This window comes from Streptomyces sp. NPDC029041 (genome assembly GCF_040637515.1).
Classification (GTDB): domain Bacteria; phylum Actinomycetota; class Actinomycetes; order Streptomycetales; family Streptomycetaceae; genus Streptomyces.
In genome coordinates, this window is record NZ_JBEZWO010000022.1 from 56,247 (window position 1) to 106,789 (window position 50,543).

Sequence of the window (50,543 nt, forward strand, 5' to 3'; positions counted from 1 at the left end):
AAGCCGCCGCGGGTGTCCTCCTGGGGACCGCCGGGGGCCTGGTAGACACCGTCGAGGGTGACGAAGAGGGTGGAGACGAGCTTGCCCATGGCGGGTGCCTTCCTTCCGGAGCGGACGGGATCTGCTGTCATCGGTTCAGACCCCGTCGGCACCCGCAACTCATCGCTGGGCCGTACGCACGCCGCCGGCGTCCCCACCTCGACGTCCGTTCGCCGCCAGCGCGGGTGCCGCGCGGCCGCTGGGATGGACTCATGACCACTCAGGGAACTCTGCACGGCAAGGTGGCTCTCGTGACCGGCGGGAGCCGTGGGATCGGCGCGGCGACGGCGGTACAGCTCGCGCGGGAGGGCGCGGACGTGGCCGTCGGCCATGTGAACGGCAAGGAGGCGGCCGAGGACGTCGTCCGGGAGGTGGAGGCGCTGGGGCGCCGGGCGGTGGCGCTGCGCGCGGACGTGGCCGAGCCTGCCGAGGCGGCCGCCGTGGTGGACGCGGCGGCCCAGGCGCTGGGCGGGCTCGACATCCTGGTCAACAACGCCGGGGTGGGGGTGCTCGGGCCGCTGGAGGCCCTGTCGCTCGCGGAGGTGGACCGGGTCCTGGACGTCAACGTGCGGGGTGTCTTCCTGGCCTCCCAGGCGGCCGCGGCGCGGATGCCCGAGGGCGGGCGGATCATCACGATCGGCAGTTGCATCGCCCAGCGGGTGCCGGGGCCCGGCGGGACGCTCTACGCGACGAGCAAGGCGGCCCTTGCCGGTCTGACGAAGGCGCTGGCCAGGGAGTTGGGCGGACGCGGGATCACGGCCAACCTCGTCCTTCCCGGCCCGATCGACACGGACATGAACCCGGCGGACGGGCCGTACGCGGCCGGCCAGGCGGCGATGACGGCGCTGGGCCGGTTCGGGACGGCGGACGAGGTGGCGTCGATGGTCGCCTACCTGGCGGGGGCGACGTACGTGACCGGGGCGGAGTTCCCGGTGGACGGCGGCCACGCCGCGTGAGGCACGGGGGCGCACCGGTGCCGTCCGGCGGGTGCGCCCCACGGTCACGGGGTGGTTCGTCCGGCGGGTGCGCCCCACGGTCACGGGGTGGTTCAGCCGCCCAGCTCCTGGTGGCGTGCCGCCAGCCGGCGCGTGCCCTCCTGGGTCAGGGAGCCGAACAGGCGCAGCCGGGAGATGCCGCCGTCCGGGAAGATGTCCACGCGCGCGTGCGTGCCGACCGCCGGGGCCGGCAGGACGAAGCGGTGGTTGGTGTCGGGCTGGAGGCGGGTGCGGGGCAGGATCTCCTGCCAGTCGCCGTCCTCGCCGTCCTTCACCGACACCGACGCCCAGCCGGCGCTGTTGCCCTTGAGGTAGGCGGTGTCGATCTCCAGGGCACGGATCTGCGCCTGGGCGGCCAGCCGGTAGCGGATCCAGTCGTGGCCCCGGTCGCGGCGGCGGCGGGTCTCCCAGCCGTCGTCCATCTTGCGGGAGCGGCCCGGCTGGATGGTGTTGGAGGCGGGCGAGTAGAAGAGGTTGGAGGCGTCCTCGGCCCGGCCGCCGTTCTCCAGGGCGACGACGTCGAAGGTGCCCAGGGCCGTCAGCCAGGCGGGGTCGGGGACGACCTCGCCGTGGACGCGCAGGCGCGCGATGCCGCCGTCGGGGTGCTGGTTGACCCGCAGGTGCGTGAAGCACTGCTCGACATCGACGGCGAACCCGTTCGCCGCGTGGCCGCCGACCGGGGTGCGCGGGACGAGGGTCGTCCACTTCACGTCGTCCCCGAGGAGTTCCTCCGGCGACGGGGAGCCCGGCACGCAGGTGCCCTCGACGGACACCGCCTGCGGGTAGTTGCCGCGGAAGTGGGCGGTGTCGACGACGATCCCGCGGATCACGCCCGGGGCACCGAGACGGACCAGCGCCCAGTCGTGGTCCTCCTCGGTCGGCCAGGGGTGATCGGCGGAAGCGCCGCGGCGGCGGCGGGTCTCCCAGCCGTCCATGATCTTGCCCTTGTGCCCGAAGTGCTCGGGGTCGAACGCGGCGGGCTCGGGCATCAGCAGGTTCTCGCGGTGGGCGAAGAACTCGTCGTTGGCGGCGATGACACCGGCCCCGAGACGCCGGTCGGCTAGGTCGGCGTACGAGGTGAAGGGGAAGTCGGCGGTGCGGTAGTCCGCGTACGGGTCGCCGCCTCCGTAGGGGTTCGCGTCGCCGGTGAAACGGGGAATCGCCGTCACGGTGATCAGGTCTTCCTTTCGGGTGTCCGGATGGGGAGTCAGTGGGTCCGGGTGAGGAGCCGCCCCTTCGGTTCGGTGAACTCGCCGTCCGCGACGATGCGCTGCCCGCGCAGCCAGGTGGACTTCACGACGCCGTGCAGGGTCCTGCCCGCGTACGCCGTGACGCGGTTGCGGTGCTGGAGGGCCACCGGGTCGACGGTGAAGGCCTCGTCGGGGGCGAGGACGGCGAAGTCGGCGTCGCGGCCCACCGCGATGGCGCCCTTGCGGTCGTCGAGCCCGACCAGTGCGGAGGTGCGCGCGGACATCCAGCGGACGACGTCCTCCAGGCCGTGCCCGCGCCTGCGTGCCTCGGTCCACACCGCGGCCAGGCTGAGCTGGAGTCCGGAGATGCCGCCCCAGGCCGTCGCGAAGTCGTCGGTCTTCAGGTCGGCCGTGGACGGGGAGTGGTCGGTGACGACACAGTCGATGGTGCCGTCGGCGAGGGCCTGCCAGAGCAGGTCCTGGTTGGCGGCCTCGCGGATGGGCGGGCAGCACTTGAACTCGCTGGCGCCGTCGGGGACTTCCTCGGCGGTGAGGGTCAGGTAGTGGGGGCAGGTCTCCACGGTGACGCGGACGCCCTCCGCCCGCGCCTCGGCGATCATCGGCAGGGCGTCACTGGAGGACAGGTGCAGGACGTGCACGCGCGCGTCGAGGGCCTTGGCCTCGCGGATGAGCTGGGCGATGGCGGTGTCCTCGGCGTCCCGGGGGCGGGAGGCGAGGAAGTCGGCGTACTTGGGGCCCGGCCGCTGCGGGGCGGAGGCCAGGAGCCGGGGGTCCTCGGCGTGCACGATGAGCAGTCCGCCGAAGGCGGCGATCTCGGCCATGGTGCGGGCGAGGGGGTCGCGCTCCAGGTGCGGGAACTCGTCCACGCCGGACGGCGACAGGAACGCCTTGAAGCCGAACACGCCGGCCTCGTGCAGCGGCCGGAGTTCCTTGACGTTGTCGGGCAGGGCGCCGCCCCAGAAGCCGACGTCGATGTGCGCCTTGTCGGCGGCGACCTGCTGCTTGGTGCGCAGGTGCGGGACGGTCGTGGTCGGCGGGAGGGAGTTGAGGGGCATGTCGATCAGGGTCGTGATGCCACCGGCCGCCGCGGCGCGGGTGGCGGTCCAGAAACCCTCCCACTCGGTGCGGCCCGGGTCGTTGACGTGCACGTGGGTGTCGACCAGGCCGGGCAGCAGGACGTGGTCGCCCAGGTCCTCCAGGCGGGCGCTCTCCGGTACGGGCGCGTCGTGGGGCAGGACGGCCGTGATCGTGCCGCCGGCCACCGCGACGGAGGCGGCCCGCGTTCCCTCGGGGGTGATGACTCGCGTCGAGCGCAGCACCAGTTCAGCGTCGGACACCCGAACCCCTTACTTCCAGCACTTCCGCGGAACGGAATTCAACTTTCTGTTGAAGGAGTCTTCACTCCCTCTTTCGTGCAGTCAAGGGCAGACTTGTCCCCGGCGCCCTTTCACGAACACTCCTGGACGTTTCCACAAAGCGGAATTAAACTTCCAGTAAGCAGAACGTAGCTACGTACAAGCGGGGAGTCAACCGACCGCCGGGTAGGCTTCTGCCCTTCCCGCCCGCCCCGAAAGGAACGCGCCGTGCCGACGTCCAGCGCCAGCACCACCGACTCCGCCCGGTCCTCAGCCAACGGGGGCGTCCAGTCCCTGGAGCGCGCCTTCGACCTGCTCGAACGGATGGCGGACGCGGGCGGCGAGGTCGGCCTGAGCGAGCTGTCCGCGAGCAGCGGCCTGCCCCTGCCGACGATCCACCGCCTGATGCGCACCCTGGTCGTCTGCGGGTACGTCCGTCAGCAGCCCAACCGGCGGTACGCGCTCGGCCCGCGCCTGATCCGCCTCGGCGAGTCGGCCTCCCGGCTGCTGGGCACCTGGGCGCGGCCGTACCTCGCGCGTCTGGTGGAGGAGACCGGCGAGACGGCGAACATGGCCCTGCTCGACGGGGACGAGATCGTCTACGTGGCGCAGGTGCCCTCGAAGCACTCGATGCGCATGTTCACGGAGGTCGGCCGGCGGGTGCTGCCGCACTCCACGGGCGTCGGCAAGGCCCTGCTCGCCGGCTTCCCGCCGGAGGAGGTGCGGGCGCTGCTCTCCCGTACGGGCATGCCCGCCGCGACGGAGAAGACGATCACCACGCCCGACGGGTTCCTCGCGGCCCTGGAGGACGTGCGCCGGCAGGGCTTCGCCATCGACGACAACGAGCAGGAGATCGGGGTGCGCTGCCTGGCGGTCCCGGTGCCCGACTCCCCCACGGCCGCGGCCATCTCCATCTCGGGCCCGGCGGGCCGGGTCACCGAAGCCCTGACGGACAGGATCGTGCCGGTGCTCCAGCAGGTCGCGGGCGAACTGTCCGAGGCGCTCGCCAGCCAGAGCCCCGCGTAACGGGGTGGACCCGGGGCGGCCCGGCCCCGCGCCGGCCGCCCGAGCCCCGCGCAACGGGGCCGACCCGGAGCGGCGCGTGCCCTCGCCCTGTCCGGTCAGCCGGCGTGACCGTCGAATCGGCTGATCGTTCGGCTCGGCGTGGGGCGAGGTGTCTCATGCGTAACGGCAGCAGGCCACCGGCTTCGCTCCGCCACGTCGCGCCCGGAAGGGGCGTCGTCGGGCGGTAGATCAGCCGTCCACCAATGCCGCCACCAGGCGTGTCATGGCGGGACGCGGGTCTGCGGCGGCCGGCCGGCTGGTCATCAGGAGGAGGTGGGCGGTGCCGACGATGGCGAGGGCCACCATGCACGGATCGACGGTCTCCGCCACGCGGCCGAGTCCGCGTTCGACCTGCACGTAGCCGGTGATGGCCTCCTGGATCGCCGTGAAACCAGGCGCCCCGCCTTCCAGAGCCTCGCGGATGCGCGACGCGGCAGCAGGGCGGGTCATGGCGCGGCCCCAGACGGCCGGGCCGCCGGAGCCGGACAGGGCCAGGGCGACGGCACCGGGGTTCCGTGCCACGGTGGCCTGTCCGGCGAGCTCCGACAGTTTCTGCGCCTTCACCACCGTCCGGGCGAACCGATCGAGGCAGAGCTCGGCCACGAACGCGTCGAATCCCGCGAAGTGCGCATGCAGCAGCCCTTTGGCGCCCCCCGCCTCGCTCGTGACGGACCGGCTGGTGAGCGCGCCGGGCCCCTCACTTGCTGCTGGGTACGGGCCCCGGTCGCCATCTCATGGAGCGGGCCGACGCGATCGCACGGGCCCGTGCCCGTCGCACTCCGACCGGCCATCTGCGCGACCACGAGGCGGCCGACGGCACGGTCCGGCCGCGCAGCTCGTCGTGGCTGGTCGTCGCGGACCGCCCGGCCGGTTCGCCGGACAGGTCCTAACCCTGGCCCCGCACCGGCCCCCCGAAGAGGTCCACCGCCCGCCGGACCTCCGTCAGCTCGGCGGACAGTGCGCTCACCGAGCCGATCGCGCCCGCGATGAGCAGGAGGGAGCGGCGCAGGCGGGGGATCTCGGGGATGCCGTCGGCGGCCATGGCGGCCACCGCGGCCAGTTCCTCCTCGGCGATGCTCCGGTCGGCGAACTCGCCGGGATGGGCGGCCAGTCGGCGGCGCAACCGGGACACGGCGGAGCGCAGCTCCGTCACGCGCGGGTCCTCGCCACCGCCGGTCACGGGCCCCTGCCGCTTCTGCTCGACGCTCCGCAACACAGTCCTCCCCCTCGCACCTCGCCGTGCGCGTGTCCGTCCGACACGAAGCCCCCGCCCCGGGCAGCCGTCGGGCGCCCGGCCGGTCGGTGCGGGCGACAGTAAACGACGCGAACCGCCGGGCGCCAGTCCATTGCGTCATCGACTTGTTTCGCTGAGTGACTTTCTGGCCCGGGGCGCACACCTGTCCGACGCGCGCCTCGCGCCGTCGCACTCCCGTACGGGGCGTGCGGTATGCAGGAGCCATGACGACACGGGAGACGACGGGCGGGGCGCAGGCGGTCGCCGGACTGCTGCTCGCGGCCGGGGGCGGGCGGCGGCTCGGCGGACGGCCCAAGGCACTGCTTCCGCACCGGGGACGACCTCTGGTGGAGCACGCGGCACGGGTACTGCGGGAGGGCGGCTGCGCGGCCGTCCACGTCGTCCTGGGCGCACAGGCCGACGCCGTGCGCGCACGGGCCTCACTGCCGGACTGCACCCTGGTCGACAACCCGGACTGGGAGCAGGGAATGGGGAGCTCACTGCGCGCCGGGCTCGACGCACTGGCCGGCACGGGTGTCCGGGCCGTCCTGGTGTCACTCGTGGACCAGCCCGGGATCGGACCCGAGGCGGTGGCCCGGGTCCTCGCGGCGTACGAGGGCGAGGAGACGCTCGCCGGCGCCGCGTACGACGGTGTGCGCGGCCACCCGGTGCTGTTCGGTGCCGCTCATTGGGCGGGCATCGCCGCGACCGCCACCGGGGACCGGGGGGCACGCGCCTACCTGAGGGAGCACCGGCGGGCGATCACTCTCGTCGAATGCGGGGACGTGGCCCGGCCGTTCGACATCGACACCGAAGCCGATCTGGGCCACCTGGAGTGAACGGGGTGGCACGGAGCGCCGCCTTGCCTCGACTCGGAGAATCTCGACATCAACAGACGATTGAACTTCCACCATGAGGAAACTAGTATCCACTGATCAGAAGCGCCCGACAGGTCCAAGGGCGCGGAACGCCGTATTCGACAAGACTGGCACCCGGTGCCGAGCACGCCGGCTCGTCTTCACAGCTCGCTGAAGGAAGTGACCGTTCATGTCCGCTCCAGCGCCGTCCCCGCTGGCCATCGTCGACGCCGAGCCCCTGCCCCGGCAGGAGGAGGTCCTCACCGAAGCGGCGCTCGCCTTCGTGGCCGAGCTGCACCGGCGGTTCACGCCCCGGCGGGACGAACTCCTCGCCCGCCGCGCCGAGCGCCGCGCCGAGATCGCCCGCACCTCCACCCTCGACTTCCTTCCGGAGACCGCCGCGATCCGCGCCGACGACTCCTGGAAGGTCGCCCCGGCCCCGGACGCGCTGAACGACCGCCGGGTCGAGATCACCGGTCCCACCGACCGCAAGATGACCATCAACGCCCTCAACTCGGGCGCGAAGGTGTGGCTGGCGGACTTCGAGGACGCCTCCGCACCCACCTGGGAGAACGTGGTGGGCGGTCAGCTGAACCTGAGCGACGCCTACACCCGGAACATCGACTTCACCGACCCGAGGTCCGGCAAGTCGTACGCGCTGAAGGCGAACGAGGAGCTCGCCACGGTCGTGATGCGACCGCGCGGCTGGCACCTGAACGAGCGTCACCTCGTCGACGCCGACGGCACCCCCGTGCCCGGTGCCCTCGTCGACTTCGGCCTGTACTTCTTCCACAACGCCCAGCGCCTGCTGGACCTCGGCAAGGGCCCGTACTTCTACCTTCCCAAGACGGAGTCCCACCTGGAGGCGCGCCTGTGGAACGAGGTGTTCGTCTTCGCGCAGGAGTACTGCGGCATCCCGCAGGGCACGGTCCGCGCGACCGTCCTCATCGAGACGATCACCGCGGCGTACGAGATGGAGGAGATCCTCTACGAGCTGCGCGACCACGCCTCCGGGCTGAACGCCGGCCGCTGGGACTACCTGTTCTCCATCGTCAAGAACTTCCGTGACGGCGGCGCCAGGTTCGTCCTGCCGGACCGCAACGCGGTGACGATGACGGCCCCGTTCATGCGCGCCTACACCGAACTCCTCGTCCGCACCTGCCACAAGCGCGGCGCGCACGCCATCGGCGGCATGGCGGCCTTCATCCCCTCCCGCCGGGACGCCGAGGTCAACAAGGTCGCCTTCGAGAAGGTCCGTGCCGACAAGGACCGCGAGGCGAACGACGGCTTCGACGGCTCCTGGGTCGCCCATCCCGACCTGGTGCCGATCGCCATGCAGTCCTTCGACAAGGTCCTCGGCGACAAGCCGAACCAGAAGGACCGGCTGCGTGAGGACGTCGACGTCAAGGCGGCCGACCTGATCGCCGTCGACTCCCTCGACGCCAAGCCCACCTACGCGGGCCTGGTGAACGCCGTGCAGGTCGGCATCCGTTACATCGAGGCCTGGCTGCGCGGACTCGGGGCGGTCGCCATCTTCAACCTGATGGAGGACGCGGCCACCGCCGAGATCTCCCGCTCCCAGATCTGGCAGTGGATCAACGCGGAGGTCGTCCTCGACAACGGCGAGCAGGTCACGGCCGACCTGGCCCGCAAGGTCGCCGCCGAGGAACTCGCGGACATCAGGGCCGAGATCGGCGACGAGGCCTTCGCGGCCGGCAACTGGCAGCAGGCGCACGACCTGCTGCTGACGGTCTCCCTCGACGAGGACTACGCCGACTTCCTGACGCTCCCGGCGTACGAGCAGCTCAAGGGCTGAACCGCCGCTACCGCTCCGAGTGGCCCAGGGTCTTGCCCGGGGCCACTCGGTCGCGTACGGCCTTCTTCACCGCCGTCGGCTCCGGGAAGCCCTGCTCGCGACGGTCCCAGACGACCTCGTCACCGACGCGGACCACGAACACCCCGCCTGTGCCGGGCCTGAGGGCCAGTTCCGTCAGTTCGGCCTCGAAGGTCGTGAGCAGTTCCTGCGCCAGCCAGGCGGCGCGGGGCAGCCAGCGGCACTGGGTGCAGTACTCGATCTCGACCCGCTGGGCGTCCGTCATCCGAGGTGCACCGACCAATCCTGCTGAGCCGCGGGCTTGCCGTGCAGGTCGGGCACCTGCTTGAGCCACGCGGGACGTCCTTGCTGGTTCTTCGCCGCCCGCAGGGCCTCCTCGGCGGCGAGTTCCTCCCGGGTGGGGAAGCCCGTCGGCAGCCAGTCCCCGGACGCCCGCACGCGCGCGTGCAGGTACGTCACATACGCCTCGCGCACCTCGTCCGCGGTGGCGAAACCCGGCTCGTCGGCGAGCCAGGCGTCCGGGACCTCGGCGAGGATCCGCCGCAGCAGTTCCCCGGTGACCCGGGGCGCCAGTTCGGCGTCGGCCGTCCGGACGTCGGGGCCGTGATGGCCGAGGGCGTGGTGGCGGAAGTCGTAGGCCTTGCCGGGGTCGGCGGCGTCCCAGCGGTGGTGGAAGACGAGGGCGGCGCCGTGGTCGATCAGCCACAGGCGCGGGCGCGCGACGCCGAGGGTGGGCCAGACCATCAGGTTGGAACTGTGGACCGTGCGGTCGACGTTCACGGTCAGGGCGTCGAGCCAGACGATCCTGCCCGCCTCCAGCGGGTCGACGGGGAAGATCTGAGAGATCTCCGGTGTGAAGTCCCGGGCGCCCGGCAGGTAGTCCATGCCGAGGTTGACGCCCGCACTGGCCGCGTGCAGCCCCCGTACCTCCTGGTGCGGCTCGTGGTCGGCGACCGCCGGGTCGAAGTGCACCAGGACCAGCTCGGGGAAGCGCAGGCCGAGGGCGCGGGCCAGTTCCCCCACGATGACCTCGGCGACCAGCGCCTTGCGGCCCTGCGCGGAGCCGGTGAACTTGACGACGTAGGTGCCGAGGTCGTCCGCCTCGACGACACCGGGGACGGAGCCGCCGGAGCGCAGGGGTTCGACGTAGCGGGTCGCGGTGACCTCTCTCAGCATGGTCCTGAAGCTCCCCCGGGGCAGAGTCCGAAGGGGCCATGGTAACCAGGCGTGAGCGCGAAGGGCCCTGGGCCGCGTGCGGATCCCGCCGGCCTCAGGGCGCCGCGGGCGTGGCCACGGGAGCGGGTGCGGGCACCCGGACGGCGTCCATGACGAAGCCGCTGCGGACCCGGGCCGGCATGCGGTTCAGCGGGATCCGCAGGTCCTGCTCGGGCACCTCGTACTCCAGCCGGGCCAGCCGCGGCACGAGGGCACGCAGCAGCGCGATCGTGACGTCCTCACCGGGGCAGCGGTGGCCGGTGGTCCGGTCGCCGCCGCCCTGGGGGATCAGGTCGTCACCCGCGGGCGGCCGCTCGAGGAAACGCCGCGGTTCGAAGGTGTACGGATCGTCCCAGAGGGCGGGGTCGTGGTTCTGCCCGTAGAGGTCGAGCAGGATCAGCGTGCCGGACGGGATCGGCTCGCCGTGCCACTCCAGGTCGGTGACGGCCCGGCCGCCGACGAAGGGCGCGAAGGGGTAGAAGCGCCGCAGCTCGTGGGCGAACGCCACGGCGTGGGCGGGGTCGTCGCCGGTCAGGCGTTCCCGCAGCCCGGGCCTCAGGCGCAGCGCGTGTCCGGCGTAGGTGACGAACCAGCACACCGCGACGGTCGGGCGGATGACGTTGAGCAGTTCGACCGCGGCCGTGTGCGGGTCCAGGAGCCGGCCGTCGGCGTCCCGGTGCCGGGCGATCCCCTCCAGGGCCGATCCGGCCTGCGCGGAGGCGGTCCCCGCCCGTACGTCCTCGACCAGACGTCCCAGCCAGGCCTCGCAGCGGGCCCGGGCCCGGCGGGCCCGCCAGTGGCGCGGGCCCGCCGTGGCGAAACCGTCGACCATCGCGACGAGGTCCCGGGCCAGTGGCCCGACGTCCTCGACGACCACTCCGGCCCACTGGCACACGCCCCGGGTGAGCACGCGGCTCGTCTCGTCGAACAGCACGACCCGGCGGCCGGACCACGACTCCACCGCCTCGTCCCACTCCGCGGCGACGCGGTCCACCAGGCCGGCGACCGCCTCCGCCCCGGTGAGCAGGGACAGGAACATCTCCTTGCGCACACGGTGCTCCGGGCCGTCCAGGGTGTGCACGGCTCCGTGCCCGAACAGCGTGCTCAGCACCGGTCCGGGCAGCGCCGAGCGGCGCTCCACGTGACGCTCGTCGTAGAAGAACCGCACCGCCTCGGGGCCGTGCAGGGCGACGACCGGCTGTCCCATGAGCCGGGTGCGCACGAGCGGGGCGGAGGTGCGGCGCCTCCGGTCGGGCAGCCAGGCGTATCCCTTGGCCAGGAGAGCGAGGGAGCTGTCGGCGATCAGTGGACTGCGACCGGCATTCATGGCGCGGCGAGTGCCCGCCGGCGCCGCCCGGAAACGCGGCACCCCCGCGCAGCGGCGCGGACGCCGGGTACGCGCACGGTTCCCGGCGGGCGGGTTCGCACGACCCCGACGGCCGGGCACGCACGGACCCCGGCGGTGGGGCACGCACCGACCCCCACGGCCGGGCACGTACCGACCCCGGCGGCCGGGCACGTACCGACCCCGGCGGGCGGATGACCAGGAATGCCGCCGCATCCGCTCCGTTTGCCGCCGGTGGCGGTGGGGACCCGGCGGGGCATGAGCGCAACCTCATCTCGCCGGCTGATGCGGCAGAACCGGGTGCTGTGGCTGCTGGACCGCCTGGAACGGGAGGCCAGGGCCGATGCGGTGATAGAGACGCTCCGCAGGGGCGTGCGGGCGCTGCCCCTGGGAGGCGGCCGGGATTTGTTGCACGGCAGGTGGCTGGGGCACCCGGTGCATCCGCTGCTGGTGCAGGTGCCGATCGGAAGCTGGCTGTCGGCGGCGGTCCTGGACCTGCGCCCCGGCCGCTCGCGGGAGTCACGGCTGCTGGTCGGGGTCGGCCTGGGCGCCGCCGCCCCCTCGGCCCTGGCCGGCTGGGTGGACTGGGCGGAGCTGCACCGCCGGCAACAGCGCGTCGGGCTGGTGCACGCCCTGTCCAACACGGCGGCGGTCGGCCTGTACGCCGCCTCGCTCGCCTGCCGCGTGAAGGGGCGCGAGGGGGCGGGCCGTGCGTACGGCTTCCTGGGGCTGACCGCGGTCGGGATCGGCGGCATGCTGGGCGGTCACCTGGCGTACCGGCAGGCCTCCGGCGCGAACCACGCCGAGGAGGTGCCGAACGTCGTCTCCCAGGGCTGGCACCGGATCGGGGCCGTGGCCGAGTTCCCGGCCGGTGAGGCGGTGCGGCGCAGCGTGGACGACGTGCCGGTGCTGGTGGTACGCGAGACCGGTGGGGCGATTCACGCGCTCGCCGAGCGGTGCAGCCACCTCGCGGGGCCGCTGTCCGAGGGCACCGTCGCCGACGGATGTGTGCGGTGCCCCTGGCACGGCAGCGTCTTCCGGCTCTCCGACGGCTGGAACGTGCGTGGACCGGCCACCGCGCCCCAGCCCTCCTTCGACACACGGGTCGCCGACGGCCACGTCGAGGTGCGGCTGCGTCACCAGAACGGCGGGGAACCGGCCCGGCGCAGGAACGGACGTCGATCGGAGGCAGCCCATGGGCACGGCGACAGGGGCTGACAGCCGGCTCGCCGGCCGACTGGCGGGAGCGTTCCGGCGCACCCGCCGGGACTACGGGGCCGGGCACGACCGGCCACTGGGCGGCTACACCGCGGCCATGGCGGGATTCACGGCGTTCACGGCGGCGTGGACCACGGCGGTACGGCGCCGCGGCCGCCCGCTGCCGGAGCGGCCCGTGCCCTGGGACGTGGTCCTGACCTCGGTGGCCACCTTCCGGCTCAGCCGACTGCTCACCAAGGCGTCGGTGACCAGCCCGTTGCGGGCCCCGTTCACCCGGTACGTGGGACCGCAGGGGCCCGCCGAGCTGCACGAGCAGGCACAGCCCGAGCAGGGCAGGCACACCGTCGGCGAGCTCGCGACCTGTCCGTTCTGCATGAGTGTCTGGGTCGCCTCGGCGCTGACCGCCGGCCAGTTGCTCTGGCCGCGCGCGACCCGCACGGCCATGGGCGCGCTCACCGCCCTGGCGGGGGCGGACACGCTGCAGCTCGCGTACGGCGCGCTCCTGGACAGGACGACCGGCGACTGACCGCGGCCGCCTGTGACGCGCGCCGCTCACATCGGAAACCGTGACATCCCACCCTCGAGCGACATGAAGCCCTGAGGGGGCATAAATAACCAGACTCTCTCGAAAGCGCCTGTTGTATGGACCCACATACGACAGGAGCGAGGGAGCATGGCCAAGGACGTCACCCACCCGGGCCCACCCCCGGAGGCGAGCCTGAAGCCCGATGCCATCGGGTTCCTCGACGCGCTGGTCATCGGGCTCAACGCGACCTCCCCCGCGTACTCCGTGGCGGCGGTGATCGGTCCCGTCGTGGCGCTGGTCGGCATCTACGCCCCCGGCGTGATGCTCGCGTCGTTCGTGCCCATGCTGCTGATCGCCTCGGCGTTCTACTACCTCAACAAGGTCGACCAGGACTGCGGCACGACGTTCTCCTGGGTCACCCGGGCCATGGGCCCGTGGGCCGGCTGGCTCGGCGGGTGGGCCATCACGATGACGGGCGTCCTGGTCGTCGGATCGCTCGCGGACGTGGCCGTGACGTTCTTCCTGCTCGCGGTCGGCCTGGACGGCTGGGCCGACCACGACGTGGTCCGTCAGGTGCTGACCGTGCTGCTCATCCTGGTGATGACGGCCGTCTGCGTGATCGGCACCGAGCTGTCGGCCAAGGTGCAGAACGTCCTCATCCTGGCGCAGGTCGTCTGCCTGCTCGCCTTCGCCGTGGTGGCGCTCCACCGCGTGTACGCCGGCACCGGCACCCTCGACGCCGTCGACCCGGAGTTCGGCTGGCTCGACCCGTTCGGAGCCGGCGGGGCGTCACTGACCGCGTCCCTGCTGCTGGGCGTGTTCATCTACTGGGGGTGGGAGTCGGCGGTCAACCTCACCGAGGAGGTCGAGAACTCGGCCACCGCCCCCGGCAAGGCGGCCGTCTGGTCGACGGTGCTGCTGCTGGTGACCTATGTCGCGGTCGCCTTCGCGGTCGTGGCCTACGCGGGCACGGACTACCTCTCCGAGAACGCCGCTGAGGAGGAGTTCATCTTCGCGCTGCTCGCCGAGGAGGCGATGGGCGACTGGGACTGGGTGGTGCTGCTGGCGGTGTCGACGTCCGCGCTCGCCTCCACCCAGACGACGATCATCCCGGCCTCGCGCACGGGTCTGTCCATGGCGCGCCGGCACGCGCTGCCCGCCCACTTCGGCCGCATCCACCCGCGCTTCCGCACCCCCGACGTGAGCACCTGGTGGGTCGCGGGCATCGCCATCGCCTGGTACCTCGTCCTGTTCCACATCAGCGAGAACGCCCTCTTCGACTCCCTCACCGCCCTGTCCCTGCTGATCGCCTTCTACTACGCGCTCACGGGCCTCGCCTGCGCGGTGTACTACCGCCGCCAACTGACCCGCAGCGCCCGCACCTTCCTCCTGATCGGCCTGGGGCCGCTGATCGGCGCGGGACTGCTGGCGTGGCTGCTGGTGGAGTCGGTGGCGGACATGTCCGACCCCGACAACTCCTACAGCGGCGTCTCGTGGTTCGGGATCGGTCCGCCGCTCGTCATCGGCATCGGCATCGTCGTCGCGGGCGTGGTCCTCATGGTCGTGTGGCGGCTGCTGGCGCCCGCCTTCTGGTCGGAGCACCCGAGCGTGGTCGACCCGGCCCTCATCGACGGCAGGGAGTCCTGAAGATGTCGGTGATCCTCGGCTGCGACGCGTCCGAGGACTACGGCGCTCACCACGAGGCCCCGTGTGGGGCGAGAACCCGTCCGCGGGGCGCTGCCGGGCTCGACCGCGCACAAGCTGCCGCACCTGTCCGGCGTGCCGGTGCTCTGCGTGCCGGCGAGGGAGTCCTGACGCTCCCGGCACGGCGGCCGTGTCACGCGGCCCGTGACCTGAGCCCTGCGCCGCGAGCCCTGCTTCACGAGCTGCCGGCGGCGCGTTTCTTGTGCGGGCTGAAGACATACAGGTCGAGGATCTCGGGCACCGGCGCGACGCCGGGGCCGCCCGCCCGCACCCAGGAGACGACGTCCTCGGTGGCGGCCGGGTCGTTGACCAGTCCGAGCCACACCGGACGGCCTCCGGCGGCCCGGCCCTCGGCGGACGGCTGGACGACGACCACGTTGGCCTGATCGCACACGTCGAGGCAGTCGGAGACGCGTACCGGTGCCGCCTCGCGCAGGCGCTCGGTCTGGGCGGCGTGATCCACGCCTCTGATCTTGCGGGTGCCGCAGCAGCAGTCCCGGCAGACGACGATGCGGCACGGAAGCCCTGCGTTCGGCGTCGCGGCCATGCCGCTCCCTCCCTCTGTGCGTGTGGTGATGATCATGTCATGCGGGTGCCCGGCCCGGCGGGTCAGGTCCCTTGCCGGAGCGGGTTGGGCAGGGGCCGGTAGCGGGCGTCGGCGCCGTCGGCGCCGGTCCAGCGCAGCAGCAGGTTGGTCTTCGCCGGGAGGGTCGGCGAGGTGAGCAGGGCGGGGATCTCGGGGAGGTCGTGACGGGCGAGTTCACGCCGGGCGGCGGGCCAGGGGTCGAACCCCGGGTGCCGTTCGGTGAGGGCGCCGGCGATCTCGATGAGGTGATTGACGACCAGGCAGTACACGAGCCGCTCCCAGCCCGCCTGCCGCGTCACGTCCGGCAGCAGCTTGACGCCCTCGGCGTCCCGGTACAGCGCCTGCACCGGCAGCCCGTCGGCGTCCACGGCGACCAGCGTGTTCTGCAGATGCGCCTCGATGACGACACCGTGCTCGGCGAACGCCGTCAGCGCCGGGGGCACCACCTGGGCCAGGTACGCCGCCCACCAGAGGGCGGGGTCGGCGGCGCGGTCGAGCGGGCTGCCGTCGAAGCCCTCGACCAGACCGGCGGCGAGCACCGGGACGGTGCCGGGCAGGAGGCGGCCGGCGAAGCCGTCGCGGACGAGGACGGCCAGGGCCTCGAAGGCGAAGTCGGCGGTGCGGTAACCGCGGTCGCCGAGCCAGGCGGAGGGCCCGCCGAACCTCTCGAAGGCGGCGCTCACGGCCGCGTCCGTCCGGCGCAGGGCGAGCAGGTCGTGGCGCCACAGGCGACGGATGTCGTTGGTGATGCGCACGTCCAGGCTGAACTTGAGGAAGAGGTCCCGCTCGGGCGTGTAAAGCGTGCGGATCGCGGCGGTGGGCCAGGCGTCGGGGGCGGTGGTGCCGAGCCGGATCAGCCGGCCGTCCGCGAAGGCCGCGGCGAGTTCCGGAGCGGCCAGCTCGAGCTGCCAGGGGTGGGCCGGGAGCAGCCGGTAGCCGGGCGGCGCCGTGCCCAGTCCGTCGAGGGCGCAGGTGTCGCCCTCCTCGACGACGGTGTCCTCGCGCAGGCCGAGCAGCACCAGCGGGAAGCGGGCGTACGCCTCGGGCGCGTACGGCAGCCAGCGGGCCGTGGGGCCGCCTCCGCGCGCCTTGGGGGCCGGGTGGTGGGTGTGGCCGGTCAGGAGGGACTGCTCGGAGCGCCGGTAGGGGTCGCCGGGCGGGACGGCGCGGGCCCGGGCGGCGAGCAGGGCGGCCACGGCGTCGCGGCTGTCGAGCATCTCTGCGGGAAGTTCGTGGTTGGACAGCCCGGTGTGCCGGCGCAGTTCCTCGGCGACGAGCTTGACCAGCTCGGTGTGGCCGACGCGGTGCCAGGCTCCGGCGACCTCGATCTCCGGCTCGGCGGGCCGCCGTGTTCCGCGCACCCGCAGCAGCCGGTCCGAGCCGGGCAGCCGGTGGACGCGACGGTCGCCCTCCCCGCGCACCGGCCGGGCGACCTCCCGCAGCAGGCAGTTCAGCAGGGGCACGGCGGCGTACGCGTCGGCGAGGGCTCCGGTGGCCGGGTCGTCACCTGGGGCCGAGTCGTCGTCGGCGGGCGGGGGCATGAGGTCCACGCGTTCCACTCGTCCCTATGGTCGTTTCAGCGTGCCGGGCGGAGATGATCAGTATGTCGGTCGTCGCCGTTCCGCTGTGACGCCCCTATTCGTACCCGAGGAGCCCGCCCGTGCACCGTCCCCCCACCGCCGAGGCCGAGGTGGCCGACGAGCTGTCCGTCGTCCGGCCCGGGCTCCTGCCGCGGTACGAGGCCGAACTGCCCGGCGCCCGGGCGGCCGTGCTGTCCCGGCTGTGGCGCGGTCTGGCCCACGAGCCGCTGCCCTGGGTCGCCCGCCGCGAGCAGGCCCGGGACGGTCTGACGCTGTCCCTGTCCGACGGCCGCCGACTGCACGGCCCCCGGCCGGACCCGTACGCGACCGGCGCGTACGTCACCGCCGTACGGCTGGACGAGACGGAGTACGCGGATCCGGCGCGGCTGATGACGGACCTCGCCGTACCGCACTCCGCCGCCTTCGCCGCCGAGCTCGGGCACAGCGTCGCGTCACTGGCGCTGTCGCGGGCGGGGCAGGAGGGGGACCGGGAGGACTGGCCGGACAGCGACTGGGGGTGGGAGCAGCGGATCGTCGACGGGCACCCGTTCCATCCGACGTGCCGGTCCCGGCCCGGCTTCTCGGTGGCCGAGCAGCTGGCCTACGGGCCCGAGCACCGGCCCGTCGTGGAGCTGGGGCTGGTGCCGGTGCGGGCGCGGGAGTGCCTGGTGACGGGCGTGTGGCCGGACGAGCTGCGGGACGGGGCGCGGGTGGTGCTTCCGGTGCATCCGTGGCAGGCGGCGCACGTGCTGAAGCGGACGTGCGAGGAGCGGCGCCCGGCGCATCCGCTGATGTCCCTGCGGACGCTGGCCGTGCCCGGCGGGCCGCAGGTGAAGACCTCGCTGAGCGCCCGGCTGACGTCCTCGGTGCGGGACATCTCCCTGCCCTCGGTCGCCGCGTCCGCGGCGTTGTCGGACTTCGCCGCGACGCCGGCGGGACGTTCGGACGGCCTGCTGCACATCACCCGCACCCTGGGCGCGGCGGCCGCGGGGTCCCCCGACCTCGCCGCCGTCCTGCGGGAGTCGCCGCAGACGTACGCGGGCAGCGGCGAGCGGGTCCTGCCGGTGGCGGCGCTGGCGACCACCGGCCTGCCCCGCTCCCCCGCCTGGCTGGCCGGTTTCGCGCGGCTCACGCTCACGGTCGGGCTGCGGCTGCTAGAGCTGGGCGTGGCCCTGGAGGCGCACGGCCAGAACCTCCTGGTGGTCCTGTCGGCGGCGGGCGACCCGGTGCGGCTGGTCTACCGCGACCTGGCCGACATCCGGGTCAGCCCGGCCCGCCTGGCCCGGCACGGCATCGAGGTGCCCGAGCTGCCCGCCCGGATGGTCACGGACGACGAACGCGCGCTCCGCCGCAAGCTGTTCGGCTCGCTCGTGGCGGGCGCGCTGGCCGGCACGGCAGGGTCGGGTCCGGCGCTCGGCGCGGCGCTGGAGACGGCTGTACGGGACCTGCCGCACACCCCGGATCTCGCGGCCCTGTGCGCCGATCCGCTGCCCTCGAAGGCACTGACGCTGATGCGGCTCTCGCCGCGGACGCCCGGGGACCAGTGGGCGGAACTGCCCAACCCCCTGCGGTGAAACCCGGTTTTGGAACCGGAGCGGGGTGATCAATAGGATCCGGCGATGATCACAAGAACACGGCTGGCGGCAGGGGTCTGTGCCCTGGTCGCCGCGCTGACGGCCGGGCTCGCCTTCCCGGCCGGAGCGGCCGCCGGCGAACCCACGGGCCAGGACGCCCCCAAGGTCGACCTCGTCCTCGACGTGAGCGGCTCGATGCGGGCGCGGGACATCGACGGCCAGTCGCGGATGGCCGCCGCGAAGCAGGCGTTCAACGAGGTGCTCGACGCGACGCCCGAGGAGGTCGAACTCGGCATCCGCACCCTGGGTGCGAACTACCCCGGGGACGACCGCAAGACGGGCTGCAAGGACACCGCGCAGCTCTACCCGGTCGGTCCGCTCGACCGCACCGAGGCCAAGACGGCCGTCGCCACCCTCACCCCGACGGGCTGGACGCCGATCGGCCCCGCCCTGCTGAAAGCGGCCGGCGACCTGGACGGCGGCGACGGCTCCAAGCGCATCGTGCTGATCAGCGACGGCGAGGACACCTGCGCCCCGCTCGACCCGTGCGAGGTGGCCCGCGAGATCGCCGCCAAGGGGATCGGCCTGACCATCGACACCCTGGGCCTGGTACCGACCGCCAAGCTGAGCCGGCAGCTGAGCTGCATCGCCGAGGCCACCGGCGGGACCTACACCTCGGTCGAGCACCAGGACGAACTCACCGACCGGGTCAACCAGTTGGTGGTCCGGGCGGCCGATCCGGTGGTGACGCCGGTGCCGGCCGAGGGTGCCGACCGGTGCGCCGGGGCGCCGACGCTGAAGTCGGGCCTGTACACCGACCGTGAGGAGTTCGGGCAGCAGCGCTGGTACCGGGTGGACGTTCCGCCGGGCAAGGAGCTGCGCGCCTCGGTGAGCGTCGCGGCGGACCGGGCGGTGAATCCCGGCTACGGCGTGCTGATGCGGGCGGTGACGTCGAAGGGCCGCGAGATCGTGCGCGGCGAGGCGGCGGGCAACGGCCGCACGGACGTGATCTCCACGGGTCTGCGCTACCCGAAGGCCGAGAGCGACGACGAGGACGCGCCGTCCGAGGCGGTCTGCCTCGCGGTCTCGCACTCCTTCTCGGCGGCCTCCGGCGTGAAGACCACCCCCGGTCTGCCGCTGGAGCTGACGGTGGACGTCGTGGACGCCCCGAACCAGGCGGGCGACGTGGCCGCCTTCGGCCTCGGCCGCGGCTGGTGGCTGCTCGGCGTGCTGATCCTCACCGGCTTCCTCGCCGGTGTCGTCTGGGGCTGGCTGTCGCGCTGGCGGATCGCGGTCTGGAGGACCAACTGATGTGGTGGGTACGAGCGTTGAGCGCGGCGTTGCTGACCCTGGGCGCGGCGGCCGGCCCGGCCGCGGCCGACGCCTCGCCGAGCCCGTCGCAGGAGGAGTCGTCGGCCCCCACGCAGGCCGGTACCTCGTTCCGTACGGCGACGGAGATCGAGCAGGGGCAGCGGGCCACGGCGAGCGGCTCCACGGGTGACCACCTGTACTGGTCGTTCCCCGCCGACACCGGACAGCGGCCCACGGTCCGGGCGACGGTGAAACTGCCGCAGACCCACGCCTCCCAGACCTGGCAGATCGACGTCTACGACGGTCTGCGCCGCCGTCAGGCCTGCCAGTACGGGGCGCAGACGCGCACCGCGGGGGCGGACGTCTCCTCCGTGGAGCTGGCCTGTGTGCTGCGTACGGTCCGGGCCTGGGCGGAGCCGTGGGCGAACGACCCGCTGCCGGGCACCTACTACGTCCGGCTGACGGCCACCGGCGTCGCCACCGCCGACCTCGGCCTCCCCGTGAGCACCGCGATCCAGGTGGACTCCAAGGACATCGGCGGATCCGCGGCGGTGGACGGCTCGCTCGCCGAGCCGCTGGTGCCGGGGATCGCCTCGAAGCCCGAGGAGGAGCAGGAGGACGCGGCGGTGCTGGCCGGTCTCGAACCCGAGGACGGCTGGACGTCCGGCTGGTGGTCGGACCGGTGGGTGTGGACCGCGATCGGCGGGATCCTGGCCGCACTGGCGGGGGTCGGCGGCTACGCGCTGACGCGCGGGACGGGCCGGCCGTCCCGGGTGCCGCCGGGCGCCTGACCGGCCCTCACCTGACCGGTCCTCACCTGACCACTCCGCTGAACGGAAGGCCCGCTGCCCGCGGGCCTTCTTTCATGCCGCGCGCAGCGCCTTGGCGAGCGTGCCCTCGCCGCTCACCTCGACCCGTCCCTCGCGCACGGCCCGGGCGAGGCTCAACTCCCCGCGGCCGATGGCCGTGCAGGTGCCGGTGTCCAGCACCAGCCGGGCGTCCGGCTCCGCGGGGGCGGGCCCGTCGCCGTACACGGGCCCTTCCTCGGCACCGGCGTACAGGTGGAACAGGCCTTCCTCCAAGCGGACTTCGACGATTCCCTCACCGTCCAGCAGACGCAGCAGGGGGAGCGCGAACCAGTGGGCCCGGACCGCGTCCGTCGCCCGGCGCTCCCCGAGCTCGGCCTGCCCCCACTCCCCCAGCGCCTGCAGCACGGGCAGCAACTGCCGTCCGCGTGCCGTCAGTTCATAGACGAAGGCCGCGCCGGGCGGTGGCAGCCGTCGCCGGGTGGCGAGGCCGTCGCGCTCCATGTCCTTCAGCCGCGAGGCGAGTACGTCGGTACTGACGCCGGGCAGGTCCGCGTGCAGGTCGGTGTAGCGGCGCGGGCCGGCGAGGAGCTCCCGGACGATCAGCAGGGTCCAGCGGTCACCGACGACGTCGAGCGCGCGGGCGGCAGAGCAGTACTGGTCGTAGCTTCGGCGAGGTGGCATGCGACGCAGTCTAGACAAGTTGTTGGACTTTCCAAGCGCGCACTTGGTAAAACCAAGCAACACGATCGGCAGAGGAGAAGCGGCGCATGGAGTTCCGGCAGTCGAGCAAGCTCAGCGAGGTCTGTTACGAGATCCGCGGCCCGGTCATCGAGCACGCCAACGCGCTGGAGGAGGCGGGGCACAGCGTGCTGCGCCTGAACACCGGCAATCCGGCGCTCTTCGGGTTCGAGGCGCCGGACGAGATCCTCCAGGACATGATCCGGATGCTGCCGCAGGCACACGGCTACACCGACTCGCGCGGCATCCTCTCCGCCCGCCGGGCCGTGGCCCAGCGCTACCAGACCCTCGGCCTGGAGGTCGGCGTCGACGACGTCTTCCTCGGAAACGGCGTCTCGGAACTGGTGTCGATGGCCGTCCAGGCGCTCATCGAGGACGGCGACGAGATCCTGATCCCCGCCCCGGACTTCCCCCTCTGGACGGCGGTGACGACCCTCGCGGGCGGCAAGGCGGTCCACTACCTGTGCGACGAGCAGGCCGACTGGTACCCCGACCTCGACGACATGGCGTCGAAGATCACCGACCGGACGAAGGCGGTCGTGATCATCAACCCGAACAACCCCACCGGCGCGGTCTACCCCAAGGAGATCGTCGAGGGCATCCTCGACCTCGCCCGGCGGCACGGCCTCATGGTGTTCGCCGACGAGATCTACGACCAGATCCTCTACGACGACGCCGTGCACCACTCGGCCGCCGCGCTCGCCCCCGACCTGGTCGTCCTCACGTTCTGCGGGCTGTCCAAGACGTACCGGGTGGCGGGCTTCCGCTCCGGCTGGCTGGTGGTCACCGGTCCGCGCCAGCACGCGAAGGACTACCTGGAGGGCCTCACCATGCTGGCCTCCATGCGGCTGTGCGCCAACGCGCCCGCCCAGTACGCCATCCAGGCCGCGCTCGGCGGCCGGCAGTCCATCCGCGAGCTCACCGCACCGGGCGGGCGGCTGCTGGAGCAGCGGGACGTGGCCTGGCGGATGCTCAACGAGATCCCGGGGGTGACGTGCGTGAAGCCGAAGGGAGCGCTGTACGCCTTCCCGCGCCTGGACCCCGAGGTGCACCGGATCCACGACGACGAGCGGTTCGTGCTGGACCTGCTGCTGCGCGAGAAGATCCAGGTGGTGCAGGGGACGGGCTTCAACTGGCCGTCACCGGACCACTTCCGCATCCTGACCCTGCCGCACGCGGAGGACCTGGAGGCGGCGATCGGCCGGATCGGGCGGTTCCTCGGCGGGTACCGGCAGTAGGCACCGGGCGTGTCCCGGCCACGCGGGGACGGCCTGAAAGGGCCTTTGAGCCGGATGGAGGCCCTGCGCCGTGCGTGAGCGCCGCACCGCGGGGAACGTCGTCCTCGGTCCTTCCCCCCAGCAGGAGCGGAGACGAGTGATGGCCACCACGCAGGGCGACGCCCCGTCCGGCACCGCACGACCGGCGGACCTCAAGCTGCCGGGCATCGTGCTCGGGGTCGGGATGGGCGGGTTCGCCGACGGCATCCTGCTGCACCAGCTGCTGCAGTGGCACCACATGCTCTCCAGCACCAACCAGGACCGCATCGGGGTGAAGTACTACGACCCCCACACCGTCTCCGGACTGGAGATGAACACCCTGTGGGACGGCGTCTTCCACACCGTGTGCTGGCTCTCGGTCCTGCTCGGACTCGCCGTGCTGTACGCGCGGGTCACCCACGACCGGCGGCGCGTGTGGACCTCCCGGGTGCTGTGGGGCTGGATGCTCGTCGGCTGGGGTCTGTTCAACCTCGTGGAAGGCGTGCTGGACCACCACGTCCTCGGCATCCACCACGTCCACGCCGGCGAGCACCGGCTCTGGTGGGACATCGGCTTCCTCGTCCTGGGCGCCCTGCTGGTCGCCGTCGGCCACCTGCTCCAGCGCAGCGGCCGGCCCTTCGAGCCCGGTGCGGGCGCCGGCCGGCACGAGGGCCTGCGCGGCTGATGGGCCACCATCCGCATGGGCACGGGCAGGCCACGGGCGGCGGCACCCCGGACTGGCTGCCGCCCGCACTCCTGCTGCTCGCCGCGGCCGGTGCCTACCTGCTGCTCGCCCACCGGGCGCGCCACCGCAATCCGGCCCTCGGCTGGAGCCGGTGGCGGACCGGCTGGTTCCTGGGCGGGATCCTCCTGCTCGGCGTCGCGCTGCTGCCGCCCGTGGCCCCCTTCGCCCACGAGGACTTCCGCGGGCACATGGTCCAGCACCTCCTCATCGGCATGTACGCGCCGCTCGCCCTGGTCCTGGCCGCCCCCGTCACGCTCCTGCTGCGCACCCTGCCCGCGCCCCGGGCCCGGCGCCTGACCGCGGTGCTGCACAGTCCGCCCGCCCGCCTGCTCAGCCACCCGGCGGTCGCGCTGGCCCTCCCCACGGGCGGCCTCGCGGTGCTGTACTTCACCCCGCTGTACAACGCGACCACGGCCGATCCGGCGGCGCACTGGCTGCTGCACGCGCACTTCCTGCTCTCCGGATGCCTGTTCGCCCACGTCATCGCCGGCCCCGACCCGGCTCCCGCCCGGCCGGGGGTCAGGGCCCGGCTGGTCTGTCTCGGCGTCGCGATCGCGGCGCACGCCGTGATCTCCCAGCTGATCTACGGCGGCTTCTGGGCCGACATCCACGCGCCGATCGACCAGGTGCGGGGCGGCGCAGAGATCATGTACTACGGCGGCGACCTGGCGGAGCTGCTGCTGGCCGCCGCCCTGGTGGCCACCTGGCGGCCAGAGCCCCGGCGCGGAGTGTCAGTGGCGGGTCGTAGCCTTCCAGCAGGTGGGGCGTAGCGCCCCGGGGCCCGTCGCCGGCCGGAGAGGAGCGCGCCGTGACCCGACCGCCGACCGCCGCGCAGCGGCGTGTCATCGACGCCGCCGATCCCGTCACCGGGCGGCTCCGGGGCACGGAATCGCAGCTCACGGCCCTGGTGAAGCGGGGGCTGGCCTTCCGCCACCCCCGGCCGCCGCATGATCACTTCCTGACGCCGGAGGGGCACCGGGTGCGGCAGGGCATCACACAGGCACCCGAGCCCGGCGGGACCGATGAGGCGTCCGCCTCGACGGGCGTGTTCACCGCGCGCGTCGGCGGTGAGGAGGGGCCTGCGCATGACGGGCCGACCCGGCGCCGGGAGGTGCACAGCGCCTGGCAGGGGCTGCTGGAGCTGCGCCGGATGACCAACCCCCGCGGGGACGTGGACCGGCCGTGCGGCTGGGAGCGTGCGCATCTTGTGCGGGCCGCCGCGCTGGCCCTGGAGGCGGCCGGGCACGCTCCGGCGGGGCGGGAGGGCCCGGGGTACCGCGTGCGGGAGACCCCGCAGCCGGAGGCCGTCGCCGTGCACGAGCCGAGCGGCGAGGCGCTGCGGGCCTGCGCGGCCACCCTGGAGGGGGCAGGCTGGCAGGTGAGCGAGCACCGTGAGCCGCGCACCGGGAACCGGTATCTGCTGGCTTCACCACGCCGGGCGTGATGAGCATGCCAAGATCGGTGGATCGTCGTGCAGGGCACGAGAACCCGGAGGGAAAGCCGTGAGCGAGCCGTTTTCCGTCCCAGTGACCGTCCGTGGCTACGAGACGGACGTCCAGGGACACCTCAACCAGGCGGTCTATCTGAACTACGCGGAGCACGCCCGCTGGTCGCTGCTCAAGGCCGCGGGTATCAGCCAGTCCGCCCTCATCGGCAGCGGCGTGGGCCCGGTCGCGCTGGAGACGACCATCCGCTACAAACGCGAGCTGCTCGCGGGCGACGAGGCCGAGGTGACCTGCGCCTTCGAGTGGAGCGGTGGCAAGACGTTCCGGATCGAGCAGACCGTCGTGAAGGCCGACGGCACGGTGGCCGCGGAGATCACGGCGGTCGGCGGGATCCTGGACCTGGAGCAGCGCAGGCTGGTCGCCGACCCCGCGGCGGTCTTCAGGAAGCTGGCCTCGGACCCGGGGCTGTTCGGGCTGTAGGGCCGTGGCCGGACCCCCCGCCGGGTGCTCGTGCGGTACGTCCGGTCAGTGCACACCGCGCTCCTCCAGGGCCGCCCTGAGGCTGCGCAGGGCGTAGTAGACGCGGGACTTCACCGTGCCCTGGGGGACGCCCAGCGCGGTGGCGGCCTGGTGCGTGGTGCGGTCGGCGAAGAAGGTGGCCTCCAGGGCCTCGCGGTGTGCCGGTGTCAGGGCCCCCAAGGCGTCGTGCAGGACGATGGACGACAGCATGCGTTCGATGTCGTCGGCGTCCGTGCCCAGTTCGGTCAGCCAGTCGGCGCCGCCCACCTCCTGCGGGCGGGCCGCCTTCGTCCGGTGTGCGTCGATCACGAGGTTGCGGGCGATGCGGAACATCCAGGGGCGTACGGCCATGCCCTCGCCGTCGGCGAGCGTCTGCTTGTTCCAGCAGCGCAGCAGGGTCTCCTGGAGGACGTCCTCCGTGCGGTGGGTATCGCCGCCCAGCATGCGCAGCACGTACGCGTAGAGGGCCGGGCCGTGCTCCAGATAGAGGTCCCTCAACGCCCGTTCCTCGGGCGACACCGCGCTCGCGGACCCGATCACCGTCACGTTCATGGTGTGCTCCTGCTCCTGTCTCCGTGGGGCGGCCCGCCCAGCCGCGACGGCTGGAACCGGGGCCTCCGGTGGAACGGAGTGTGGTCAGGGGCGTTCCACGCTCGTTTGACGCTCGGTCCACGGCTCGTACATCGCCCGTCCGGTCACACGCGGGCCGACAGCGACTCCACCTGGGCGCGCACCCGGCGGGCCAGTCGTTCGTCCGCCGGCGCGAGGCGGCCGGCGCCGCGCAACCGGTCCCACATGTGCAGCAGTTCGCTGCCGTGGACGACCACCGCCGTGCCGTCCTCCAGGCGCTGCCAGGCGGCCGCCGCCCGTGCGATCGCCCCAGGGGCCCCGGGGGCACCGGCGCCGCACAGGATGCGGGCGACCGAGAGGGCCAGGACGGTCGCCTCCCTGTGGTCTCCGCGCAGGTGTGCCAGGTACGCCTCCATGGCCCGTGCCTCCAGCGCGTCCGGGTGTTCCGTGCCGGCCGACCGGGTCAGCTCCTCGCGCAGGGCGGTCGCCTCGGCGGACGCCTCCTCGATCCGGCCCGTGGCCGTCAGCGCGTTGATGTGCGCGACCCGGGCGGCGAGTTCCGGCGGGAGGGGGCGGGACGGCTGTGGAGGCGGGGCGGGTGCGGGGGGCGCCGTCGCCGCGGCCCTGGCCCGGGCGACCGCCGCGGCGACGGCCGAGACGGGAGCGGGGGCGACCGCCCCGGCGACGGCCGAAACACCTGCGTGGGTGGGAGCCGCGGCGACGGGGGCGGGAGCCGGCGGCGGTTCGGGGGCCTGGTCCGCCGCCTCCGTCCGCTCCGTCGTGTCGAGGAGGCGGCTGGAGCCGTCGGGTGCCACCCGAAGCACGAAGTGGGCCCCTGAGTGGCCGTCGTTCACCGTGGCCTCGACCGGGGCGGCGCGCTCCTGCGCATGACGTTGCAGGCGGTCCAGCACGGCCTCGTGCACGGACGCGCCCTCCTCGACGACCAGGAGCTCGCCGTTGATCTCGGCGAGTCCCTCACCCGGGATGCGCACCGCGAAGCGGGTCATGACTGCGAGTCCTCCTGATGCTCAATCGCCGGAAGCGGCGGACGCGGACGGGGAAGCCGTGGGGTTTTGGTCCGTTCCCGGCGCGACGCCTGCCGTGGCGCCCGGAGTGACTCCCGGTGTGGCGCCGGGAGGCGGGGCGGCCACACCCGCGTACTTGGCGAACTGGGCCCGGACGGCGAGGACGTAGCCCTGCGCCTCGTTCGTCTGCGGCACCCCCTTGGCCGCGCGCACGGCGTCCATCCCCACGTGGTAGCCGGCCAGCGCGAGGTCCAGGACGCTGCCGGTGGCCTCGTTCGCGTCGGTCATCCGCTGGGCCTGCCCGGCCAGGTCGCACAGATGACGGCCCTGGGCCATGATCGAGTCCTCGGCGTCGAACGCCGAGGTCTCGTCGTTGCCGTCGTCGTCCTCGCCGTACTTCTCGAAGACCTCGGGCGGCAGTTGGGAGATGCCCTCCTCGCCGTTCTCGCCGACCAGTTCCCCTTTGAAGCCGGACTCCCGCTCGATCTGCGAGGCGATGACGACCGGGCCGATCGCCCCGCACAGGTCACCGGCCTCCTCGATCGGCTCCACCAGGTCCTCCGGCACCGTCGAGGGGTCCAGCTCGCCGCCGCCGTCGCCGTTGAAGACGGCGATCACCTCGTCCACGTCGTCCGCACCGGCGGAACCGTCTCCGCCACCGCCCGAGAACAGCAGGATCAGCGCGATGAGCGGCGCCAGCAGCACCCCGAACCCGCCGATGATGATGATCACGACCAGGGTGCCGAGCAGGGCGAGCGGCGACAGCAGGCAGCCGCAGCCGGTGCCGGTGCCGGCGGCGATGGTGTTCCGGACGGCGGTGGACGTCCCGCCCTCTCCGCTTTCTCCCGTGCCCGCGCTCATGGGGCCCGCCTTCTTCCTCTTGCCTTGAACCGCGACGGCTGGACGGCCCGTTGTGCTGTCGACGGGCTCGGGAGATCGAAACGGGCCCGGGAGCAATTCAGTTCAAACCCGTGGACATCGAATGATCCAGCACATCCGAAGCACGAGCGGAGAAGGAGGGCTGACCGCGCATGAGCACTCCTGAGGCGACGCCGTCGAACCCGCAGTCATGGGTCCGGGGGCCGAGACCCGGACGGCCGGCGGCCCCCGGTGGCGGTACCTCCGGCCCGGGCGTCCTGCCGGGTGCGGGGCAGGGCCCGGCTCCCTCGACGGGTCGTGCCACCACGACGGCTCCCAGCGCCGCTCGGGCGCCCCGCCCGGGTCCCGCGCCAAGCCCTGGCCGCTTGCCGGGGCCGGGGCGGACCACCCGCGGGGGCTCCGCCGCCTCCGCCCTGCGGACCTCCGCCCCGTCCCGCGGTGGCGGCGAGGCCCCCTGGAGCGAGCCGGTGCGGCGTGCCCCGGGGCGTGGCAGGTCGCGGGACGAGATCGGGTGGGTCAAGGCCCACGGCGGCGCCGGCGCCACCTCGCTCGCCGAAGCGCTCGGCGGGGTCGACGTGGGCGCGCGCTGGCCGGAGCCCGCGCGGGGCGAGCCGCGCCGGATCCTGCTGGTCGGCCGGACGAGCGCCCGCGGACTGCGCGCCGTGTCACGGGCGTTGGGCGCGCTGCGGGACGGCAAGGCCCCTCAGGGGCTCGACCTGCTGGGTGTCGTCCTCGTCGCCGACGCCCCCGGGCGGCTCCCGCTCGGCCTGCTGCGCCGCATCCGGGTCGTCCGCTCGGTCGCCAGCGTGCAGCGCGTGCCGTGGATCCCGGCCTGGCGCGTAGGCGGACAGCCCGCGCGGCTGCCCCGGCAACTCAGCGTGCTCGCCGACCTGGTGGGCGCCGACGGTGAAGGAACCGACGCATGACCTCCCCCCTCACAGGCCTCGCCCTGCCCTTCGGCGGGCGGCTCGCCGCCTACACCCCGACCCCGGACGCGGGCGCCATCCTCGGTGTCCTCGCCTGGTGCGCCTCGGCGGCGGGCGTCGCCGGCCTGCTCGTTGTCGGCATGCAGATGGCGATCCAGCTGCGGCGCGGCGACCCGGGCGAGGGCGGCGCGTACTTCCGCGGCTTCTTCTTCGTCACCCTGGCCTGCCTGCTCGCCACGACGGCCGGTCCGCTCGTCGCGTTCCTCGGTGATCTGTCCCTCCACTGAGGGCCGGGCACCTCCTCGCACCACCCACCTCACCCGCTTCCCCGCGCCCGCCGCTCACGCGCGGCGCCGACCACCCGGAGATCCCATGTCCCTGCTCCTCGAAACGACCAGCCTGCTCGCCGCCGGTGTGCCCCAGCCGCAGAGCAACGCCCCCGGCGAACTGACCAGCAAGGTCAACACCGTGCTCGGCATAGCCGCCTGGGCGGGCACCGCCGCCGGCGTCGCCGGGGTGCTGATCACCGGCACGATGATGGCCATCTCGCTCAAGCGCGGTGAGAGCTCCGAGCACATGAGCCGTCTCGGCATGGTGCTCGGCGGCTGCGTCCTGGTCGCCACGGCCGGTCCGCTGGTCGGCTTCGTCTTCAACTGAGCGCGGACGACGGGACGATCGAGATGTTCACGCGCAGGGAGTACCGGGAGCCACGCCGGTACCGGTCCGATCCGTCGGAGCCGTACTGGAAGCAGCGCGGCTGGCAGGTGTCGGCGGCGTTCCTCGGCGTCGTCGTCCTGCTGAGCGGGATCGTCGCCCTGACGGCGGGCCGGGGCACCGCGGACGACGGCGCCGGCGCCCCGCCGTCGAAGGGGCCGCTGTCCGGCACCCCGGCCATGAAGGACGGCCGGCCCGACGGCTGCCGCACCGACGACAGCCGCGGAGACGTCATGCCCACGTCCCCGCCGGACGACGTCGACTGGCGCGCCCTCGGTGTCGCGCGCGTGCCCGTCTCGGCGTCTGCCGGTCCGACCCTGGCCCAGGGCCCCGTGTGGTGGTGTTTCGCGCACACGCCGGCCGGGGCCGTGCTGGCCGCCCACGTCATTCCCTCGCACATGAGCGGACCCGACTGGCGGACGATCGCGCGGGAGCAAGTGGTGGCCGGCCCGGGCCGGGACCTGTTCGTCTTCCAGCGGTCCACCGTCCGGGACGACGCCCCGGGCGGCACGGGGGACAACGGCTCTGCTTCCGGCTCCCGACGGGACGCCGGGTCCGGCAGCTCGTCCGCCGCGTCCTACGCCGGATTCTCGGTGCCCGCGTACTCCGGCGAGGCGGCGACCGTGGAGCTGCTGCTCAAGACCGGTCAGGGCTACGCCACGACCTCCGTCGCCCTGCGCTGGAGCGGCGGCGACTGGAAGGTGCAGCCCTCCGACAACGGTGCCCTGCACACCCCGGTGAAGGCGGTCCAGGGAACCAACGGCCATCTCCTCTGGGGGGTTTGACATGGCGTGTCCGACCGGAAATCCCATCGTCGACATCGCGGTCGGGTTCTTCAGCTTCCTCGGCGACCCCATCGGGACCATCGTCGAAGGGGTGGCCAACGCCGTCCTCGCGGGCGCCATCGCGGTGTTCGGGGCGCTGACCACCGGCATCCCGACCCTCTCGGGGACCACCACCGCACAGGACATCAACAGCCAGACCCAGTGGATCGTGGTGTATCTGGCGGTCGGCTCACTGCTGTTCGCGTCCGCCCGGATGGCGATCGAGCGGCGCGGCGCGGCCGGCACGACGGCGCTGAAGGGCATCCTGCGGGTCGTCCTGGTCTCGGGTGCCGCCACCACCGTGGTCACGGCCGCCGCCGCCCTGGCGGACGACTACTCCACCTACCTGTTCAACGCGGGTGCGGAGAAGCAGCTGAGCGCCGTGGGCGCCTGCTCCGACGGCAACGGCATCGAGGCGTTCCTGTTGCTGGTCCTCGCCTTCCTGCTGCTGATCGCCGGGATCATCCACACGATCCTGCTGTACATCCGCCTCGGCGTCATGATCCTGCTGCTGGGCACCCTTCCGCTGGCCGCCGCCGCCTCGATGACGGACTGGGGCGGCGGCTGGTGGCGCAAGCACCTCGGCTGGATGATCGCCTGGCTGTTGTACAAACCGGCGGCCGGGCTGGTGCTGTACGCGGGTTCGGCCATGATCAGCTCGGGTCGGGACGGCGGCAGCGACATCAACGAACGCATCGCCGGTATCGGCGTGATGCTGCTGTCCGCCGTCGCCCTGCCCGCCCTGCTGAAGCTCGTCGTGCCCGCCACCGCCGCACTCGGCGGGGCGTCCGCCATGTCCGGGGCCATGTCCACGGTCGGCGGGTCCCTGGCGTCCGGAGCCCGTTCACTCGGCTCCAGTGGCGGCAGCGGCGGGCAGAGCGGTCCGCGCGGCGCGTCGGGGGCGTCCGGTTCGGGCGGCTCGGGCGGCTCGCAGGGCTCGGGCGGGACTTCCGGCGCGCCGGGCGCGCCCGGTCCCGGCGGCGCGGGACGCACGGGCGCCTCGGGCGCCGGGGCGGGCGGCGGCGCCGGCGGGGGCGGTGCGGCCGCGGGCGCGGGCCGGGCCGCCGCGGCGGCGGGCGGTCCGGTCGGTGTCGCCGTCGGCGCGGCGGTGACGGCGGCGCAGATCGCCGGCCGTACCGCCTCCGGCTCGCTGGAGGGCGCCGACCCCGACAAGGGGCACAACACCTGACCCCTGCGGCCCGGTCCGGTCCTACGTCCCTGCCGGACCGTCCGGCCCGTTCCATCCCGAACGGCCGCCAAGCTCCCGATCCCCCCGCGGAGCCCGGCGGTCCCGCCCTCCTCAGCCGTTCCGCCCGTGCCCCGGCCCGTCACCGCACCACACCGGCGCACTCCACGAAGGGAATACGGACCCCATGTCCTCGGAAGCCGTCACCCACCCGACCTACGGGAACTGGCGCCGCCCCCGGCGTCCCGGGCTCGGCCCGCTCGGTCTCGTCGGCACCTTCGGTGTCTTCGGCGGGCTCGTCCTCACGCTGCTCGCGTCCCTGATCTCGCTGTACGCGGCGATGGTGGTGTTCACCCCCATCGCGGTGCTGCTGGTCCCGCTCGCCATCCGCACCCAGGACGGCCGCAACGTCTACCAGCTGATGGCCCTGCGCATCGGCTGGCGGCGGCGCAAGGCCAAGGGGGCGCACCTGTACGTCTCCGGGCCGCTCTCCGCGCGGCCCGGCGGCCGGTTCCGTCCGCCGGGGCTGCTCAACAAGGTGACGGTGACCGAGGGCCGGGACGCCTACGACCGCCCCTTCGGCGTGCTGCACCATCCGAGCCGCAACCTCTACACGATCGTGCTCGGCTGCGACCCCGACGGCGGTGCGCTCGTCGACCCCGACCAGGTGGACGTGTGGGTCGCGCTGTGGGGCGAGTGGCTGGCCCGGCTGGCACACGAGCCGGGCCTGCGCGGCGCGTCGGTGATCGTGGAGACCGCCCCCGACCCCGGCACCCGGCTCGCCCACGAGGTGCTGCCCCGCATCCGGGAGAACGCTCCGGCGGCGGCCCGGGCGGTGATGGAGGAGGTCGTCGAGCGGTACCCCACCGCGTCCTCCGAGATGCACACGTACGTCAGCCTCACCTACGGCGTGCCCGCCCACCAGCGGCGGAAGAAGGAGGACGTGCTCACCGACCTCGCCATCCGCATCCCCGGTCTGCTCAGCGGCCTGGTGGCGGCGGGCGGCGGAGCGGCCCTCCCGCTGTCGGCGGAACGGATCGCGGAGGTCGTACGGGTGGCCTACGACCCGGCGGTGGCCGCCGACGTCCTCGATGCCCGTGCCCGGCACGGCGGTACGGGCCTGGAGTGGGAGGACGCCGGGCCCGCGGCCGCCGTCGAGACCGTGGGCAGCTACCAGCACGACTCGGGGGTCTCCCGGACCTGGCTGATGACGCTGGCGCCGCGCGGCACGGTCCGGTCCTCGGTGCTCCGGGGCATGCTGGAGGCGGCGCCCGGCACCCGGCGCAAGCGGGTCGCCCTCGTGTACCGGCCGATCGACCCGGCCACCTCGGCCCGGATCGTCGAGGCGGACCGGCGCAGCGCCCAGTTCATGGCGACGTCGGGCCGGGGCATGGTGCAGGCCCGCGCGGCCTCGGAGATGCGGGCGGCGGAGCAGACCGCGGCCGAGGAGGCGTCGGGCGCGGGGCTCGTGGAGTTCTCGCTCATGCTGACGGTCACCGTCGACACCATGGAGCAGCTCGCCGACGCGAGCGTCACCGTGCGCAACCTGACGGCCGCCTCCCGGGTGCTGATGCGGCCCGCTGACCGGATGCAGGCGGCGGCGTTCAGCTGCACGCTGCCCGCCGGGATCCTCCCGTGGGAGCAGACCCTGATCCCCCACGAGCTGCAGGAGGCGCTGTGAGCCGGCGTGAGGAGAAGCGGGCCGAACAGGCCGACCGGCTGGCCGAGTTGCGGGCGCGCGAGGAACTGGGCGCGCTCCGTGCCGGAGCGGGTGCCACCCGGCCGGCGGAGCCCGGGTGGGGTGACGGGCCGGGCGAGGACGGCGGCGGGCGGAGCCGTAGGGGCCGCAAAGGCCGCAGAGGCGGGAAGGAGAGCGGGTCCCGTCCGCGCGAGCTCTTCGTGCCGCCACGCGGCTGGTACGGGCCCGGGGGCGGGCGGGTCGGTTATCTGGACCCGCCGACCATGTGGCGGGCCACCACCGTGCAGGCGTGCGGCATGTGGCCGTTCGCCGCCGGTTCCGGCTCGCCCATGACGGGCGTACCGCTGGGACAGCACCTGTTCACCGGGGCCACGGTCTGCGGCGACCCGTTGAACTGGTTCACCCGGGCCCGCTACATCTCCAACCCTTCGCTGTTCATGCTCGGCATGCCGGGCCTGGGCAAGTCCACGCTCGTCAACCGCATGCTGATCGGTCTGTCCGCGACCGGGGTCGTACCGCTGGTCCTCGGTGACCTCAAGCCCGACTACGCCGACACCGTCCGCGCCCTGGGTGGCCAGGTGATCTCCATCGGCCGCGGCCGGGGCGGCATCAACGTCCTCGACCCGGGCGCCATGGGCGCGGCGGCGGCCCGGATCGGCGGCGAGGCGGGCGAGGTGCTGAAGGCCGAGACGCACGGCCGGGTGCTGAACATGGTGGCCGCGCTGATCACCATCGTGCGCGGCCGGCCGATGGACGACCACGAGCAGTCCGTGCTCTCCGCCGTCCTGCACCACCTGCGCGAACGCACCCCGCAGGGCCGTACGGTGCTGCTGCCGGACGTGCTCCGGGTGCTCGCCGAGGGCCCCGACCGGGTCCGGGCGGTCACTCTCGACCGCGGGGACGACGCCCGCTACCGGGACGCCGTCGACCCGCTGCACCGCTCCCTCCTGGGCATCCTCGACGGTCCGCTGGGCGACACGTTCGCCTCCGAGACCTCCACGCGCATCGACCCGGGCGCCCCGGCGGTGTGCATCGACATCTCCGGCATCGGTGAGGCCGACACCCAGCTGACCGCCGCCGCGATGCTCGCCGCCTGGTCCGACGGGCTCGGCACGGTGGCCGCCTCGCACGCGCTCGCGGACGCCGGTCTCGAACCGCGGCGCTGGTTCTTCACGGTGCTCGACGAGTTGTGGCGCCCGCTGCGCGCGGCTTCCGGCATCGTCGACCGCATCGACGCGCTGACGCGGCTGAACCGGTCCCTCGGCCTGGGCGACGCCAAGATCACACACACGCTCAAGGACGCCGAGGCCCTCGGCACCGACGCCGACCGGGCCAAGGCCCGCGGGTTCGTCGAACGGGCGGGGATGGTGGTGTGCGCCGGGCTGCCGAAGGCGGAGATGGAGGACCTCGGCAAGGTGGTGGGACTGTCGCGGCGGGAGATCGAGCTCGTGTCGTCGTGGTCCTCCCCGCCCGGCTGGGGGGTCTCGGGGGAGCACGAGGAGCCGCCCGGCCGGGGCCGCTTCCTCATCAAGGTCGGCGGGCGCCCCGGCATCCCGATCAAGGTCGCGATCACCGACGCCGAACGCAGGCTGCACGACACCAACACCCGGTGGACGCCGCACGAGAAGACCGTAGAGCGGGCCGTCGAGCAGGAACTCGCCCACACCGCCGCACAGGTGGCCCGGGCCGCACGGGAAGGGGCGTACGCGCTGCCCGGCACACCCGAGGGCCCGGCGGCCGGGGACGATACGGGGAGGTGGACCGCGTGAGGACTGGGGGCACCGGCAGCGCGCACGAGCAGTTGCCGTGGGCGATCGGGGCGCTCGCCGGGGCCGGTCTGGTCATGTTCACCGTCGTCTGGTCCGGCGGGACCCTCGGGTCCGCACTGACCGGCAACGGCTGGCACGGCCCGCCGTTCGCCCTGTCCACCGTGACGCAACTGGTCACCGGCGGCCCCGGCGGCCTGTGGCCCGGGACACCGGCCGCGGCACTCTACGGCGGCATGCTCGCTCTGCTGACGCTCGTGGCCCTGCCCGTGGCCCTGCTGCTGCGTCTCCTGCTGGGCCGGGCCGGGCGCGCCAAGGGCCTGGCCGGGCGGCGCGAACTCGCCGCGATGTGCCCCAAGGGCATCGAGGCCCGCGCCCGTGAACTGCGCCCCACTCTGGAGGGCCGTGACCGGCTCCACCCGGACGAGACCGGCAACCTCCTGGGCGACCTCATGCCGAACGGGCCGGAGTTGCGCAGCAGTCACGAGGACGTGGAGCTCGACCTGATGGCGCCGCGGGCCGGCAAGTCCACCGGCATCGCTGTTCCCCGGGTGCTGCGTGCCCAGGGCGCGGTCCTGCTCACGTCCAACAAGTCGGACGTGTACGCGGTCACCCGCGCCGAGCGCGAGAAGGCGGGCACGGTCTGGACGTTCGACCCGCAGGGCATCGCCCACACCCCGCGCGCCCTGTGGTGGGACCTGCTCGGCGAGTGCCACACCATCGAGGGCGCCCGCCGCATGGCCGGTCACTTCGTGGCGTCCGTCAACGACGACACGGCGAAGAAGGACTTCTGGATCTCGGCCGCCCAGAACACCCTCACGGCTCTCTTCCTGGCGGCGGCCCGCAGCGGGACCCCCCTGCCGGAACTGCTCGGCTGGCTCGCCGACCCCGCCGACCGCACCCCGGTCGACCTGCTGCGCGACGCCGGTCTCGTGGCGATGGCCGAGCAGTTGCAGGGCACCGTACGCGGTGCGGTCGAGACCCGGGACGGCATCTACGAGACCGCCCGCCAGACGGTGTCCTGCCTGCTCGACCCGGAGATCCTCGCCTGGGTCTCGCCCGACCCGCGGCTGCCGGAGTTCCGCCCCGACGTCCATGTCCTCGGCCACGACACGCTCTACCTGCTCTCCAAGGACGGCGGCGGTTCCGCGGCCGGCGTCATCGCCGGGCTCGCGGACGCGACGATGCGGGCCGGTGTGGTCGCCGCCGAGCGCATGGGCGGCCGGCTGGACCCGCCGCTGACCGCGGTCCTCGACGAGGCCGCCAACGTCTGCCGCATCTCCGATCTGCCCGACCTGTACTCGCACTTCGGCTCCCGGGGCATCAACGTCGTGACCCTGCTGCAGAGTTACCGCCAGGGCGCCCGGGTCTGGGGCGAGGTCGGCATGGACGCGCTGTGGAGCGCGGCGACGGTCAAACTCCTCGGCGCCGGTCTGGACGACGCCGACTTCGTGCAGAAGATCTCCACGCTCGTCGGCCAGCACGACGTCCGCACCCCCACCGTCTCCCGCGGCAAGGAGGGCACGTCCCGGTCGTACTCCTACCGCCAGGAGGCCGTTCTGCCGCCGGACCGCATCCGTGCCCTGCCCAAGGGCACGGCCCTGCTGCTCGCCACCGGCGTCAGGCCCGCGCTGATCCGGCTGCGCCCCTGGTACAAGGAGCCCGGCGCGGCGGCGATATCGGCGGCGGCGAAGGCGGAGACGGCGGCCATCACGGAGCGGGCCGCACGCCGTCTCCCGCCCGGTCCGCGCGCTGTTCCGGGTCTGCCGGGGCCGCAGGGTGTGCCGCTGTCGAAGCAGGTGTCGTGAGCCCGCGCGGAACGGCCCGGGGGCGCCGTCCCCGGGTGACGGCGCGCAGCAGGTGCTCGGCCGGCCCGTACCGCGTCCGCGCCGCGAGCCACGCGCCGAGCGCCAGCTGCACGGCGTAGAGCAGGACGCACCCGGCCAGGACCGCGACCGTGCCGGCGCGGCCGTAGAGCCCCAGCCCGTACCCCGAGAAGACCCAGGCGAGGACGAGTGACTGGGTGAGGTAGTGGCTGAGTGCCATGCGCCCGGCGGCGAGCACACCGGCCGCCGCCGGGACACGGGCCCTGGACCGGCGGGTGAGCAGCAGAAGCCCGCAGGCGTACGACGTGGTGAGCGCCGGGGCGGTCAGGACGGTGGCCGCCTGCCCGACGAAGAACCAGCGGCCGTCCAGCGGCCCGCTCACGCAGCAGGCGGCGACCACGCCACCGCCGAGGCCGGGCGGCAGCCACCGCAGGGCCGTCCGGCGCAGCCACGCGCGGTCCTGTCCGCGCCGCTCGGCCAGCCGGGACTTCGCCGCGGCCAGCCCGCCCAGGAACGCGGCCAGCATGGCGGGCGCGTACAGCAGGCCGGTGCCGAGCGCGGCCGGCAGGTCCCGCAGGTGGGTGCCGAGCACCGAGGCGGCGTCGCCCCGGTAGGCGGCGGCGCGCGCGGCGGCCGGGGGCGCGTGCCCGGTGGCGGTGACCGGCTCGGTGAGGGCGACGGCAAGCAGCCCGTACCCGAGCAGCAGCGCCGACAGAAGCAGCAGCAGGGTGGCCGCGAGCCTCAGCGCGGCGCGGACGGTGAGCCCTCTCAGCCCGTACAGCACCAGGGCGAGGACGGCGTACGTCGTCAGGACGTCCCCGGGGTACAGCAGGACCGCGTGGAGCGCGCCCAGGGCGAACAGGCCTGCCGTGCGCCGCAGATGACGAGGGGCGAAGGCGGCGCCGGCCCGGCGCGCGGCTCGGGCCTGGAGGACGAAGCCGTAGCCGAAGAGGAAGGAGAACAGGACGTAGAACTTCGCGGTGACCAGCGCGGTCACCAGCCATCCGGCGACCCGGTCCGGGGCGGGGGCTCCCGGTCCGCCGCCGAAGACCGTGGCCGGGCCCGCCATGAGCAGGGCGTTGACCACGAGGATGCCGAAGAGGGCGAATCCGCGCAGCACGTCGAGTTCGCCGACCCGCGGAGCACCGGCCCGGCTCACCGGGCCGTCACGACCCCGGTGCCGAACGCCAGTGTGGCGGACAGGAACCAGCCGAACGACGGGGCCAGCAGGTGCCGGGACGTCCACAGTCTGGCCCCGGTGGGCCGGTCGCGCGCGTACACGACCGGCACGCTGTCGCCGACCGGGGGCAGGCCGCAGAACGGCCCGAGCGGGCCCGGATCGAGGACGAAATCCCTTCCCAGGTGGTCGGAGAACACCACGAGACCGCCGCGCCGCGGGTCGGTCGCCGCACGGGCCGTCACGCGCCCCGCCACCCGCCGGCCGCGCGCCCACAGGGCGGCGGCGGTCGCCAGCGCCCGGACCGCGGCCAGCAGACTGCCGAGGCCGAGCCCCGTGCTCAGCGCGAGCAGCACCACCTGTGCGTTCACATCAGCCCCTTCGCCCGGCGCCCTGCGGGCACAACGGCCCGCGGGGCCGCCCGGTTCACACCGTCCTTGAACCTCTGCGGGGCACGGGGCCGTTGTGCGGGCGTCCACGTGACCGCGAAGGAGCCATGAACCGCATGACACACATCCCGGGCGCGCACGGCCGTCGGACGGCGGCCGTCGTCACGCTGGCCCTGGCCCTGACGGCGACGCTCCACCAGCCCGCCGTCGCCGAACCGCAGACCCTCGCCGAGGTGCGCGCCGAACTCGACCGCCTCTACCACCGGGCCGAGGTCGCCACGGAGCAGTACAACGCGCTGGACGGCAAGGTCACCCGGCAGGAGAAGCGCCTCGGCACGCTTGGGGCCCAAGTGGCCGCGGCCGAGCGGAAGCTGAGCCGTCTGACCGGCCTGGCCGGGGCGGCGGCCCGCTCCCAGTACCGCAGGGGCGGTGTCCCGGCCGAGGTGCAGTTCGCCCTGGGCGGTGATCCGGAACGCGCGCTGGACAACGCCTCCCTGGTCCGTCGGGCGCAGCTGGCCACCCGGCGGACGGTCGCCGCCCTGACCACGGCGGAAGACGAACTGCGCACCCGCAGCGAGGCGGCGGCCGAGGAGCTGAAGCGGCTGAGGAAGAACCGCGACTCTCTCGGCTCCCACCGCCGGACGATCCGGTCGCGCATCCGGGAGGCCCGGGAGGTGGAGTCGGGGCTGGCGGACAAGCAGCGCCGTGAACTGGCCGCGCTCGAACGCAGGACGGCCGACGAGGCCCAGGCGCACTGGGTGCGGTCGGGCGTCCTCGACGGCGCGGGCACCGAGGGCAGCAGCGCGGGCCGCAAGGCCGTGGCCTTCGCGACCAGGGAGCTGGGCAAGCCGTACGTCTGGGGCGCCGAGGGCCCCGACTCCTACGACTGCTCCGGTCTCACCTCGCAGGCGTGGCTGGCGGCGGGCGTGGTCGTCCCGCGCACCTCGCAGGAGCAGTGGCGGCTGCTGCGCCGCGTCCCGCTGGGGAAGATGCGCCCCGGTGACCTGATCATCCACAACGCCGACGCCAGTCACGTCTCGCTCTACATCGGCGACGGCCGGATGATCCACGCCCCTCGCCCGGGGCGTCACGTGACGGTGGCGCCGGCCGGGTCGATGGAGATCCTCGGGGTGGTGCGCCCCGACGCCTGACCACGTCAGTCATCGTTTCCACCCCCCTCGGGAGATCACCATGTCCACCGCCCAGACGTCCATTTCGGTCGCCGGAAGCCAGGCCGCCCCGCCCTCCCCCGCGCCCGGCGAGGAGAAGCCCACCCCGCCGCGCTTCATCCTCTACCTCGACGGGCCCGCGTACGCGCAGACTCTGCGGCAGCTGACCCTGTGGACGCACCACGTGCTGCTGCCGGTCTACGGCAGGGAGGTCAGCTCCCAGTCCCCCTGGTGCTCCGTCTGGTGGGAACACCCCGAGGCGGTCGCCCGGTTGCACGGCCTGTGGCTCGCCTGGGGCGATCTCACCGGGCCCGGCTCCGACATGACCGGACCGGCCGTCTGGCACCGCGACCACCTGTCGTCGGTCATGGACACCCTGCGCGACCCGCAGGGCCCTTTCGCGGGCTGCAAGCCCGGTATGCACCGCCCGAAGGCGGCACCCACCGTCGAGACGATGGATCCCTTCGGACCGCCGCCGCCTCCTCCGCCACCGTCCCCGTGGTCATGACGGCCGCCGGGTGAACACCCGCGCCCCGCGCGGCGCGTGCGGGCGAAGGGGATGAACCGTCCGCCCCCGCAGGCGCGTTGTGTTCGCGATCGGTGCAGCCATCCGGTCGGCGGTGCCGGTCCCGGCACCGTCACAGGCTCCCCAGGAGCGCTCACCTCCCGGAAGGAAGGGTGACATGGCAGGATCCGAACACTCCGACGACAGCGCCAACTCCAACGCCAGTTCCTACTCGTCCGTCAGGATCTCCGACGACGGAAGGCAGGCGCGGGCCCGGGTCTCCAGCGCGGCGGTCCCGGACGACGCGCCGCCGCTGTTCGCCGGCGCGGGCACCGGCGTGTACGACCAGACCGCCCGGCAGTATTACGCGGTCAACACGGCCCAGCCGAGGGGCCAGCAGGTCGCGCGGTGGAGCAAGAGCGCCGCCGCGTGGGTCGCGGAGAACAAGTCCCGCGTCGTCAAGGCACTGGTCGACGTCGCCCCGACGATCATCCAGGGCGCCTCGGCGTTCACGTCCGGCCGGGCCGCCACGATCGTGAACGGCGTCGGCATAGCCGCGCAGGCCGGTGTGGCCGGCTACGAACTCTACGGCCAGCATCAGCAGTCGAGGGCGGGCGGCCACGTGGACCCGGTCCAGGTGAGCGCCAGCGTCGGCAGGCTCATTTCCACGGCGCTGAACACCTACGCCGCCGTTGCCGACCAGGAGTCCTCGACGACCAAGATGGTCGGCGGAGCGGGTTCATGGGTGGCCGGAGGCGCCACGATGACCGACGTCATGCACCACGCCCACACCGACCCGGGACGGACGGCGGACGACCCCGGCTACGAGATGTACGGGATGCACCACAACCCGATGCTCGGCAACCAGCCGGGACAGTATCCGCCCGGGTTCACCCCGGCCACGGCGCCGCCGTCCTCCACTTCGTCCCTGTCGGCGCCGGCCGGCAACACCCCGGCCAACAACACCCCGGCCGGGAACTTCAGCCCGGCCGGCACCTCCAGCGGACGCGTGAGCAGTCAGCAGCCGGCACAGACGCAGCTGTCCGCGAAGGCCCAGGGCAAGAAGCCGGTCGGCCGCCGCTGAGGGACACCGCACCGCCGTACCGGCGCGGGCGTGCCGGGGCTGAACCGCCGACCCCGGCACGCCCGCTGCTGTCCCCCTTGTCCACACCTCCCGACCTGAGAGAGGGCCACCGTGGCGGATGACGACGCGGCCTCCCCGAACCGGAACCGGCCGGCCGTGGAGCGTCCCGAGGCCGCACTGGCGCGTCAGCTGATCACGACCGAGTACCGCCTGCGGGAAGGGCGCCGCGGCGCCGGACGCGACGCGGCGGACACGCCGGGCACCTGGAGCAGGTCGGCGGAGCGCCTGCGCAGGCTCGTCGGCCGGCTGTCCGGCCGGTACCGGGCCGGTGCCGGCGGCCCGGACGCGGGCGCGGCCGGGTCCTGGCAGCCGGTCCCGGCGCAGACGGCCGCCCCCGCCCCCACCCGTGTGGACGGGCCGTCCCCGGAGGGTGCCGGACCGTCGGCGCACCCGGACGTGGTGCGCCTGGAACGGCGGATCGGCCGACTGCCGACGCTTCGGCACGAGGCCTTCGAGGACGCGGTGCTCCACCTGCTGCGGACCGACGACCGGTTCAGGAAGGCGTACGAGCGGTCCCCGGAGAGCATGCCGACGGTCGCCCGGTACGCGGCCAACGCCCATATGCGGGAAGTCCTGCGGGAGTCGTCCGCGGGCGCGGACCCACAGGAGCGCGCGTCGCCGCGGGCCGGTCCGTCCCGGACCGCGTCGGCCGCCCGCGCGAACGCCACCACCGGCAGCGCTGCGCAGACGGAGACCGAGGCGGGCACCCGCACCGCCGCCGAGGCGCTGGACGCCGCCCGTGACCGGATCATGGCAGCCGACGCACGGCAGTTCGCGACGCTGCGCGCACGCTGGGAGCGTGCGGCCGAGCGGGAGCGGCCGGACACCGCACCGTCCCCGGCGCGGGACCGGAGCGGATTCGGGGGCCCCCGGCAGGACGAGATGGCCGACGGGCAGGCCTTCCGGGCGGCCCAGCTGGCCCAGTGGGAACGACTCGGCACCGGCGCCACCGCCTCCCCCGCCTCCACCGCGGCCCTCGACGGCGAGGGCTTCCGGGCCGCCGTCGAAGCCCGGCGGGAGCAACTGGGCAACGGCCCCACCGCCGTTCCGCGCTCCACCGACGCCTTCGACGGCCAGGCCTTCCTCGCGGCCGAGCGAGCCGCCCGGGGAGCCGGGCGGGGCCCGGACCCCGCCGGGCCGCCGACGGACGCCACCAGGAGCGCGCCCCCGCCGCCCCTGCTCAGCAGCGAGGGGCACGCGGCCGTACGCGGCTCCCTCGACACCCTCCGGCCCTTCGCCACCTCCACGGCCCCGGGCACCCCGGACACGCCGACGCGTCCGCACCGCCCCGCGCAGGTCCACATCCCCACCACCCCCACCACCCCCCAGAAGAGAGGACGGACATGAGGTACGTCGCCCCAAAGGGAGGCGAGGTCCGTGCGTAGACCGCTCCCGCGCCGCCCCGCATCGTTCCTGCTCGCACTGCTCCTGGTCGTGGCCGGTGTCACCGGCACCGCGCTGCTGATCCAGAACCAGCGCCCGGACGGTGTGAGCATCGCGGGCACACCCGCCGCCGGTGCCGGGTCCGCCGAGCACACCGTCACCTTCCGCAACACGACGGACCACCGCATCTGGATCGGCAGCACGGTCAACGCCGACGGATCGGCCGCGCTCACCGGGCTGCCCACGCTGGACCCGGGCCGCTCGGCCACGGTCACGATCCCCGAGCAGTCCGGCGCCGGGCACTGGCGCGGCAAGTTCTTCGCCCGCGAGGGCTGCACCGGCGAGGAGGGGAGCACGTTCCACTGCGCCGTCGGCGACTGCGGCCCCTACGCCGACCGCTGCTCGACCGGTGAACAGCCCACCGGCCTGGCCGAGTTCAACTTCGACCCGAAGGACGGCCAGGCACCCTGGTACAACGTCAGTTACGTCAACGCCGTCGCCGCGCCGATCACCATCACGCCGGACGGCGTGACACCGCCCGAGTCGGGCGAGTGCGCGCCGGCCGGGTGTGCCACGGATCTGCTCGCGGCCTGCCCGGCGGTCAACCTGGTCGCGGACGAGGCCACCGGCCGTCCACTGGTGTGCGTCAACCCGAACCGGGATGCCAAGACGCCCTACAGTGACGCGCTGGCCGCGCAGTGCCCGACCGCGTACAGCTGGTCCAAGCACGACACCGAGCAAGGCAACCGGGTCGTGTACCAGTGCCGGAAGTGCACGGGCCTGACCGTCACGTTCCACGGCAGCGGCGGCGCCACCGCGCCCGGCCCCGCTGCCCCCGGGCAGCCCCGTAGCGGCGACACCCGGGCGGCCTCCGGTAAAGGGGTCGGCGTGAACTCCGTTGCGGGCGCCTCCGAGGCCCTGGCCGACTCCCGTTCGTCCTGGTACTACAACTGGGCCTCCTCGCCCGACGGCGTCACCGGCGGCACCGGCGCCGAGTTCGTCCCGATGATCTGGGGCCCGGGCTCGGTCACCGACGCCGAACTGGGGCAGGCCGCCCGCGCGGGGAAGGCGCTCCTGGGCTTCAACGAGCCGGACCATCCGGGCCAGGCCGACATGTCACCCGAGCAGGCCCTCGACCTGTGGCCCCGGCTGGAGTCCACCGGCCTGCGGCTGGGCGCGCCCGCGGTCGCCTCCGGCGCGGACGTGCCGGGCGGCTGGCTGGACCGGTTCATGACCGGGGCCGAACAGCGGGGCCTGCGGGTCGACTTCATCCCCCTGCACTGGTACGGCGCCGACTTCGGGCCCGGCGCGGCCGACCAGTTGCGCGGGTATCTGCAGTCGGTCCACGACCGCTACAAGAAGCCGGTCTGGCTCACGGAGTACGCGCTGACGGACTTCTCCGGGAGCACCCCGCGCTACCCGGGCGAGCGGGAGCAGACCGACTTCGTCCGGTCCTCCACCGCGATGCTGGACAAGCTGGACTTCGTCGAGCGGTACGCCTGGTTCGCACTGTCGAAGGAGACCAGCCCGACGGGTCTGTACGACGGGGCGGTGCCCGACGCGAGCGGGCGGATCTACCGCGAGGTGCGCTGAGGCACCGCCCGGCGGCGAGGGCGGCTCGCGGGCGTTGAACCGTCCCCGCCCCCGCACGCGTTGTGCTGATGCCTGCCGGCGCATCGCCGGCAGGCATCACCCACGGAGGAGAGCCATGTCAGGCAGTCCGTCTCGGCGCGGCCTCCCGGGCGGGCGCGTCGGCCGGGCCGTCCGGCAGACGGTCCAGCCGCTCCCGGACCTGTTCGGCGTCCGGATGGCCGAACTCCGCGAAGATCGCGAGGGCGTGCCGCCAGCTCGCCCGGGCCGCCTCGGGCTCCCCGCCGTCGAGGTGGACGTCCCCGAGATGGCCCAGCGTGTGGCCCTCGCCCCACCGGTTGCCGATGTCCCGGTGGGTCGCGAGCGCCCGGCGGTAGTGGCCGACGGACTCACCGTGACGGCCGAGCCGGTGGTGGATCGTGCCGAGGATGTCGAGGGTGACGCCCTCCACCCAGCGGTTGCCGCTCGCCCGCAGCACGACCAGCGCCCGCTGCAGACAGTCGAGGGCCTCGTCGTAACGCCCCATCCGCTGATAGGCGTCGCCCAGGTTGCTGAGGGCGATGCCCTCGCCCCAGGCGTTGCCCGCGATGCGGTCGAGGGCCAGCCCGCGGCGGGCGTACTCGACGGCTTCGCCGAGCCGGCCCGCGTGCAGGTACGCGTCGCCCAGGTTGGCGATCACCGAGGCCCGGGCCACCCTGTCGCCCAGCTCCCGGCTCAGCTCCAGCGCCTGGTGCAGGTGCTGGACGGCCTCGTCGTACCGGCCGGCGTTGCGCAGCGCGGCGGCCATGTCGGACAGGCTCTGGGCCTCCCCCTCCCGGTCCCCGGCATCGCGGGCGGCGGTCAGACCCGTACGAGCGGTGTCGAGCCAGTCGTGCAGGTGGCTGCGGAGGTAGAAGAATCCCCACAGGACGGCGGGCAGTCGCCACGCGGTGCCGGTGTGCCCGGCCCGGGCGGCCTGGTGCACGGCGACGATCAGGTTGGGCCGCTCGGTCTCGCACCAGTCCAGTGCCCGTTCATGCGTGGTGAACTCCAGCGGGCGGCAGTCCTCCGGCCGCGGCTCCAGCGGGATGCGACGGCGACTGGGGGTGATGTGCGGGTAGGCCGCGTCGGCGGTGTGCAGATACCAGGTCAGCAGCCGCTGGAGCGCCAGATCCCGCTCCTGCGGCGTCTCCTCCACGCGCACGCGTTCGGCGGCGTACACGCGGAGCAGGTCGTGCAGGGTGTAGCGGCCCGGCCGGTGCTCGGTGAGCAGGTGCGCGCGGGTCAGTTCGGCGAGCGGCCCACGCGCCTCACGCGGGGCCAGTCCGGCGAGAGCGGCCGCCGCGGGCGCGGAGATGTCAGGCCCCGAGTGCAGCCCCAGGAGCCGGAACAGACGCGCGGCGGGAGCGGATACCGCCTGGTAGGACCAGGAGAAGACGGCCCGTACGTCGGTGGTGATGTCGTCGCCGCCGGCGAAGGCGTCCAGGCTGCCGTGCGTGTCGTTCACCTCGTCGGCGATGGCGCGGAGCGGGAAGCCGGGGTGGGCGCAGGCGTGCGCGGCGACGATGGCGAGGGCCAGCGGCAGGCGGCCGCACCGTCTGATGATCTCGTCCGCGGCCTGTGGCTCCGCGGCCAGCCGGTCGGTGCCGAGGCGCCGGGCCAGCAGGTCGTGCGCCTCGGCCGGGGAGAGCTGGTCCAGCGTCAGGGGGTGCGCCCCCTCGCCGACGACCAGGCCCGTGAGCCGGTTGCGGCTGGTGACGATGACCAGGCAGCCCGGGGAACCGGGCAGCAGCGGGCGCACCTGTTCGGCGTCGCGGACGTTGTCGAGCAGGATCAGCACCCTGCGGCGCGCCAGCAGGCTGCGGTAGAGCGCGACCTGGGCGTCGAGGCCGGCGGGTATGCGCATCGGCGGTACGCCGAGCGCGTCGAGGAAGCCGCGCACCGCTTCGTCCGGCGTCAGCGCGGAGCCGGTCGGGTCGAAGCCGCGCAGGTTGACGTAGAGCTGACCACCCGGGAACCGGTCGGCGACGCGGTGCGCCCAGTGCACGGCCAGGGTCGACTTGCCGATCCCGCCCATGCCGCCGATCGCGCTGATCACCACGGTCGACGGGGGGCTGCCGTCCCGGGGCAGCAGATCACCGACGAGGCCGAGTTCGGCGTCGCGTCCGGCGAACGTCGGCAGGTCGGCGGGCAGTTGCGCGGGGCGGGCCGGCTGGAACGCGGGGCCGTGCGGGTCGGCGGGGCCGTGCGGGTCGGCGGGGTCGTGCGGGTCGGCGGGGCCGGAGCGGGCTGCGTCCTTCGGCGCCTTCCCTCCCGCCGTCGCGCCGTGGTCCGTCGTCGCGTCGCCCGGTGCGGCGCCGGAGGGGGTTCCCCGTACGGACGGCCGGGCCTGCCCGGGCACCGCCGGAGCCGGACTGCGGGCCGGGTGCGGCATCAGGGCCGGGTCGGCGGCCAGGATGCGGTCGTGCAGATCCCGCAGCGACAGCCCGGGTTCGACGCCCAGTTCCGCCACCAGGGCAGCGCGTGTCCCGCGGTACGCGGCCAGTGCTTCGGCCTGCCGTCCCGACCGGTACAGGGCCAGCATGAGCAGGCGGCACAGCTCCTCACGCAGGGGGTGTCCGGCGGTGAGCGGGAACAGCTCGGCGATCACCTCGTGGTGGCGTCCGAGTTCGATGTCTGCGTCCAGCCGGGATTCCAGCGCGGTCAGCCACTCCTCGTCCAGCCAGGAGCGCGCCGTCTCGGGGAGCGGGCCGGGGAGTCCGGTCAGCGCGGCGCCCCGCCAGCCGTCGAGCGCGGCGTGCAGGAGGTCCGCGGCGCCGGAGACGTCGCCCGTGGCGCGTGCCTTCTTCGCCTGCGCGACCCGGGACTGGAACACGGCGAGGTCCAGGCCGTCGTCCGGAACGCGCAGCAGGTAACCGTCACCCACGGAGACGAGCACCCGGGGCTGCCCGTCCGGGCCGCGGTCGGGCTCCAGCACCTTGCGCAGGCGCGACACGTAGGTCCGCAGTACGGACACGGCGGCAGCGGGCGGCTCCTCTCCCCAGACGGCGTCGATGAGTTCGCCGAGCGGCAGGGGGCGCCCGCGTCGTAAGAGGAGCGCCGCCAGCACCACCCTCTGCTGGGGCGAGCCGAGGTCGAGTTCCCGCTCCCCGCGCCACGCCCGGACCGGCCCCAGCACAGCGAAACGGAAGGTATTCACGTAGTCCACGTTCGGACTCTAGTGCGCATCCGCTCCGGCCCGCGCACGTCACCGGAACATGCCGTTCCGTCACCTGTCACCGCCGACGTGCCGCTTCTCCCCTTTTTCCGCGGCGAGTTGAACCGTGGACGGCCGGTGTCCGTTGCGTACGCGGGCACCGCCGACAACCGCCCGGCCGCGCGACCGGCCGGGAACAGCAGAGAGGAACGCCGATGAGCCCGGGCCACGAGGAAGCGGACGAGCCGGTCACCGAGGGCGGACACGCCGCGCGGCCAAGGCCGTCCGAGCCGTCGCCGCACTTCACGGTGGTCATCTCCGGCGACGGATCGGCCGCCGTCGACGGCGAACCGGTGCAGGTCGCGGAGGGTACGACGGTCGACGCCGCGATCCTCGATCTCCTGCAGGGACACGCGCGCGACCGGGGGACCGCCGTCACGGCGGCGATCTCCGACCCTGCCGCCGGGTACGTGGCGCACGTCGAGGTCTTCCCGGACGGCTCCAGCGCGCTGCGGCAGCAAGAGGAGGCGGCGGCGGATCCGCTAGCGCCCCTCGGTCACGAGGCCGCGTCCCCCGCCGGCACGGGCGGCGGCACGGAAGCCGGCGCCGCTCCCGCCGGGGAGGGCCGGGACGATCCTGACGACGTCGACGAGGCGGCCTACACGCTGCCCGAGCCCGAAGGGCCCCGGGCCGCCCGCACCGAACCACAGCCCGAGGGCACACCGGCCGCCCGCCCGGAACCACAGCCCGAGGGCACACCGGCCGCCCGCCCGGAACCTCTGCCCGACGGGACGTCCGCCCGCCCGGTGCCGCGGCCCGCGCCCGCCCGCCGGCCCGGTTCCCGTCAGTCGGACGACGAGTTCGACGGGCCCGGCCCGCTCGGCAGGCCCCTGGTGGTCGGGCCCGTGGCGCTCGGTGTGGCCGCGCTGGTCGTCGTGCCGCTGGTGATCCTGGGCAGCGGCGGTTCCGGCGACGGCGGAAACCGGGAGGAGACCGCCGCGCGCGCGGGCCGCTCACCGTCGGCCTCGGCCGCACCGGCCCTGTCACCGTCCTCGCTGCCGATCCCGCCCCCGTCCGCCTCCCCCTCGGCCGCGGACAACGGCAAGGGCAAGAACAAGGACAAAGACAAGGACAAGGACAAGCGCAAGGAGGGGAACGGCAAGAAGCCGCGACCGGAAACCACTTCAGGGGCGAAGGGTGCGGGCAAGGTCACCGTCACCGTCACGGCCAGGCCCCCGGCGGCCACCACCACTGTCACCGCCGGGCCCCCGCCGGACACCGCGGCCAGTGCCGTGAAGCGGCTCGCCGCGAGCGACCCCTCCGGACGGCACATCTGCTACCGCGCGTACGTCTCCGGGCAGGGCTGGCAGAAGCCGGTGTGCGACGGCACGATGGCCGGCACGGCGGGCCGGAACCGGCCGGTCAAGGCCCTCAACATCGCGGTGCACGGCGTCGGCGGATCCGCCGCCAACGCCTTCCGGCACACGGCCAAGCCGGTCGACGGCCGCGGCGAGTGGCAACCCAGCTGGACGGCCGTCACCGGCGACGGCCGGAACTTCACCATCGGCAGCGCGAAGCGGAACGCACCGAACATGCTGGGCTTCGCGATGAACGTCGGCACCGGCGAGATCTGCAACACCGTCCGCCTGCGCGGCCACGACTGGGGCGGACGGGCATGCAGCAAGCCCCGCCCCGGCTTCACCTTCGGCGGCACCCTGGACAACGACGTCTGGCTGGAGGCCGTGAAGCTCACCGTGTGAGCGTGCGGCGGTCAGGCGTGAACGTCAGTCATCGAATCATCCGCGCGGAACCCAAGCCGGAGCCCTGATGTCAGGACTCGGCCGGCGCCTTCGGTACGCCCGTCAGCTCCTCGCCCGTCTCCATCGGGTGGGTCACGTCGTGGGCGTCGCGGGTTCCCTTGCCCAGGTGGTTGAAGACGAGGTTGAGCAGCACGGCCGCCACACAGCCCGTCGAGATGCCGGAGTCGAGGACGATGCGGGCCGTCTCCGGGAAGGCGTGGTAGAACTCCGGGGCCGTGATGGGGATGATGCCGACGGCCAGGGAGACCGCCACGATCAGGACGTTGTTGTCCTTGTCCAGTCCGGCCCGGACCAGGGTCTGGATGCCGCTGGCGGCGACCGAGCCGAACAGGACCACGCCCGCCCCGCCGAGCACCGGGCGCGGTACGACGGCGATCAGCGAGGCCGCCATCGGGCACAGGCCCATCAGCACCAGGAAGCCGCCGCCCGCGGCGACGACGTACCGGCTGCGGATCCTCGTCATCGCTACCAGACCGATGTTCTGGGCGAAGGCGCTGCACATGAAGCCGTTGAAGAAGGGGCTGATCGCCGAGCCGAGGGTGTCGGCGCGCAGGCCGGCCGCGATGGTCCTCTCGTCGGCCGGGCGCTCGACGATCTCGCCCAGCGCCAGCATGTCGGCGGTCGATTCGGTCATCGACACCACCATCACCACGCACATCGAGATGATCGCGGCGAGCTGGAACTGCGGGGCGCCGAAGTGGAACGGGGTGGGGAAGCCGATGACGGCCGCGTCCGCGACGGGGCCGAAGTCCGTGGCGCCGAACGGGATCGCGATCAGCGTGCCGATCACCAGGCCGAGCAGCACGGCGATCTGCTTGACGAAGCCCGTGGTGAAGCGGCGCAGCAGCAGCACGATCAGCAGGGTGACGGCCGCGAGGCCCAGGTTGGTCGCCGAGCCGTAGTCGTGCGCCGTCGGGTCGGGTCCCTGCGCCCAGCCGAAGGCGACGGGGAGCAGCGATATGCCGATCAGCGTGATCACCGTGCCCGTGACCACGGGTGGGAAGAAGCGGATGGCCTTGCAGAAGACGGGGGCGGCGAGGAAGCCGAGGAGTCCGGCGACGATGACCGCGCCGAAGATGACCGGCAGGGCGTCGGACTTGTCCTCGGTGGAGGCGACGATGGCGGTCATCGGAGCGACACCGGCGAAGGTGACGCCGTTGACGAACGGCAGCCGGGCGCCGATCTTCCAGATGCCGAGGGTCTGCAGGAAGGTGGCGAGGCCCGCGGTGAACAGGCAGGCGCCGGTGAGGAAGGTCAGGTCGCCGGCGGAGAGGCCGATGGCCGCGCCGACGATCAGGGGCGGGGCGACGACGCCCGCGTACATGGCGGCCACGTGCTGCAGGCCGGTCGTCGCCAGCTTGAGCGCGGGGAGTTTTTCGTCAACGGGGTGGTCGGCCACGGCGGCGTCCCTCCGGTCGGTTACACGGCTGGGCCCGAGGGCCGCCGTGGGTGTCAGGGAGGTGGTGCGGGTGTGGTCATGGGGGTACCTCCCTGCTCGAGCGAAGCCGAGAGCTCGGGGGAGGGACCGGACATGCGGCGGAGGGCGTGGGTGGCCGTTCCGGGGGGGGGGGGGGCGGGCCGCCCCCCCCGGCGCGACCCCCGCGCCCCCCCCCCG

47 protein-coding genes and 2 pseudogenes (1 of these 49 only partly in view) are annotated in these 50,543 nt (G+C 73.8%); 31 read left to right on the forward strand and 18 right to left on the reverse strand.

Annotated features, from left to right (window positions below; translation table 11 throughout):
* Positions 1-89 carry the 5' end (the start) of a dihydrofolate reductase family protein gene (locus tag AB0F04_RS35875; protein ID WP_362049976.1) on the reverse strand. 538 nt of this gene lie to the left of the window's left edge, so 89 of the gene's 627 nt are visible here — the first part of the coding sequence; it begins with the start codon at positions 87-89; the stop codon falls past the left edge of the window.
* 162 nt (positions 90-251) lie between these two features.
* Between AB0F04_RS35875 and AB0F04_RS35880 the strand changes: the two genes are divergently transcribed.
* Positions 252-995 carry an SDR family oxidoreductase gene (locus AB0F04_RS35880; protein WP_362049979.1) on the forward strand — a complete coding sequence of 248 codons (744 nt, stop codon included), beginning with the start codon at positions 252-254 and terminating at the stop codon, positions 993-995.
* Positions 996-1,087: 92 nt separating this feature from the next.
* Here AB0F04_RS35880 and alc read toward each other — a convergent pair whose 3' ends face one another.
* Together alc and allB are read right to left on the reverse strand one after the other, a co-directional pair.
* The gene (gene alc, locus AB0F04_RS35885; protein ID WP_362049982.1) at positions 1,088-2,203 is read right to left on the reverse strand and encodes an allantoicase; all 1,116 of its coding nucleotides are present in this window, start codon (positions 2,201-2,203) and stop codon (positions 1,088-1,090) included.
* Between the two features lie 38 nt (positions 2,204-2,241).
* Positions 2,242-3,582: an allantoinase AllB gene (allB, locus tag AB0F04_RS35890; RefSeq protein ID WP_362049985.1), complete on the reverse strand. Its 1,341-nt coding sequence runs from the start codon at positions 3,580-3,582 to the stop codon at positions 2,242-2,244.
* Positions 3,583-3,828: 246 nt separating this feature from the next.
* On the opposite strand from allB, the gene AB0F04_RS35895 reads away from it, so the two are divergent.
* Positions 3,829-4,626, forward strand: coding sequence for an IclR family transcriptional regulator (locus AB0F04_RS35895; protein WP_362049987.1), 798 nt, complete (start codon positions 3,829-3,831; stop codon positions 4,624-4,626).
* A 228-nt stretch (positions 4,627-4,854) separates the two neighbouring features.
* Here the strand turns inward: AB0F04_RS35895 and AB0F04_RS35900 are convergent.
* Positions 4,855-5,364, reverse strand: a pseudogene (locus AB0F04_RS35900) (TetR/AcrR family transcriptional regulator); the annotation flags it as partial.
* A 35-nt stretch (positions 5,365-5,399) separates the two neighbouring features.
* Between AB0F04_RS35900 and AB0F04_RS35905 the strand changes: the two are divergent.
* The gene (locus AB0F04_RS35905) at positions 5,400-5,555 is read left to right on the forward strand and encodes a hypothetical protein (RefSeq protein ID WP_362049990.1); all 156 of its coding nucleotides are present in this window, start codon (positions 5,400-5,402) and stop codon (positions 5,553-5,555) included.
* Here AB0F04_RS35905 and AB0F04_RS35910 read toward each other — a convergent pair.
* Complete coding sequence (locus AB0F04_RS35910) at positions 5,552-5,881, reverse strand: DUF5955 family protein (protein WP_362049993.1); 330 nt, start codon at positions 5,879-5,881, stop codon at positions 5,552-5,554. The two genes, AB0F04_RS35905 and AB0F04_RS35910, sit on opposite strands and share 4 nt — an antisense overlap.
* A gap of 242 nt (positions 5,882-6,123) precedes the next feature.
* On the opposite strand from AB0F04_RS35910, the gene AB0F04_RS35915 reads away from it, so the two are divergent.
* Together AB0F04_RS35915 and aceB are read left to right on the forward strand one after the other, a co-directional pair.
* Positions 6,124-6,738, forward strand: a complete 615-nt coding sequence (locus tag AB0F04_RS35915; RefSeq protein ID WP_362049996.1) for a nucleotidyltransferase family protein — start codon at positions 6,124-6,126, stop codon at positions 6,736-6,738.
* A gap of 208 nt (positions 6,739-6,946) precedes the next feature.
* Complete coding sequence (gene aceB / locus AB0F04_RS35920) at positions 6,947-8,572, forward strand: malate synthase A (protein WP_362049999.1); 1,626 nt, start codon at positions 6,947-6,949, stop codon at positions 8,570-8,572.
* Between the two features lie 7 nt (positions 8,573-8,579).
* Here the strand turns inward: aceB and AB0F04_RS35925 are convergent, their stop codons facing one another.
* The 3 genes from AB0F04_RS35925 to AB0F04_RS35935 all read right to left on the reverse strand — a co-directional run bounded on the left by AB0F04_RS35925 (position 8,580) and on the right by AB0F04_RS35935 (position 11,132).
* On the reverse strand, positions 8,580-8,855 hold the full coding sequence (locus AB0F04_RS35925; protein WP_362050002.1) for a SelT/SelW/SelH family protein: 276 nt from the start codon (positions 8,853-8,855) through the stop codon (positions 8,580-8,582).
* On the reverse strand, positions 8,852-9,766 hold the full coding sequence (locus AB0F04_RS35930; RefSeq protein WP_362050004.1) for a HipA family kinase: 915 nt from the start codon (positions 9,764-9,766) through the stop codon (positions 8,852-8,854). The genes AB0F04_RS35925 and AB0F04_RS35930 overlap by 4 nt, the downstream gene beginning before the upstream one ends.
* Before the next feature lie 94 nt (positions 9,767-9,860).
* Positions 9,861-11,132: a cytochrome P450 gene (locus tag AB0F04_RS35935; RefSeq protein ID WP_362050007.1), complete on the reverse strand. Its 1,272-nt coding sequence runs from the start codon at positions 11,130-11,132 to the stop codon at positions 9,861-9,863.
* 303 nt (positions 11,133-11,435) lie between these two features.
* Between AB0F04_RS35935 and AB0F04_RS35940 the strand changes: the two genes are divergently transcribed.
* The 4 genes and pseudogenes from AB0F04_RS35940 to AB0F04_RS35955 form a co-directional block, all read left to right on the forward strand.
* Positions 11,436-12,368: a Rieske 2Fe-2S domain-containing protein gene (locus tag AB0F04_RS35940; RefSeq protein ID WP_362050112.1), complete on the forward strand. Its 933-nt coding sequence runs from the start codon at positions 11,436-11,438 to the stop codon at positions 12,366-12,368.
* Positions 12,346-12,894 (forward strand): DUF1360 domain-containing protein, encoded by a 549-nt coding sequence (locus AB0F04_RS35945; protein ID WP_362050010.1) that lies wholly within the window; start codon positions 12,346-12,348, stop codon positions 12,892-12,894. Before AB0F04_RS35940 ends, AB0F04_RS35945 begins: the two co-directional genes overlap by 23 nt.
* A gap of 147 nt (positions 12,895-13,041) precedes the next feature.
* Positions 13,042-14,541 carry an APC family permease gene (locus AB0F04_RS35950; RefSeq protein WP_362050013.1) on the forward strand — a complete coding sequence of 500 codons (1,500 nt, stop codon included), beginning with the start codon at positions 13,042-13,044 and terminating at the stop codon, positions 14,539-14,541.
* Between the two features lie 75 nt (positions 14,542-14,616).
* A pseudogene (locus AB0F04_RS35955) lies at positions 14,617-14,709 on the forward strand (universal stress protein); the annotation flags it as partial.
* A gap of 64 nt (positions 14,710-14,773) precedes the next feature.
* Here the strand turns inward: AB0F04_RS35955 and AB0F04_RS35960 are convergent.
* Positions 14,774-15,145: a (2Fe-2S) ferredoxin domain-containing protein gene (locus AB0F04_RS35960; protein ID WP_362050016.1), complete on the reverse strand. Its 372-nt coding sequence runs from the start codon at positions 15,143-15,145 to the stop codon at positions 14,774-14,776.
* A gap of 62 nt (positions 15,146-15,207) precedes the next feature.
* Complete coding sequence (locus AB0F04_RS35965) at positions 15,208-16,725, reverse strand: IucA/IucC family protein (RefSeq protein ID WP_362050115.1); 1,518 nt, start codon at positions 16,723-16,725, stop codon at positions 15,208-15,210.
* A 119-nt stretch (positions 16,726-16,844) separates the two neighbouring features.
* On the opposite strand from AB0F04_RS35965, the gene AB0F04_RS35970 reads away from it, so the two are divergent.
* The 3 genes from AB0F04_RS35970 to AB0F04_RS35980 are packed head-to-tail and all read left to right on the forward strand — an operon-like array spanning position 16,845 to position 20,440.
* Entirely contained in the window at positions 16,845-18,338 is a 1,494-nt protein-coding gene (locus AB0F04_RS35970) for an IucA/IucC family protein (RefSeq protein WP_362050019.1), read from the forward strand.
* Positions 18,339-18,383: 45 nt separating this feature from the next.
* Positions 18,384-19,649, forward strand: a complete 1,266-nt coding sequence (locus tag AB0F04_RS35975) for a VWA domain-containing protein (RefSeq protein ID WP_362050022.1) — start codon at positions 18,384-18,386, stop codon at positions 19,647-19,649.
* Positions 19,649-20,440 carry a hypothetical protein gene (locus tag AB0F04_RS35980; RefSeq protein WP_362050025.1) on the forward strand — a complete coding sequence of 264 codons (792 nt, stop codon included), beginning with the start codon at positions 19,649-19,651 and terminating at the stop codon, positions 20,438-20,440. The genes AB0F04_RS35975 and AB0F04_RS35980 overlap by 1 nt, the downstream gene beginning before the upstream one ends.
* 72 nt (positions 20,441-20,512) lie before the next feature.
* Here the strand turns inward: AB0F04_RS35980 and AB0F04_RS35985 are convergent, their stop codons facing one another.
* Positions 20,513-21,139: a helix-turn-helix domain-containing protein gene (locus AB0F04_RS35985; protein ID WP_362050028.1), complete on the reverse strand. Its 627-nt coding sequence runs from the start codon at positions 21,137-21,139 to the stop codon at positions 20,513-20,515.
* An 86-nt stretch (positions 21,140-21,225) separates the two neighbouring features.
* Between AB0F04_RS35985 and AB0F04_RS35990 the strand changes: the two genes are divergently transcribed.
* The 5 genes from AB0F04_RS35990 to AB0F04_RS36010 all read left to right on the forward strand — a co-directional run bounded on the left by AB0F04_RS35990 (position 21,226) and on the right by AB0F04_RS36010 (position 25,122).
* Positions 21,226-22,434, forward strand: a complete 1,209-nt coding sequence (locus AB0F04_RS35990; protein WP_362050030.1) for a pyridoxal phosphate-dependent aminotransferase — start codon at positions 21,226-21,228, stop codon at positions 22,432-22,434.
* Positions 22,435-22,573: 139 nt separating this feature from the next.
* Entirely contained in the window at positions 22,574-23,137 is a 564-nt protein-coding gene (locus AB0F04_RS35995; RefSeq protein ID WP_362050033.1) for a DUF2243 domain-containing protein, read from the forward strand.
* Positions 23,137-23,967 carry a cytochrome c oxidase assembly protein gene (locus AB0F04_RS36000; protein ID WP_362050036.1) on the forward strand — a complete coding sequence of 277 codons (831 nt, stop codon included), beginning with the start codon at positions 23,137-23,139 and terminating at the stop codon, positions 23,965-23,967. Before AB0F04_RS35995 ends, AB0F04_RS36000 begins: the two co-directional genes overlap by 1 nt.
* Before the next feature lie 38 nt (positions 23,968-24,005).
* On the forward strand, positions 24,006-24,641 hold the full coding sequence (locus AB0F04_RS36005) for a hypothetical protein (RefSeq protein ID WP_362050039.1): 636 nt from the start codon (positions 24,006-24,008) through the stop codon (positions 24,639-24,641).
* Positions 24,642-24,699: 58 nt separating this feature from the next.
* Positions 24,700-25,122, forward strand: coding sequence for an acyl-CoA thioesterase (locus tag AB0F04_RS36010; protein WP_362050042.1), 423 nt, complete (start codon positions 24,700-24,702; stop codon positions 25,120-25,122).
* A gap of 45 nt (positions 25,123-25,167) precedes the next feature.
* On the opposite strand, the gene AB0F04_RS36015 is transcribed toward AB0F04_RS36010, so the two are convergent.
* From AB0F04_RS36015 to AB0F04_RS36025, 3 genes are all read right to left on the reverse strand, one after another.
* Positions 25,168-25,713, reverse strand: a complete 546-nt coding sequence (locus AB0F04_RS36015; RefSeq protein WP_362050045.1) for a sigma-70 family RNA polymerase sigma factor — start codon at positions 25,711-25,713, stop codon at positions 25,168-25,170.
* Between the two features lie 143 nt (positions 25,714-25,856).
* Positions 25,857-26,738 (reverse strand): hypothetical protein, encoded by an 882-nt coding sequence (locus AB0F04_RS36020; protein ID WP_362050048.1) that lies wholly within the window; start codon positions 26,736-26,738, stop codon positions 25,857-25,859.
* A 21-nt stretch (positions 26,739-26,759) separates the two neighbouring features.
* Complete coding sequence (locus tag AB0F04_RS36025) at positions 26,760-27,617, reverse strand: transglycosylase SLT domain-containing protein (RefSeq protein ID WP_362050051.1); 858 nt, start codon at positions 27,615-27,617, stop codon at positions 26,760-26,762.
* A 485-nt stretch (positions 27,618-28,102) separates the two neighbouring features.
* Between AB0F04_RS36025 and AB0F04_RS36030 the strand changes: the two genes are divergently transcribed.
* The 8 genes from AB0F04_RS36030 to AB0F04_RS36065 all read left to right on the forward strand — a co-directional run bounded on the left by AB0F04_RS36030 (position 28,103) and on the right by AB0F04_RS36065 (position 36,558).
* On the forward strand, positions 28,103-28,561 hold the full coding sequence (locus AB0F04_RS36030) for a hypothetical protein (protein WP_362050054.1): 459 nt from the start codon (positions 28,103-28,105) through the stop codon (positions 28,559-28,561).
* The gene (locus AB0F04_RS36035) at positions 28,558-28,848 is read left to right on the forward strand and encodes a hypothetical protein (protein WP_362050056.1); all 291 of its coding nucleotides are present in this window, start codon (positions 28,558-28,560) and stop codon (positions 28,846-28,848) included. Before AB0F04_RS36030 ends, AB0F04_RS36035 begins: the two co-directional genes overlap by 4 nt.
* 85 nt (positions 28,849-28,933) lie before the next feature.
* Complete coding sequence (locus tag AB0F04_RS36040) at positions 28,934-29,218, forward strand: hypothetical protein (RefSeq protein WP_362050059.1); 285 nt, start codon at positions 28,934-28,936, stop codon at positions 29,216-29,218.
* Positions 29,219-29,241: 23 nt separating this feature from the next.
* Positions 29,242-30,060, forward strand: coding sequence for a hypothetical protein (locus tag AB0F04_RS36045; protein ID WP_362050062.1), 819 nt, complete (start codon positions 29,242-29,244; stop codon positions 30,058-30,060).
* 1 nt (position 30,061) lies between these two features.
* On the forward strand, positions 30,062-31,288 hold the full coding sequence (locus AB0F04_RS36050) for a hypothetical protein (RefSeq protein ID WP_362050065.1): 1,227 nt from the start codon (positions 30,062-30,064) through the stop codon (positions 31,286-31,288).
* A 184-nt stretch (positions 31,289-31,472) separates the two neighbouring features.
* Positions 31,473-32,966, forward strand: coding sequence for an SCO6880 family protein (locus tag AB0F04_RS36055; protein WP_362050068.1), 1,494 nt, complete (start codon positions 31,473-31,475; stop codon positions 32,964-32,966).
* Complete coding sequence (locus AB0F04_RS36060; protein ID WP_362050071.1) at positions 32,963-34,753, forward strand: ATP/GTP-binding protein; 1,791 nt, start codon at positions 32,963-32,965, stop codon at positions 34,751-34,753. Before AB0F04_RS36055 ends, AB0F04_RS36060 begins: the two co-directional genes overlap by 4 nt.
* Positions 34,741-36,558 carry a TraM recognition domain-containing protein gene (locus AB0F04_RS36065; protein ID WP_362050073.1) on the forward strand — a complete coding sequence of 606 codons (1,818 nt, stop codon included), beginning with the start codon at positions 34,741-34,743 and terminating at the stop codon, positions 36,556-36,558. Before AB0F04_RS36060 ends, AB0F04_RS36065 begins: the two co-directional genes overlap by 13 nt.
* On the opposite strand, the gene AB0F04_RS36070 is transcribed toward AB0F04_RS36065, so the two are convergent.
* Together AB0F04_RS36070 and AB0F04_RS36075 are read right to left on the reverse strand one after the other, a co-directional pair.
* The gene (locus tag AB0F04_RS36070) at positions 36,461-37,735 is read right to left on the reverse strand and encodes a DUF418 domain-containing protein (RefSeq protein ID WP_362050076.1); all 1,275 of its coding nucleotides are present in this window, start codon (positions 37,733-37,735) and stop codon (positions 36,461-36,463) included. The genes AB0F04_RS36065 and AB0F04_RS36070 overlap by 98 nt on opposite strands.
* Entirely contained in the window at positions 37,732-38,124 is a 393-nt protein-coding gene (locus tag AB0F04_RS36075; RefSeq protein ID WP_362050079.1) for a hypothetical protein, read from the reverse strand. Before AB0F04_RS36075 ends, AB0F04_RS36070 begins: the two co-directional genes overlap by 4 nt.
* Before the next feature lie 134 nt (positions 38,125-38,258).
* Here AB0F04_RS36075 and AB0F04_RS36080 point away from each other — a divergent pair, with 134 nt between their 5' ends.
* The 5 genes from AB0F04_RS36080 (at position 38,259) to AB0F04_RS36100 (ending at position 43,936) form a co-directional block, all read left to right on the forward strand.
* Positions 38,259-39,293 (forward strand): NlpC/P60 family protein, encoded by a 1,035-nt coding sequence (locus tag AB0F04_RS36080; RefSeq protein WP_362050081.1) that lies wholly within the window; start codon positions 38,259-38,261, stop codon positions 39,291-39,293.
* A gap of 40 nt (positions 39,294-39,333) precedes the next feature.
* Positions 39,334-39,819, forward strand: a complete 486-nt coding sequence (locus AB0F04_RS36085) for a DUF4913 domain-containing protein (RefSeq protein ID WP_362050084.1) — start codon at positions 39,334-39,336, stop codon at positions 39,817-39,819.
* 175 nt (positions 39,820-39,994) lie between these two features.
* Positions 39,995-40,900, forward strand: coding sequence for a hypothetical protein (locus AB0F04_RS36090; RefSeq protein WP_362050087.1), 906 nt, complete (start codon positions 39,995-39,997; stop codon positions 40,898-40,900).
* A gap of 111 nt (positions 40,901-41,011) precedes the next feature.
* Positions 41,012-42,307: a hypothetical protein gene (locus AB0F04_RS36095; RefSeq protein ID WP_362050090.1), complete on the forward strand. Its 1,296-nt coding sequence runs from the start codon at positions 41,012-41,014 to the stop codon at positions 42,305-42,307.
* A gap of 30 nt (positions 42,308-42,337) precedes the next feature.
* A complete protein-coding gene (locus AB0F04_RS36100; protein ID WP_362050093.1) occupies positions 42,338-43,936 on the forward strand; it encodes a glycosyl hydrolase in 1,599 nt (532 codons plus the stop codon).
* Positions 43,937-44,054: 118 nt separating this feature from the next.
* Here AB0F04_RS36100 and AB0F04_RS36105 read toward each other — a convergent pair whose 3' ends face one another.
* Positions 44,055-47,120 (reverse strand): BTAD domain-containing putative transcriptional regulator, encoded by a 3,066-nt coding sequence (locus AB0F04_RS36105; protein ID WP_362050096.1) that lies wholly within the window; start codon positions 47,118-47,120, stop codon positions 44,055-44,057.
* Positions 47,121-47,323: 203 nt separating this feature from the next.
* On the opposite strand from AB0F04_RS36105, the gene AB0F04_RS36110 reads away from it, so the two are divergent.
* Positions 47,324-48,868 carry a hypothetical protein gene (locus AB0F04_RS36110; protein WP_362050099.1) on the forward strand — a complete coding sequence of 515 codons (1,545 nt, stop codon included), beginning with the start codon at positions 47,324-47,326 and terminating at the stop codon, positions 48,866-48,868.
* A 70-nt stretch (positions 48,869-48,938) separates the two neighbouring features.
* Here the strand turns inward: AB0F04_RS36110 and AB0F04_RS36115 are convergent, their stop codons facing one another.
* Positions 48,939-50,327 carry a nucleobase:cation symporter-2 family protein gene (locus AB0F04_RS36115; protein WP_362050102.1) on the reverse strand — a complete coding sequence of 463 codons (1,389 nt, stop codon included), beginning with the start codon at positions 50,325-50,327 and terminating at the stop codon, positions 48,939-48,941.
* Positions 50,328-50,543: the final 216 nt, after the last annotated feature.

Coding starts and splice junctions, on each gene's coding strand:
- AB0F04_RS35985 (WP_362050028.1), bottom strand. CDS start 21,139: ATGCCACCTCGCCGAAGCTACGACCAGTACTGCTCTGCCGCCCGCGCG.
- AB0F04_RS36050 (WP_362050065.1), top strand. CDS start 30,062: ATGGCGTGTCCGACCGGAAATCCCATCGTCGACATCGCGGTCGGGTTC.
- AB0F04_RS35960 (WP_362050016.1), bottom strand. CDS start 15,145: ATGGCCGCGACGCCGAACGCAGGGCTTCCGTGCCGCATCGTCGTCTGC.
- AB0F04_RS36040 (WP_362050059.1), top strand. CDS start 28,934: ATGTCCCTGCTCCTCGAAACGACCAGCCTGCTCGCCGCCGGTGTGCCC.
- AB0F04_RS35950 (WP_362050013.1), top strand. CDS start 13,042: ATGGCCAAGGACGTCACCCACCCGGGCCCACCCCCGGAGGCGAGCCTG.
- AB0F04_RS36090 (WP_362050087.1), top strand. CDS start 39,995: ATGGCAGGATCCGAACACTCCGACGACAGCGCCAACTCCAACGCCAGT.
- AB0F04_RS35935 (WP_362050007.1), bottom strand. CDS start 11,132: ATGAATGCCGGTCGCAGTCCACTGATCGCCGACAGCTCCCTCGCTCTC.
- AB0F04_RS36085 (WP_362050084.1), top strand. CDS start 39,334: ATGTCCACCGCCCAGACGTCCATTTCGGTCGCCGGAAGCCAGGCCGCC.
- AB0F04_RS36110 (WP_362050099.1), top strand. CDS start 47,324: ATGAGCCCGGGCCACGAGGAAGCGGACGAGCCGGTCACCGAGGGCGGA.
- AB0F04_RS35905 (WP_362049990.1), top strand. CDS start 5,400: ATGGAGCGGGCCGACGCGATCGCACGGGCCCGTGCCCGTCGCACTCCG.
- AB0F04_RS35990 (WP_362050030.1), top strand. CDS start 21,226: ATGGAGTTCCGGCAGTCGAGCAAGCTCAGCGAGGTCTGTTACGAGATC.
- AB0F04_RS36025 (WP_362050051.1), bottom strand. CDS start 27,617: ATGAGCGCGGGCACGGGAGAAAGCGGAGAGGGCGGGACGTCCACCGCC.
- AB0F04_RS35925 (WP_362050002.1), bottom strand. CDS start 8,855: ATGACGGACGCCCAGCGGGTCGAGATCGAGTACTGCACCCAGTGCCGC.
- AB0F04_RS35975 (WP_362050022.1), top strand. CDS start 18,384: ATGATCACAAGAACACGGCTGGCGGCAGGGGTCTGTGCCCTGGTCGCC.
- AB0F04_RS35995 (WP_362050033.1), top strand. CDS start 22,574: ATGGCCACCACGCAGGGCGACGCCCCGTCCGGCACCGCACGACCGGCG.
- AB0F04_RS35915 (WP_362049996.1), top strand. CDS start 6,124: ATGACGACACGGGAGACGACGGGCGGGGCGCAGGCGGTCGCCGGACTG.
- AB0F04_RS36055 (WP_362050068.1), top strand. CDS start 31,473: ATGTCCTCGGAAGCCGTCACCCACCCGACCTACGGGAACTGGCGCCGC.
- AB0F04_RS35930 (WP_362050004.1), bottom strand. CDS start 9,766: ATGCTGAGAGAGGTCACCGCGACCCGCTACGTCGAACCCCTGCGCTCC.
- AB0F04_RS36015 (WP_362050045.1), bottom strand. CDS start 25,713: ATGAACGTGACGGTGATCGGGTCCGCGAGCGCGGTGTCGCCCGAGGAA.
- AB0F04_RS35940 (WP_362050112.1), top strand. CDS start 11,436: ATGCGGCAGAACCGGGTGCTGTGGCTGCTGGACCGCCTGGAACGGGAG.
- aceB (WP_362049999.1), top strand. CDS start 6,947: ATGTCCGCTCCAGCGCCGTCCCCGCTGGCCATCGTCGACGCCGAGCCC.
- AB0F04_RS35980 (WP_362050025.1), top strand. CDS start 19,649: ATGTGGTGGGTACGAGCGTTGAGCGCGGCGTTGCTGACCCTGGGCGCG.
- AB0F04_RS35880 (WP_362049979.1), top strand. CDS start 252: ATGACCACTCAGGGAACTCTGCACGGCAAGGTGGCTCTCGTGACCGGC.
- AB0F04_RS36020 (WP_362050048.1), bottom strand. CDS start 26,738: ATGACCCGCTTCGCGGTGCGCATCCCGGGTGAGGGACTCGCCGAGATC.
- AB0F04_RS35945 (WP_362050010.1), top strand. CDS start 12,346: ATGGGCACGGCGACAGGGGCTGACAGCCGGCTCGCCGGCCGACTGGCG.
- AB0F04_RS36035 (WP_362050056.1), top strand. CDS start 28,558: ATGACCTCCCCCCTCACAGGCCTCGCCCTGCCCTTCGGCGGGCGGCTC.
- AB0F04_RS36080 (WP_362050081.1), top strand. CDS start 38,259: ATGACACACATCCCGGGCGCGCACGGCCGTCGGACGGCGGCCGTCGTC.
- AB0F04_RS36045 (WP_362050062.1), top strand. CDS start 29,242: ATGTTCACGCGCAGGGAGTACCGGGAGCCACGCCGGTACCGGTCCGAT.
- AB0F04_RS35965 (WP_362050115.1), bottom strand. CDS start 16,725: ATGCCCCCGCCCGCCGACGACGACTCGGCCCCAGGTGACGACCCGGCC.
- AB0F04_RS36000 (WP_362050036.1), top strand. CDS start 23,137: ATGGGCCACCATCCGCATGGGCACGGGCAGGCCACGGGCGGCGGCACC.